Source organism: Enteractinococcus helveticum (genome assembly GCF_001657475.1).
GTDB classification, from domain to species: domain Bacteria; phylum Actinomycetota; class Actinomycetes; order Actinomycetales; family Micrococcaceae; genus Yaniella; species Yaniella helvetica.
In genome coordinates this window covers 1-43,872 of the sequence record NZ_LXEY01000114.1, presented here as the reverse complement: position 1 = coordinate 43,872, position 43,872 = coordinate 1, and the positions used below count along the sequence as shown (strand labels likewise).

Sequence of the window (43,872 nt, the reverse complement as noted above, 5' to 3'; positions counted from 1 at the left end):
CCACCGAAGCCATCAACGGCAGAATCGAACACCTGCGCGGCACCGCCCTGGGCTTCAGAAACCTCGCCCATTACATCACCCGAGCACTGCTGGACACCGGTGGATTCAGAAACAAAATACACTCACTTTTACGATGAGCCACTAAACCACCACCGATGGGCCCCAGCTCCAGTCCAGGCAGCCCGGAACCAAGCAGCTGGCCAACGAGCAGCACGCTGAGCCCGGTGACCCCACCAAAGGCGATTGTTACGGCGACAAATGAGAAATGCGAGATCAAGGTTTGCCACAGCGGCATGAATTGGGTTTCCCCTGCACGGTGCAGATACGAGCTGAGGATAAATGCTGCGGCAGCGATAAGTGCGGAGATCAAGGCCGCCGGCACGATGATTGAGCCGTCACCGGCAAACGGACGAATTTGGTCCCAAAAGACGATGACTGCGGTGCCAAAGCCCACAATGAAGGAACCTAGGGTCGCCCACAGGGCTAGGGTTTGTTCCGTTAACGCCTGTTCAACCGTCTCCATGATCCCATCAAACCATACGGACCCCGGGACGATCTGTAATCCACTCGGGGTGGTTAGCGGAACTGGGCGTCGGTGTATTCGTGCCCGTAACCCTGGGTGGTCGTGCGCGCTGCCATGACCTGGGTGGTGTGTTGTCCCTGGTCTCCGTGGGTGTGGATTTCATCTTCACGAAGCACCACGCGGCGGATTTTGCCGGAGACGGTTTTGGGGAGTTCGGTGACGAACTCTAATCGGCGAATTCGCCCGTAGGGCGGCAGCACGGTCCGGGCGTGCGCAAAAATCGCTTGTGCGGTTTCCGGTGTTGGCGTGTGGCCAGGTGCCAGTACAACATAGGCTTTTGGCACGGCGGTTCGCACCGGATCGGGACTGGGCACCACCGCGACTTCAGAAATTACGGGGTCGCTCATCAGCCCGTTTTCTAACTCGAATGGTGACAGCTTATAGTCGGAAGCTTTGAACAGGTCATCTGCTCGACCAACGTAGGTGTAGACGCCGTCGTCGTCACGCGACATCAGATCCCCGGTGAGATACAGGGTGCTCCCAAAGACTTGCAGATTGCGCTGCGCGTCCCGATAATATCCGGGCGTCAGACCGACGGGACCGGGGTCAAGGCGCAGTGCGACCTGACCGGTGCCGGGTCCAGCAATGAGTTGGCTGGTGACTTCATCGACCAATTCGACGTTGAAGCCGGGCAGCGGTTTCCCCAGTGCTCCGGCGGGCACTTTCAGCCCGGGCGTGGTGGCGATTTGTAGGGTGGTTTCGGTCTGACCGTAGCCATCACGAATCGTGACACCCCAGGCGTCGCGGACTTTCTCCAGGGTCGACAGATTCAGTGGCTCGCCGGCGGAGACCGCATTGCGCGGCGGAGTGTTGATCCGACCCATATCGGCGTGGATGAGCATGCGCCACACGGTTGGGGGAGCACACAGGCTGGTCACGTCGAATTCTTCGATCACATCCAGCATGGTTGCCGCATCGAATCGGGCATAGTTGACCGATAATATCGTGGCTTCGCCAATCCAGGGGCCAAAAAATGACGACCAGGCGTGTTTGCCCCACCCGGGCGAGGAGATATTGAGGTGGACGTCGTCGGCGTGGACACCCAACCAGTACAGGGTAGAAAAATGACCCACCGAATACGACTGCTGGGTGTGTAACACCATTTTCGGTTCACTGGTGGTACCCGAGGTGAAATACACCAGCATCTCGGCATCGGCCGGGGTGGGACCATCGACGACAAATTGGGTGGTGGAGGAGTAGGCATCCGTGAACGCGTGGGTTCCAGCAACCGGGTTGTCTCCGGTGACAACCAACCCGATGTCCGACATGTTAATGCCGTGGGCCTGCAGATCGGAGAATTTGGCGATGTTTTGCTGGTTGGTCAGCACCCAATTGACCCCGGCCCGTTGGATTCGTGACGCCAAAGCTTCAGGGTTGAGCATGACCGTCGTCGGTAAAATCACCGCGCCAATTTTGATGGCGGCCAGCATGGCTTCCCACAGCTCGACTTCGTTATCGAGCATCATCATGAACTTATCGCCGCGGGAGACACCCAAGGACTGGAACCACCCGGCTACCTGAGTGGAACGCGCAGACAGTTCGGCGAAGCTGAGACGGGTTGTCCCGGCATCACCGGTGACAATTAGAGCGGGTTGATGTGCGCGCACCGGATCGTTGCCTAGGGCATCAAACCAGTCCAGACCGAAGTTGAAGTGCTCGAATTGTGGCCAGACGAACTTCTCGGCGACCTCGGTTGGATCCAGCGCCATGAGCCGGTCACGGGCCGTGCGATATTGTTCGGTTGCGTTCATGTATCGATCCTTTATCCCGGGCGTGCATAATGTGCTCAGTCTAGTTGCCGTCTGTCAGCGCACCGGTTGGTCGGTGACTTATTTCCATCCTAGAAGTTTGAAGACTTCAACCCAGCCGGCGAAAATCTCGCGGTTGCGTTCGGGCCCCAGCTGCGCGGGGTTGGCAAACAGTACGTAGTCGGCTTCCATGACCGCCTGATCATTGGACAACATTTCGGCCAACTGCTCGACGTGTCCCACATAGGTTGGGCCCGAGCGAGCCGGTCCGCCTTCCAGGCGTCCGGCTTGATCCTGCGTGCTGCCGGCATGGCCGAACATGCGCTCGTCTTGGACTGAGCGCAGCGCATACATTGAACGCGTCACCGCCGTCTGTCCGCCGGTTTCAAACCCAGAGCCCTGATAGGAGTCCAGGTAGTGTTTGATCTGATCCGCCTGCTGGACGTGGAACGGGCGACCATCGTCTTGCAGCAGCAGGGTCGACGACAATAAGTTATAGCCTTGCTTGCCGGCAGTTATGCCCGACGACGTTGAGCCTGATCCCCACCAGAGGCGATTGATCAGCCCGGCGGCTTGTGGCTGAACCACCAATGCTGTTGCCCCACCCGGGGACCATGGTGAATTCGGATCACCCGTGGCTACGGTCTTGCCGCCAACGGCATCCCGGATGCGTTGGCCGCGATGCTGTGCCAATTCACCCCACGTCTGGCCCGGTTCCAGGGTGTACCCAAATTGGGCTTGGCCATCCAAGGCTGCTTCTGGGGAGCCCCGTGAGATACCCAGTTGTAGGCGACCACCTGCGATGAGATCGGTGGTGGCGGATTCTTCAGCAAAGTACAAAGGGTTCTCATAGCGCAGATCGATGACGCCGGTGCCCAGTTCAATCGTGGAGGTCTTGGCTGCCATGGCCGCCAGCGTTGGAAACGGTGCTGACATCATCCACTGAAAGTGATGCACCCGAATCCAGGCCCCATCGAGCCCCTCTTCTTCGGCAGCCACGGTCATGGCCAACTGATCGTCCAAAGCCGCTTTAGGATCAACCGTGCGTGTCGCGCGGTCATACCCGAAATGCCCAAAGTTCAAGAATCCAAGTTTTTTCTGCATGCTCAACAAAACGTTTCAAATCTGAATGATATTCCGGTTGTGACTAGTGTCTCGAGATGCCTTGCGATGTTAGATTATGTCAACACGCACTAGGGGTTTCGACATGATCGCTCAACCAGCTCCGCCGGGCACCATCCAACCCATCCCGATAGCCGCCCGCGCGTGGAGTTTGCTCGCACTGCGTCTCGGTATGGTCCTGGCCATCAGCCTACTGACGTGGGTCATATTACGCTCTGCGGCAGGCGTGTCAGCGTTTCCACCCGACACCATATGGGCCACCCTGGGCCTCTTACCGGTCAATATCGTCTGTCTACTACTTGTGGCCAAGTTCTATCGCGAACAGGGGCGCAGCCTGCGTGAGGCCATGGGCATCCAGCACGGTCGCATCGTCAAAGACATTGGCTGGGGTCTGTTGTGGCTCATTGTGCTCAACGTGCCGTTTGTGCTGGCCGTCTCGGGAACGGTGTTGCTCATGTACGGTGCCCAAGCCCCGGAAGCCTTCGCCACGATCTTTGTCGCCCCAACAGCACAGACATCGATCAGTCCGGTCTGGCTACTGATCATCGGGCTGATCGCCGTCATCCCGTTTATCGTGCTCAACGCACCGGTCGAAGAACTGGTCTTCCGCGGGTATGGACTCAACGGTCTACAGCCCGGCCTAGGACGTGTCGGGGCGATCATCATGACGTCGTTGCTCTTCGGAGCCCAACATATTTTCTTTGCCGCAACCATTCCGGGCATGGTGGTGTACTGTATTGCCTTCACCGTATGGGGCGGCATAGCGGCAGTCATCGTGACCAAGCAGGGCCGACTGTTTCCAATCATCATTGCCCACTGGATCATCAACTTCATGCTCTCGGCACCGGCACTGGTACTGCCCATCTTGATGCTCACCGGCGTCGTTAAATAGCCGTGACTTGAATACGGCCAGAGCCCTTGAGTGCCTCGAGGTGGGATTTCTCCACAGGCACAGGTCTCGACTGGGTGTTTATGACTGGAATCTGGGATACTTGACGTGTTATGACTACCGTTTCACAAAAGACCGCGACCACGGGCCCAGGCCCGGCATTTTCCACGCGCGAACGAGGCACCGGCGATCAGGGTGCCGCACACCCGCCTGCATCGACCTCATCAATGCAGATGGCGCCCCTGCAGATCGGCAACCTGACCATTGACGTGCCGGTCGTGCTGGCGCCAATGGCGGGCATTACCAATACGGCGTTTCGCCGGTTGTGCCGCGAGTACGGCGGCGGGCTGTACGTCTCAGAAATGGTCACGGCACGGGCCTTAGTTGAACGCCACCCCGAGTCCATGCGGATCATCGAACACGACGAGGACGAAGTCCCGCGCTCGGTACAGCTGTACTCCGTCGATCCGGTGTACACGCGCAAGGCAGTGCGCATGATCGTGGAAGAAGACCGCGCCGATCACATTGATCTGAACTTCGGTTGTCCAGTACCCAAGGTCACCCGCAACGGTGGGGGATCGGCACTGCCCTGGAAGATTGACCTGTTCACCGCCATCGTTGCAGGCGCCGTCACAGAAGCTGAACGCGCCAATATTCCGGTCACCATCAAAATGCGTCGCGGCATTGATGAAGACCACCTGACCTATCTAGAAGCCGCCCGTCGCGCAGTCGACGTGGGCGTCTCTGCCGTCGCACTGCACGGCCGCACGATGCGCCAGCACTATTCGGGCCAGGCCAACTGGGACTCGATTGCCAGGCTGAAAGAGGCCATCACCGAGGTCCCTGTGCTGGGCAATGGCGATATCTGGTCGGCCGAAGACGCCATGGCCATGATCGAATATACCGGCGCCGACGGGGTGGTCATCGGTCGAGGCTGCCAAGGCCGCCCGTGGCTCTTTGGCGACGTCGAAAACGCCTTTACTGGTTCCGCACAACGCTTCCACCCCGACCTGGGCATGGTTGCCGATGTCTTGTACCGCCACGCTGAACTGCTCGTCGACACGTTCGGCGGGAATGAAGACAAAGCCCTGCGCGACATCCGCAAACACGTCTCCTGGTACTTCAAGGGGTACCCAGTTGGCGGTGACATGCGCCGGGCACTGACCGCCGTTGAAACCCTAGCCCAGCTGCGCGAATTGCTCGACACCCTCGACCGCACCGTGCCGTATCCAGGAGCAGACGCCGAAGGCCCACGCGGCCGCGCCGGTGCACCCAAAAAACCACACCTTCCCGAAGGCTGGCTGGAATCCCAGGACATCACCGATGAACATCGGGCACAAATTCACGAAGCCGAACTGGATATCTCAGGGGGATAATCGGATAGGTATGACCGGTCAAGGATCCAACGGGAAAACACCGAAAGCCCCGAAAACCACCCAGCAACCCAGCCTCTTCTGGCCACAATACCGGCCACCCTATGCAGGCGAAGCCACTCAAACTCCCGGCTATGACGTCTGGGACATGGCCCGCTGGGTCCCGGAGCCACCGAAATCCAGTTACCGATCAGATTTTGAACGCGACCGCGCTCGCATTCTGCACTCCGCAGCACTGCGCCGACTCGCCGCAAAAACCCAAGTTATCTCACCTGGTGACGACGACTTCATCCGCAACCGGTTGACTCACTCCCTGGAAGTTGCCCAAGTCGGCCGCGAATTCGGACGTTCATTAGGCTGCGACCCAGACCTCGTCGACGCCGCATGTCTGTCACACGATCTTGGCCACCCGCCCTTTGGACACAACGGCGAAACCGCACTCAATGAGGCCGCGGCCGATATCGGCGGTTTTGAAGGCAACGCTCAGACACTGCGTTTGTTGACCAGGCTAGAACCAAAGAAAATTACCGACACCGGCGCACCAGCCGGACTGAACCTCACCCGCGCGACACTGGATGCCGCCACCAAATACCCGTGGCGCAAAACCGATGCTCCGATAAAATCAAACGGCAAACCCACCGGAAAATTCGGGGTCTATGACGACGACGCCGAAGTTTTCACCTGGTTCCGCAAAGGTATCGCCACCCAGCGGTTATCCATGGAAGCCCAAGTCATGGACTTAGCCGATGACGTTTCGTACTGCGTCCACGATGTCGAAGACGGCATAGTGTCAGGCATGTTCCAGCTCGGCTGGCTGGCAAACCCGGAACAGCGTGCCCGCGCGATCGCCACAACCCAACAGTGGTACCTAGCCGATACCGACGCCGAAGCAATCGACGCAGCCTTAGAGAGGTTAGAAGCCACTCGGACCTGGGTCGCCAGTGCTGATGGAGCCAGACACGCGCACGCAGCGCTCAAAGATATGACCTCTCAGCTCATCGGACGGTTCTCTACCGCAGCCTTTGAAGCCACCCGAGATGCCTACGGCAATGACCCCCTGACCCGGCACAGCGCAGATGTGATCGTACCCGAGGACACCGCAGTAGAAATTGCCACGATGAAGGGCATTGCGGCTCACTATGTGCTGTCCTCTGAGCATCGTCAACCAATTTATGAGGCTCAGCGCGAGGTATTATTTGAGCTGGTCGAGTTCTTATTGACCACTGAAGACCAATACTTGGAGCCGATGTATGCTCATGACTGGCAGGATGCCGCGAATGACGCCGTCAAGAAGCGGGTAGTGATTGATCAGATCGCATCGCTGACCGATAATTCAGCACTGATGTGGCACGGTACCCTGGTTCGTGGCACGGCACATCCCACGTACTTGCCCACTGGTCTACGAAACTGACCTAAACCATCTTTGCAACCAGCGATGGTAGGGCCACCGCTGCCGTCGAAGCGATATGGACATCCGCGCTCTGGGATAATTCGGTGGTACTGGGATTAATCTCGATGAGCTTGGCACCAGCGTCCCTGCCAATCAACGGCAAGGAGGCTGCGGGCTGGACGAGCCCGGAGGAGCCGATCACCACCACCAGTTCTGCGGTTTGTAATTGATCGATAGCCCTCTCGAAGGCCTCTTCTGGCAATGCTTCACCAAACCACACCACTCCTGGGCGTAGGACTCCAGTCGCACAATGTTGGCAAGCCACCGGCGTCAACAGGTTCTCGTCATCAAAATCTTGCGTGCACTTGGATTCTAGAGTGCCCGGGGTGAAAGCAGTGGCACGATGGCAGTCGATGCACCGAAATGCACCCAGTGAACCATGTAGGTGCAAAACGTTACTGGCACCACCGCGTTCGTGTAGGTCATCGACGTTCTGTGTGGCCACGGTGAGTGATCCGTGGGTTGCCCCGAGGTGTTGTTGCCAGCGCGCAATAGCGTTGTGCCCGGCGTTTGGCGTGACACCGTTGACTAAATGCCATCGCCACATATACCAGGTCCATACCAGGGCGGGGTTGGCACGAAAGGCTCTTTCTGTGGCTAGCTGTTCAGGGACGAAACGCTCCCACAGGCCGGTCTGGGCGTCACGAAATGTCGGAACACCGGATTCTGCAGACATACCAGCACCAGTTAGCACGACAACAGACCGGGCTGTCGCTACAAGAGCTGCAGCCTGTTGGATTGCGTTGGTCACGGATACAGCTCCGGGAGAATCGTACCTGCGGTGCCAGGAATATACAGATCGGCGTCCTGGGACAGTGGTGTCATGTGGGGATTGATCTCAATGACCAGGGCCCCTGCTGCAGAGGCTGCTATCGGTAGCGTTGCGGCGGGCTGCACAATATTGGATGTCCCGACCACAATAGCTACATCCGCCTCACGGACCGCCTCCAGGGCGTCGTCCATGGCATGTTGGGGCAACAGCTCGCCGAACATAACGATGTTGGGACGGATAAATCCATGTGAGCAGACCCCGCAAGCTGGTGGCTCCTCCAGCTTCAACTGGTCTAGTGTAGGCGTTGCTTGGAGCTGTTCATCAGTGGGATCCTCCAATCGGTAGTCAGAAGGAGCCTGACATTCAAAACATCGAAAAGTAAATGTTGTGCCATGCAAATGTGCCAGCACATCCGAACCCCCGCGCTCGTGTAAATCGTCGATATTTTGGGTCACAATGTTCAACGCTCCGCCGCCGTCGACGAGTTCACGTTGCCAACTGCCAAGCATTCTGTGGCCGTCATGTGGTTCAACTGAGCGCATCACACGAGCTTGGTGCAACATCCATGACCAGACCAAATCGGGACGGTTATACATGGCTTCGGGGGTGGCTAGTTCTTCGGGTGAGTACTTTTCCCACAAGCCGGTTTGGGCGTCACGAAATGTCGGAACGCCGGATTCTGCAGACATACCGGCACCAGTTAGCACGACGATGCGCTGGGCATCTTGAATCATTGCCCGGGCTTCACGGATGGCGACATTTGGAAAATTACTCATGAGTCCACTGTAGGACAGCACTGCCAGTTCAACCAGCAGCGGTGACAGGCATGGTAGTTGACACACAAAACGGCGTCTCCGACCGTATTTTTCGTACAGTCAGAAACGCCGTGTGTCAGGGGATCTACAATGTGTAGCTCACTGTAGGTTGCTTAGGTTGCAGGAATGTCGAGTTCAATATCGGAACCGTCAGTCCCGTCGAGCTCAACTTCCCAGCGCAGGGAACCATCGTCTTCATCAAGATCGATCTGATCCAGCGTGGCATCAGCGTGCTGGTTGAAGGCCTCGTTCAAGGCATCAGTGACAGTCACGGTTGCGCGCTCAGCTTTGGCGACTTTATCGTCTTCGCTTTCACGTTCATCAACCGAGATGTTGCCGTCTGGGGTGACGTCCAGTTCGATAACTTCGTTGCCTACAACGACATCGACGTCATAAGACGAACCATTGTCATCACGATCGATATCAACAATGAAACCGCCGTCGTATTCAGCCTCGACCGCGTCAATCACGTCGAACACCGCATCGTTGCCAGAGCCTTGGGTACCGTCGGTGGCGTCAGCCGTCTGAGTATCCTCGGTTGTTTCCTCAGGAGTTTGTGTCCCCTGGGTTGTGTGGGTCTGAGTATCCTGATCAGCAGGAGTCTGCTCTGCTGAATCATCAGCGCTGCAGGCTGAGAACAGCACCAGTGCTGCTACACCCGCGAGGCCACCAAAAAGTTTTGTACGGGTTGCGTTGCTATCCTTAAACATAGCTCTATATACCCTTCGTTCTTTTTTCGTTAGTTTTATTTTATCGAAGATGGTCCTGTTGATGTCGAACCACTTGTAATTATATACCGTCTAGTACGGAAACCCGCCAATGTTTGACCGACTATGACGCTTTCCCGTAGTGGTCTTTCAGCCCTCAGCGGCGTCTACTCAGTGATTATCCACATTCCACTCTCTCACGCATTGGCATATCGTCGCTTCCGCCTAGACTAAGCAGCATGGCAGGACGAATTACACGGGAATCGATCGATAAGGTACTGGAAGCAACCGATCTCAAAACTGTTGTTGAAGAACATGTAACGCTACGCACCGCTGGTATCGGGTCGTATAAAGGACTGTGCCCTTTTCATGACGAGCGAACCCCGTCTTTTCATGTGACCCCGGCAAAAGGTTTCTATCACTGCTTTGGTTGCCAAGAGTCTGGTGACGCCATCAAGTTTCTGATGGAACTTGAACACACCTCGTTTACCGAAACCGTTGAGATCTTGGCTGCGCGGGTTAATATCAGCCTGGAATATGAAGAAGGCTCTGCGCCAGAACGTCCCACGCTGGCTACTCGCCAGAGAATGTTGCAGGCACATCAAATAGCCGATGAGTTCTACCAACAGGCCCTCACCACACCTGCCGCCGAAGAAGCCCGAACGTTTTTGCGTAACAAGGGGTTCACCCAAGAAGACGCGGCACAGTTCGGTGTTGGGTATGCACCTGAGGGATGGAATAACCTGCTATCGCATTTACAGCAGCGGGGATTTTCCCTAGACGAATTGAGTGAAAGTGGCCTATTTTCCGAAGGCCGTCGGGGTCTCTATGACCGATTCCGAAACCGGGTGATGTGGCCGATCAAAGACATGACCGGCAACACGATCGGCTACGGTGCGCGACAACTGGACCCAGACGATAAAGGACCGAAATATCTCAATACGCCCGAAACGAGTCTGTATAAAAAATCGCAGGTTTTATACGGGTTGAACTTTGCCAAAAACGATATCGCTCGGGAACGGCAGTTAGTTGTGGTTGAAGGGTATACCGACGTCATGGCGGCGCATCTAGCCGGTATTTCTACCGCCGTGGCAACCTGTGGTACTGCCTTTGGTGAAGGACATGTTCGAATAGCCCGCCGATTGATCACCGACGACGGATCCGGCGGAGAAATCATCTTCACCTTCGACGGCGATGAAGCTGGTCAAAAAGCAGCTATGCGTGCTTTTGAATTCGATAACCAAATTGTGGCTAAAACATTCGTCGCTGTTGCCCCCGAAGGCCAAGACCCTAACGATCTACGACAGCATTACGGTGATGAAGCCGTTCGCCGACTCATCGCATCACGTGAGCCACTATTTGAGTTCGCGATCAAGACGCGCCTGAAGGAATATAACCTCGATTCAGTCGAAGGGCGGACCGGCGCACTGCATTACGCTGCACCGATCGTCAAAGAGATTCGCGATCCAATAATGCGCGATGGCTACATTCGTGAATTGGCCGGCTGGTTGGGTATGGATGTCGATACGGTGCATCAAGCGGTCCAAAGGGCTTCCAAGGCATCATTCACGCAAGCGCATCAGGATACGCAGACAGCTGAGGAGCCCACAGCCCAGAAGGAACAGAATTTCCGTCCAGACCTCCGCGACCCCATTGCCAGGATGGAAAAGGAAGCGTTGGAGGTCATTCTCCAACGACCCGAAACGCTTTCTCAAGAGCAATGGAAAGCCCTGTACACCACGCAATTCAAAGTCCCGGTGTACAACGCGATTCAAATAGGCATTCTCGCAGCCGCCCGTAACGCCCAAGACACCTCAAACTGGGTGCAACACGTCACGGCCGAAGTTCCAGAGGCACTCTATTCCTTCGTTACCGAGCTAGCGGTCGCACCGTTGCCTGCATCATCCGAAGAAGAAGTGCTGCGTTACTGTCGGGACATCATGAACCGATTATTAGAGATGCAAATCACCGAGCAAAAAGCAGACCTGATCGGCAGACTTCAACGACTGGACTCGCAACGGGAACCAGAAGCATTTCAAGCTATCCAACAACGTCTAGTGGAGCTGGAAAATCAACGGCGTTTCCTGCGCCCGATTGATTGACTATCAGTCGGGGCAGGAAACGCCGTGGCTGAAAACCTACTTATGCCTGAACCACAAGGTGTGAACGGAACAACGAGTTTGTTGTCGGAGGTTTAAGGGTGGCCTAGAGGCCCCAAGAGACTGAGGCGCCTAAGAAACCGAGGGTTGATGTAGCGCTGTCATCGCCAGCGCCTTCGACATCGCCGCCTTCAGGTCCGGTGTCCTCTGCTGGAGCATCTTGCATCGGATCTTCGGCAGGATCTTCCTGCATCGGATCTGTAGCAGGGTCTTCTTGCATGGGATCTTGTTGGGTTGGGTCTTGTTGTTCAACTCCCGGATCGACGGGTTCTTCTTCCTGGGCCGGTTCATCTGCACAAGCAGAAAATAGGGCCAGCGCAGCTATACCTGCGAAACCGGCGTACAGCTTGGAACGTTTAGAAACTATTTCTTTAAACACGAGGTTTAACTCCTTTGTTCTATGGTTCTTCAGTTGTCAGTGGTTTTCAGCAGATGGTCCTCGCAAGGCCCAACTGGTGACCGAGTTTAGTGGCTATAGGTTGAAATTTGCACTACAGGGGCGCAACAAACCCTGAAAATACCTAGAGAATCCGCTGATTAGACATCTTGGAAAAGGGTCTGATATAGTATTCATTTGTTGCCTTCCCCCATAGCTCAACGGCAGAGCACTCGACTGTTAATCGAGGGGTTACTGGTTCGAATCCAGTTGGGGGAGCGAGATAGCCTCGTCCGTTTGGACGAGGCTTTTTTCATTGCTGGCTCGAGCAGGAGGTGGCCTCGTGAGCTCGGCTGACTGAGCGCTGGACGTGCGGATTGTATCTCTTTCGCTTGCGTTTGCTCACAGCTAAATCTCGGTTCGCCGTATTGTTGATCACCACGGACTCTGTGCACTCGAGCGTTAGCTCTCTAAAACTTTGGCTACACCTCTTTCCAGTCCGGGCAGTTGATGCCATAGGGATGACATCTTTCCTTGGTTGCTGAAACAAGACTGTGTACGCCAAGCTATATCCATGTGGATAGGTTGGAATGAGTTTGATATCTTGCTTGGCGACGTCCGGTCATTGAAAGCCAAACGTTCTGTCGTGCGCCCTCTTGTTGCCGAGATGCGGAAACGCTTTTTGATCTCCGTTGCCGAGGTCGGCGATGCTTCGCTGTACCGACGAACCCGACTGGGTGTGTCTATGGTGAGCGGAGATCGTAGCCAGATCGAAGAGACACTCAATAAGGTTGAAGAAATGGTCTCAAGGCGACCTGAGGTTGAACTGTTGGCCTCGAAAATGCGACTTGTGCAGTCGTCGGACTTCTGAGGATTCTCGTTTGTTCAAGAAACCCTCTATCGGGGACTCAAGGGTTGCTCCTAGGCTAGCAAAGCATCAGGCTAATAAACTAGAGCACATATCAAGATCATTATCTCCCGGTTTATACTGGTCAGAGATAACATCAAAGATTTGACCGCGTTACACACATGAAGGTAGTGACTAATGACCACCAACGGCGCACCTCGGGTGACGACCAAGACTCGGATGAGTTCGCTGCTTGATCTGCTTGCGACCATGTTCCGGTTGGTACCAAAGCAATTAAGCGACAACCTGACATTACTGAGCGGACAGCTCAAATCGAAGGGTATTCGCGGTGGTATTGGTGTAGGGGCGGCCATGTTTGGCCTCCTGTTTGGATCGATAACGTTTGTCTCACTGGTGGTCGCCATTATTGGCGGCTTCATGTCTGAGGGTCCCCTGTGGCAGACAGCTCTGTGGGTAGCCCTGGGTGCTTTCGTAGTTATGTTGATTCTGATGGTGATCGGCCTGTTGGTTATTCGGTCGACTTTCCCATTGGTTTCTCCAGACCTTGTGCGCGGTGTCAAACATGACATCGGTTATGTCCTCAAAGGCAATGCTTTCGACCCAGTTGAATTCGACCGCCTAGAAGCAGAACGCCGCCAACAGAAGCTCGTTGAGAAACAGCGTCGCAAAGAACTGGCCAAGCGAGCTCAGAAAGAGCAAAAGAAAGCCGTCCGTCGGGGCGAAGCGGCAGACTCATTGCCACAAACCGAACCAACTGATGCCCAACTTCGTCATCGAATGGAATTACGTCGTCGTCACCTTGGTGATCTGCGATCAGGAGTCGATGAGAAGACCGATCTACGTGCCCAGTTCAATACCTTTACCCGACACGCCAGCGGTAAAGTCTCGCAAGAGCAAATCGAGCACGCCACCTCCCCATTAGCACCTCATCATTCGGCCGCTCGGGCAGGAGAAAAAGTCAATGATGGCGTTGGATTCGTCAAAGATCGTTGGCAGCCGCTGACTGTATTGGGCGCATCTGTTACGACCGCAGCAGTACTGTTGCGTAGACTTCGTCGCCGCTAATCGGTGGTACACCTCCACTTCACACCGCAATCTGAGGATTTTATGAACCGGTCGCAAGACCCTACCCCTGACAGTCACCGAGACCTCACGGTGACTGACGACTGGTTCACTATTCCAAATCTGATCACAATGATCAGATTCTTATTAGTTCCAGTATTTGTCTGGTTTATGTTCGACAGCGTCTACTGGAACGCGCTGCTCACCCTGGTTGTACTGTTCTCCACCGACTGGATTGATGGCTTCCTCGCCAGGAAGCTCAACCAAGTCTCAACAGTGGGCCAGTGGCTCGACCCACTGGCTGACCGACTGTCGCTCTGGGTTGTCGTCATCACTGTGGTGCTCTCGGGTCTAGCGCCGCTGTGGCTTGTGTTTGCTCTGGTGGTGCCTGACCTCGTTCTAGCCGGCATCATGGCACTGCTTTACGCAGGTAATCCACAAATGAAAGTGACCCTATTGGGTAAAGCACGGACTGCTGCGTTGATGGTTGGCGTGCCGTTGCTGCTCTTCGCAGAGGCGCCTTTTGTGGAAGACACTCAGCTCTTGCACACGATTGCTATCGGTGTGCTGGCGATCGGGGCTGCCGGGCACATTGTTGCGTCCCTGGATTACGTAATCCAGGGCGTGAATAATGCCATTCAGATGCGGCGACAGGACCTTAATCCGCGAAGCAAAGCTGACCGAGAGACGTTTCTTGAAACACGCTAACGAAGTTTATGAAACGGCAACAATTAAATGAATTGTTTGTGACAGTTATGTGATTGCGTGAAAAACAAGTAATTGTGACTTGGCCTTGGCTTAGGATCATCTCGAAGAAACCCAGTAGGAGCCGTACCCTAAGTGCCTTCCGACCAGAACACCCCATTCCGCGTACTGATTGCCGCTGACACCTACCCTCCGCATGTAAACGGTGCAGCCAAATCGTGTTTCCGTCTAGCTACCGAACTAACCGCCAAGGGCTATGATGTTCACATTGTGGCGCCCCAGCACACTCATGGCCCAGACGCCATAGAGGTGCATCCAGAGGCCACCGTTCATCGCATCAAATCCCTGCAAGCCCCAACGCATGAGTATTATCGCCTCGTTATGCCTTGGCACGCTAAACGTGCGATCGATCGGCTCATTGCGCAGCTGCAACCGGATGTCGTGCATGCTCAGTGCCATTACATGATTGGTGAGGCGGCCATAAACTCGGCCGAAGCCCGACGCATCCGATTGATCTGTACTAATCACTTCATGCCCGAAAACTTGGATCCCTTTATCCCGGGGCCACAGTTCTTCAAGAATTTCGTCTCGAGCCGTTCCTGGTATGACATGGGGCGCTTGATGTCGAAAGCAAATATCGTGACGACACCGACCCCCTTGTCCGCTGAAAACATGAGTCGGAAAGCACGGCTGGAGTACGTCGTGCCTGTCTCCAATGGCATTGATGTGGCGAAGTATGAACGTCAAGACAACGAACACGTTGAACCGCATGCGCATCCTACGGCACTATTCGTTGGCAGACTGGCGGTCGAAAAGAACGTTGATGTGTTGCTGAAGGCTTTGACCTTTACAGATCCTGAACTAAATGTTCATGCCGAAATCATTGGAGACGGAGAACAGCGAAGCTACCTCAGGGATTTGGCTGTAGACCTTGGTATTGAAGACAGGGTCATTTTCCGCGGATTAGTTTCCGATGAGGAATTGCGACAGGCATATCTTCGGGCTGATGTCTTTACGCAACCGTGCACAGCTGAGTTACAATCGCTGGCTTCCTTAGAAGCGATGAGCGCTTCGACACCGGTTGTGCTAGCCGATGCTCTGGCCCTGCCGCATCTGGTAGCAGAAGGGGTCAATGGGTATCTGTTCGAACCTTATAATCCGCAGGATATGGCCGAGAAGATGAACCTCGTGCTCAGTGCCTCGAACGAAGAAAAACACGCAATGGGACGCGCTTCACATACCTTTGCTGCCCAACATGCGCACGAAAAGATTATTGACGTCGTGGAGCAGATGTATCATGGTGCAACGTCAGACGAGGTCGCAGTGATGCTTTCTGTGCCCGAGCTGCGCTAGACTAGTTGATCGTGTCACTGTGAGCAACGAGTCTGGACCAGGACGAGTATGTGCAGGTGCACAGGGGGCGTTAGCTCAGTTGGTTAGAGCAGAGGACTCATAATCCTTTGGTCACCGGTTCAAGTCCGGTACGCCCTACTTATTTTCCGGTTGGAGTGGCAATGCGGTTCTTTATGGATGGTCGATACATTCGAACCGACTATCACGACGGAATTTCACGATTCAGTCACTCACTCATCCACGCGGTCGCCCAACAGCTGCGACCCACCGTCGTCATTCATGACCCGAAACAACGTGAGCTGCTGCCAGAAGCCGTGGACGTCGTCATGATGCATGACCCCACATCGTTGCTCGAGCCACTTGCTGCATACAAGCTCAACGCATTCGAACCAGACGTTGTATTCTCACCAATGCAGACCCTCGGTTCGGCAGGCAGAAAATTTGGTCTGATTCTGACCTTGCACGATCTGATCTACTATCAGCATCGGACTCCACCCAGAGACTTGCCACAGATCGTTCGGGGCTTATGGTACCTGTACCACCTGTCCTATACGCCGCAACGTCTCCTACTCAACGGTGCTGACGCTGTTGCTACCGTATCTCGCACATCCCAGCGTCTGATTCGAAAACACCATCTCACAAAAAAACCGGTCCATGTCATCTCCAACGCACCGCAACCCGTGGCGGCAGTTCGTGACCCCAGAGTCCCGCGAAACAAGAGCCTGGTTTATATGGGGTCTTTCATGGAGTACAAGAATGTAGAGCCGTTGGTACAAAGCTTGCGCTACCTGCCGGATTACCAACTCCACCTGTGCTCACCGATTTCACCGCAGCGGCGAGCTGAACTCATCGAGATGACCACACGGCATGGTGGTGCTGAATCCCAGTTGAATTTTCATAATGGGATCACAGACCACGACTATCGGGAGATCTTGAGGCAGTCCACGGCATTAGTCACCGTTTCGAGATCGGAAGGCTATGGCCTCCCGGTGGCTGAAGCAATGGCGGAGGGCACCCCTGTGGTGTTATCCAATCTGGAGATCTTCCAAGAGATTGGGGGAGTGGAGCATCCTGGAGCGTTATTCGTAGATCTTGCCGACTCTGATCTGCCACGTCAGATAGCTGATCGCGTGCTACTGCTTGAAGACGACGAGCGATTTGCTGCAGCCAGCATGGCAGCCACACAACAAGCCCAAAAGTTCTGTTGGGACGATTCCGCTACCGCACTGCTGACTTTGGCGGAAGATATTTACCGGCGTCGGGCACTTGGCTCACACTAAGACACTGGATCGGAATGCACCGGCCACAATATGGAGGGTTCAGTCCATCCGAGCAAAAATCCTGGATCGATATATAGGTCACGTACGCTAGAACCGATATGCCAACCATCGGGAACCCGTACGCCCCAATGAACACACTGCACTTCGCAATGGCTGGCTTCCGCATCGATCGTCCCTACAGGATCGCCTGGTGCTACCACGGCACCAACCTCTAGGTCGGACTCGACGGGCTCAAAAGACGACAATAAACCGTTTGGGTGCCGAATCGTGACTACTCCTCGGTCAACGACCCGACCAACAAACATTACTTCTCCTGCAGCCGGGGCTATGACTTGCGCAGTTGATGCTCGGATATCAATGCCCCGGTGAGCAGCAGACCACGGCATCTGCGGTGCGACAAAGGGTCTGAGTAGATCTCCTGGCCGAGCGTTGGCCACGGGTGGTTGCCAATTCGTCCTGTCGCTTGATCGCGTGACGCCGACTTCGGCAGCGTGTGCCTGTGGAATGGGATTCCAGAACAATGCGAATAATAAGGCATGCACGAACAAGATAAATACCGATGTTCGTGGTGGGGGAGTCGGCGGAGTCGAGGCAACCTCAGATAATTTCGTCATAGCACGAGCTTCTCGCAGTGTCATTCTCAAAGTGGCGTGCGGAGCGCAACTGTGGAAAACTCAACCCGAGCCGGAAAGCGGTGGACAGAGTAAGCTGAACGATGGACGCAAAACCAAAAATCCGGCAACCTACCGTGTGATGTCTCGACAGGTGACCAGGAGGATGTGAAGGAGCAGATATGGCTGTTGTAACGATGCGTGAATTATTGGATTCTGGAGCGCACTTTGGTCACCAGACCAGTCGGTGGAACCCGAAGATGAAGCGCTACATTTTGACCGAGCGCAATGGGATCTACATCATCGACTTGCAACAGTCCTTGTCGTTGATCGATCAGGCCTACGAATTCGTCAAACAAACGGTCGCCCACGGCGGAAATATTCTGTTAGTCGGTACGAAAAGACAAGCACAAGTACCAATTGCTGAACAAGCTATGCGCGTTGGGATGCCATATGTCAACCATCGTTGGCTCGGTGGTATGCTCACCAACTTCGCCACGGTCTCTAAACGAGTAGACCGTATGAAAGAGCTTGAAGAAATCGACTATGACGACGTCGCTGGTTCAGGACGAACCAAAAAAGAACTGTTGCTTTTGGAACGTGAACTCACGAAACTGCAGTCGAGTCTCGGCGGTATCCGCAACATGACCCGTACGCCGTCGGCTATCTGGGTAGTCGATACCGAAAAAGAACACCTTGCCGTGGATGAGGCCAAAAAACTAGGCATCCCGGTGATAGCGATCCTGGACACCAACGCGAACCCGGAAGACGTAACATACCCAATCCCGGGAAATGATGACTCGATGCGATCCGTTGCCGTCTTAACCAGGGTTATCGCTGATGCCGTGGCTGAAGGCCTCATGGTACGAAACCAGGGCGGCGGTGACAGTCCAGAGGAGCCGATGGCAGAATGGGAACGTGAGCTGTTGGAATCAGACGCTTCCACGGGTACCCCACGATCAGCACAAGCCAGCAACCTGGCTACGATCACTCAGATTCTCTCGACCGTCCAGGACGCCTACCCAGGCGGCATCATGATTGAACTCGAAACAGAAGATGACACCTTCGAAGTCGAGATCGTCCATGACGGCAAACTCCACGAACTTGACGTTGCCCAAGACGGGACCATCAACGTCGACGATGTTGATGAAGACGACGACGATATTCAACACGCACAACAGGTCACCATCTCACTGACCGAAGGACTTACACAGGCAGTTACCATGCATCCGAACGCTACGGTAGAGTCAATCGAACTCGAAAACAAAGATGGCGTTTTGTTCTGGGAAGTCGAACTCAAAGACGACCAAGGCAACGACGTCGAATTCGATTTACCAGCCACAAAGACTGTCGACTAATCCTGGTCACGCGTTGAGAATTCTTGAGTCATCTGGCGATGTGCAAAGCGTCACATTGCGTGAAAAGCCTAGTGCGCAATAGGGTATGCTTGACAAAGCAATTGTGTGCCTACTTGTTGTGGGCGCGTAATTGACTACGCGCGTGAGTGTGCGACCGCGAGTCGCAGTGGCACCTTTCGGTCCGGAGAAATCCGGTCAACGGTGTTTCCCGAGACATTCGTACTCACGCTAGGAAGCTGAGAAAGTCAGCTGTTTACATCAACCGAAAACTATTTGGTTATTCCGCATGCGAAATAACCATGAAGGAGCGACCATGTCAGTCGTAACTATGCGTGAAATGCTGGATTCCGGTGTCCACTTCGGCCACCAAACTCGTCGTTGGAACCCGAAGATGAAGCGCTTCATCTTCACCGAACGCAACGGCATCTACATCATCGACCTGCAGCAGTCTCTGTCGTTCATCGACCGCGCCTACGAGTTCGTCAAAGAAACCGTAGCTCACGGTGGCAACATCCTCTTCGTTGGTACGAAGAAGCAGGCTCAGGAAGCTATCGCTGAACAGGCCACTCGCGTTGGTATGCCATACGTCAACCACCGTTGGTTGGGCGGCATGCTCACCAACTTCGCCACGGTTTCCAAGCGCGTCGAGCGTATGAAAGAACTCGAAGAAATTGACTTCGAGGACGTCGCTGGATCCGGCCACACCAAAAAAGAACTCCTCCTGCTGGAACGCGAACTGCAGAAACTGCAGGCTAACCTCGGCGGTATCCGCAACATGACCCGCACTCCATCGGCAGTGTGGATCATCGACACCAAAAAAGAACACCTGGCCATCGATGAAGCCAACAAGCTGGGCATCCCAGTAGTTGCGATCCTGGACACCAACGCTGATCCAGATGAAGTTACCTACCCAATTCCAGGTAACGACGACGCCATTCGCTCCGTCGCCCTGCTCACACGCGTTATCGCTGACGCCGTTGCTGACGGCCTGATGGCTCGCAACGAAGGTAAAGGCGAAGCCGGTGCAGCAGCAGAACCAATGGCTGAATGGGAACGCGAACTCCTGGAAGCTGGCCAGACCGAAGAAGCAGACAAGACTGCTGCTCCGGCTGACGAAGCCACCGTTGAAGCTGCAGAACAGGTTGAAGCCACACCACAGGGTGAACAGCCTGCTGCTACCGAAGAAAACTAGTCCACAACCACGTTTCGTTTTAGATTCGCGGGTGCTCCCCGCAACGAACTTCCAAGGAATGGGATATCTGTAATGGCCAATTACACAGTCAAAGACATCCAAGCACTGCGTGAACGTACTGGCGCGGGCATGATGGACGTAAAAAAGGCTCTCGACGAAGCTGAAGGCGACGCCGATAAAGCACTAGAGATTATTCGCGTCAAAGGTCTACAGGGCGCTTCCAAGCGTGAAGGCCGCGCAGCTGCCGAAGGTCTCATCGCCGCAACCGTCAAAGACGGCGTTGGTGTCATGATCGAGATCAACTCCGAAACTGACTTCGTTGCAAAATCCGATAAATTTATCGAACTGGGTAACACTGTCCTGGAAGTTGCTGCAACTTCTGGTGCCGACAATGTCGAGGCTCTTCTGGCAGCTGACTACAACGGCAACCCACTAGGCGACTTCGTCAAAGAAGAAGGCGCGCTGTTGGGCGAAAAGGTTGAAGTTCGCCGCATCGCACGTCTCGAAGGTGCCTACGTGGACCCATACCTTCACAAAACCTCCGCAGACTTGCCAGCTCAGGTTGGCGTGTTGGTAGCAGTAGACGCCGACAGTGACGCAGCTCAGACTGCAGCTCACGATGTTGCAGTCCACATTGCTGCTATGAGCCCAACCTACTTGAACCGCGACGAGGTCCCAGAAGACATTGTTGCGAACGAACGTCGTATCGCTGAGGAAACCGCACGCGCTGAAGGCAAGCCGGAACGCGCAATGCAGAACATCATCGAAGGCCGCCTGACCGGTTACTTCAAAGAGGTTGCGCTGCTGGATCAGCCGTTCGCCAAAGATACCAAGACCACCGTTGGTAAGGTCCTGGAAGAAGCCGACACCAAGGCTCTGGCCTTTGCTCGCTTCCGTGTTGGCGCCTAACGATTTTTCCGACACAATAGTGTTTGGAAATGTCTAGGTAAAACCAGCATCGTTTCAACCTAAATAAGGGGGTGATCACCACAATCGGTGATCACCCCTTCTTTATGCCCAACGACCCAACTGCACATACAGGAGCCTTACCGTGTCAGACACTCCCGCCATCAACGTGCCTGGCGGCCTTCAAGATGGTCCGCGTAACTCACAACTTGATGAAGTATCTCGTCGTCGCGTCCTGCTGAAACTCTCAGGAGAGGTATTCGGAGGCGGCTCGATAGGTGTTGATCCCGATACGGTCCGTTCTGTGGCAGAACAGATTGCAGCAGCCTCCGGACAAGTCGAAATCGCGATCGTCGTGGGCGGTGGCAACTTCTTCCGTGGCGCGGAACTGTCCCACAACGGCATGGACCGTCGTCGTGCAGATTACATGGGAATGCTCGGTACCGTCATGAATGCTCTGGCACTGCAAGACTTCCTGACACAGGCCGGGGTAGATACCCGAGTACAATCTGCAATCAACATGCACCAGGTTGCTGAACCCTACATTCCCCAGCGTGCAATCCGACACATGCAAAAAGACCGTGTGGTCATTTTTGGGGCGGGAACCGGACTTCCGTACTTCTCGACCGATACCGTGGCTGCACAGCGTGCACTGGAAATTCGTGCGGATCAGGTCCTGATGGCGAAGTCAGGGGTCGATGGCGTTTATACTTCCGATCCAAAAGTCGATGCCGGTGCCAAAAAGTTTGACCATCTCACGTATGATGAGGCGATTGTCAAAAACATCCGCGTCATGGACCTGACTGCGATGACAATGTGTAAAGATAACAACTTAGATATGTTGGTATTTGGTATGGAAGGCGACGGCAATGTCACGCGCGCATTGCTAGGTGAATCCATCGGGACTGTGGTCACACCATGAGGTGACTAGTCGTTACCTGATTTAGACTGAGTGCATATCCAAGAATGAATTGAAGGAGACCCCGTGACCGCATCTGCATTATCAGACGCCAAGATGGCGATGGAACGCACACTTGAAGCGACCAGAGAAGACTTCGCTGCCGTCCGCACCGGACGCGCAAACCCAGGACTCTATGCAAGAGTTCTGGTCGATTATTACGGTAGCCCAACTCCGCTCCAGCAGCTCGCTTCTTTTGCTGTTCAAGATGCGCGCACTATCCTGATCTCACCTTTTGATGTCAGCGCACTGCGTGAAATTGAAATTGCACTCTCCTCGTCGGAAGTTGGTGCGAACCCATCCAACGATGGCAAGGTCATTCGTATCGTCATGCCGGAACTGACCCAGGAACGCCGCCAAGAGTATGTGAAACTGATCAAGTCCAAGGCTGAGGATCACCGCGTCTCGATCCGCAACACCCGTCGCTCGGCTAAAGAGGCCATCGACAAAATGGTAGATGACGGTGACATCGGTGAAGACGACGGCCGTCGAGCTGAAAAAGACCTCGATGAGCTGACTCGTAGCTACGTCGATCAAATTGACGAAATGGCGAAGAACAAAGAAGAAGAACTGCTGGAGGTATAGGCTTTTTCAGCCTTCGCTTGCATGTCCACACCAGACCCAAAATCCGAAAAGCAGCCACCGCTCATTACACAGCTGGAGGGGTTTCCCGACCCAGTTCGTGATCCTGACACCGGTATGATCGTGCCGCAGACCCGGCGGGAACGCCGGGCGCTAGAGGCTGCCCAGGCATCATTTCTTGCCAAGAAAGCAGCCCGGCAGGAAGCTGCACTTGATGAAGCCGAAGCCATCGAAGTGATGGGTGATGATTTCGGCTCCGATGATTTGGATTTTGGGTCTGACCCATCCACAGATGTTGACCCTGAAGAATCAACCGTCCTAACGGTCAAACAAGTCGAGACAGAAGAAATCCCACCCCCGGCACCTCTGCCAGCCCACACAGCAGCACCGAAAGAATCGCGTGCTGGACGGGATTTGCCCGCAGCCATCGGGGTTGGACTCGTCCTCCTAGGTATTGCCGCCGTAGGGATTGTCTGGGTCCCGATTGTTTTGGCGATTTTTATTGCGGTCCTGGTGCCCCTTGGCATCTGGGAGCTGGCACAAGTAGCAAAGACCCGAAATATCCACCTGGCCTTGACGCCGGGGTGGGTCGCTGGACTGGGCATCCCGGTAGCCGCCTGGTTTGGGGGAGTCGATGCGATGGTCTTTGCACTGTTCGGCAGCATGCTGCTGACAGTCTTCTGGACCGCCGTCGGAGAACCTGATAGACCTGCCGCCTCAATGGCCACAACGCTACTGGCCATCCTATGGCTGCCATTTTTCCTATCCTTCGGCATCACCCTGCTGCAAGAAACCGACGGCAGCGTGATGTTGTTAACCACCGTGTTGGCAACAGTCGCCAGCGATACCTTTGGTTATCTCATCGGTGCAACTCTGGGCAAGCACCGCATGGCACCCAAAGTTTCGCCCAAGAAGTCTTGGGAAGGATTTTTTGGTTCACTGGCCGGGGCCATTGTCATTTCAGTGCTGCTGACTCATTTCTTATTGGAATATGACTGGTGGGTTGGCATCATTATCGGTACGGTCATCATGTTGGCCGCAACCGCAGGTGACTTTGCGGCATCCATGGTAAAACGAGACTTTGGTGTCAAAGATATGGGTACCACACTGCCCGGCCACGGAGGGGTCATGGACCGCCTTGATTCCGTAGCTTTTGCCATCCCCGTTGGATACACCCTGTTCGTGGTCGCACTGCCACTGATCCTGGGCTAGCGTCAGTCAAAGGAAATTGTCAAAGGAAATTACGTGTCTGCTAAGACTCAAAACACCTCACCCTTCGAAGCCATGCCGAAACGCAAATTTGGTTATCACACCAAACAAGTCGACGAATTTATCAGTGACGCGCGCCAAGCATACGAATCCGACTCTGGAATCACCGCAGATATTGTTCAAACCAAAACCTTCGACCTTGTTCGCGGTGGTTACCGACCCGATCAAGTCGATCAAGTGCTGGAACGCTTAGAAGACGCCCTGCGACGAGCCGAACGTGACGAATTCATTGTCAACCACGGGCAGCAAGCCTGGGACCTGAGGCTCATCGAACTTTTAGAAGAGCTCATGGGGCGACTCCAACGTCCACACGGTGAAAAATTCCGCCGAGCCGAACCAAATATCCAAGGCTACGACATGGCTGAAGTTGACGACTGCATGGCCCGAATCACCAGCCACCTACAAGACGAAGAACACATCCGGTTGACCGATGTGCGTAATGCAACCTTCAGTGCCCAAAAAGGTCACCAAGCCTACGACGAAGCACAAGTCGACGCGTTTCTACTAGCCGTCGTCGAACTACTTGTCGTGCTCGACTAGGACTTTTATGACCCTACTTCTTGCTATCGCCGGCATCCTGATCATGGTTGTCGGTATTGCAGTATCAATTGCGCTGCACGAAATCGGCCACCTGGTCCCAGCAAAACTCTTCAATGTCCGGGTAACCCAGTACATGATCGGCTTCGGCAAAACCCTGTGGTCGACGACCAAAGGGGAGACCGAGTACGGCATCAAGGCCATCCCACTGGGTGGTTACGTATCGATGATCGGTATGTTACCGCCCAATCAGCCCGGCGAAACACCCTCCAAGGCGCGAAACCAGTACTTCCAAACCATGGCCCGCCAGGCTCGTGAGGATGCCGCAGCCGAACTTACCGTAGAAGATACCGGTCGAACCTTTATCTCACTGCCGGTGTGGAAACGCATGATCATCATGCTCGGTGGACCGTTCATGAACCTGATCATTGCCGTGATAATTACAGCGATTCTGGTCACCTCGGTGGGGGTCGCGACCCCCACGACCAAAGTGCACGATGTTTTTGAATGCATGACCGAAACCACCGACGCCGAAGCTTTCGACGCCGAATGCGGACCAAACGACAACGCCGCACCAGCATGGCAAGCAGGGCTTCGACCCGGCGATGAGATCACCCACTTCAACAACCAGCCGGTGGAAGACTGGGACGAACTCTCCGGTGCCATCCGCCAACGCGCCAACACCGAAACGGCCATCACCTATCTACGTGACGGTCAGGTCATTGAACAAACCATCACCCCGGTCTTGACCCAACGCCCCGTGCTAGATCGATTCGATCGCCCCGTGACCGATGCAGCAGGCAACGTCGAAACCCAACCCGTGGGCTTCATCGGTATGTCATCACTGGTCGAAAATCAGCAACAACCACCCACCGCAGCGTTCTCGTTGGTCGCTGATCAGATTGCGGGCACGTTTTCGGTGATCACCGTCCTGCCCGTCAAACTCTGGGACACCGCTAAAGTCCTCGTCACCGACGGGGAACGTGACCCCACCGGGCCCGTTTCTGTCGTGGGAGTGGGCCGCATCGCCGGTGAAGCCGCTGCACAACAGGACATTCCCGTCACCGATCGTGCAGCCATGTTGTTGTCGCTGCTTGCCGGACTGAACGTCGCGCTGATGGTTTTCAATCTCATTCCGTTGCTGCCCTTGGACGGCGGTCATGTCGCCGGGGCCCTGTGGGAATCGATCCGCCGTGGTTGGGCCAAGCTTCGGGGCAAACCCGATCCCGGCCCATTCGACATCGCGAAGATGTTCCCGCTAACCGTTGTCGTCTTCGGCCTATTATTAACTATGGGCATCTTGCTGATCGTCGCAGATATCATCAAACCCGTAACACTGTTTTAACCGAAAGGGTGACCGTGCGGCATTTGACCCGGACACTTCGTTGGTTGCTTGACGCCGAAGAGGCTGTCGTCCATGCAACCGGTGACACCGTACGCATTCTTGCCAACTCGGACACCACGGCCCTCCGCGACTTGATCGCTCAAAACCCGGTCACAAACGCCTATGTGCAATCCATCCTGGACACCGGACGCCGCGCCGGTCCGATCGGTGGATTCGCCCGCGGGATCTTTTTGGGGATCTGTGACCCCACCCACCAAGACCGGCTCGTGGCTGCCTGCTGGGCTGGGGCGAATATTGTCCCAGTAACCTCCAGCTCGGACTACGGGACCTACTTCGGTCAGGCCCTAGTGGCCCTCGATGAGCATTTTGGTTCCATCTTCGGCCCACAGTCCGCTGTTGAAGGGATCTGGGAGGTGCTGCGCTACGGTCGTCAAACAGCCCGCGATCTGCGCAAGAACCAGCCCTTCATGACCATCACGAATCAGGCAAAAATTCCCGCCAACCCCAACGTACGGCACGCACGGGAAACCGACTACGATGCTGTGCTACCAGCCTCTGTAGCCATGTTCACCGAAGAGCTCGGCTATTCACCGCTTGCCGATGGGTCCAACGGCTACCGCCTGCGCGTCCGCCAACTGATTTCCAAGGGCTACACCATGATCGAACCCGGCGAGCACGAAGTGACGTTCAAAGCTGACTTCGGCATCGTCACCGACGACGCCATTCAAATTCAAGGTGTATGGATCGCTCCATCAGCCCGCGGTCAAGGTCGCGCAGCACCGGCCATGGCTGCAGTGGTCAATCGCGCTCTAGAATTAGCCCCCGTGGTGTGTCTCTACGTCAATGATTACAACACCGCAGCCATCAGAACCTATCAACGCGTGGGATTCGATACCGTTGATCGCTTCGCTACCGTATTGTTTTAACCAACCGTCCAGGAGGCGAGCAGCCATGCGCAAACGTCTGGCACTGATAGCCGCCGGTGCACTGATAATCACCGGTTGCTCCCAGCCCCGTGAAGAAACCTCAGTCGACGTCACCCCGCCTCCCGTCGTCGAAATTCCAACCCAAACGATTTTTCATCAGGCCATCAAATCCGTGATGGATGAAGAAGCCATCATTTCCGTTGGGGTCCCGGCCTTGGAATCATTGAATAATGCCGCCGCAGAAATCAGTCAATATGCGCCGGAACCTGCCGAATGTGCCGGCACTGTCGACCCAGAGTTCTATACGACCAACGATGTTGCGGTTGGCTTCCAGTCCAGAACCGGTGAAAACACCCACACCGCTGAAACCATTGTCGCCGTCGGATTTGAAAATGCCGACGACGCCAGCGACTACTTCACGGCAAGAACCAATCCGTGGAGCGAGTGCGACTCCGTGGATCTGACCATCGATGAAACGAATGTGTTGACACTGCACTACGGCGCTAGTGGTTTAGCCAATGCTGAAGACCTATCGGTACCTGAGGTCTTGGCCCAAGCCGATCAGGACATGTTGTTGACCTCTCGTGGTGAACTTTCTGGAGCCTTTGAAACCTCTGATGCACCGATACCTGACGCCGGGGCATTACCCGACTACGTGATTTCTCCCGATGAGGTACCCGAACCCGAAGCCGAAGACCAAAATATTTCGGTCACCAACGCCACGGTGGTTGCACGGTTCGATAACCAGGTCTTTTGGATGACGGTTGAACCCGGTCAGAATGCTGATGAAGCCGTCCAGACACTCGCCGAGGTGGTAGAAGCGGTGCATGCCCAGCAATGAAACGCACCTTGAGTCTTTTGGCCGTGGCCCTGCTTGGTTTAACTGCTTGCACCGACCAGCCCGCACCTGTGGAACCTGAAACGACTGCCACCGTGACGGAAACTGTCACGGCCGATCCCGCCGAGAATCTGGCATCTCCAGAACAAGTCGCCAGCATGATTGCTCGTGTCATGGAAGATCCAGAACCCGGCGAAATACCCATCAGTGATGAGGCCATCAACGGGTTACAGGATGCCATCACATTGTCTGCAGAGGAACACAACTGTCCGATAGTGGCCGATGCAGTACCGGAAGTCGCAGCATTCGGTCTGGCCAATGCACAAGAAGACAACCCCGACGCCATGCGAGGATTGGCTGCATTCGGCTTTACCACGGTCGAGGATGCCGCCGCATTTACCGAGAACCTCAAAGCGGTGCTTGAACAGTGCGAGGCTGCCAACTACGAGATTGCTCCGCTGACGCATCACACTGACGAAGCCTTCGAGATCCAAATCGAATCCTCCAACGAACCTGCTGCATCTGTGGTCGTGGCACGCAACGAATACTGGGTGCTCACGGCCGTTTCAACACCTCCGGCCGATCTGGCACTGAGCCTGACCCAGATCGATCAGCTTGACGAAATGCTGCGGTAGAATACTTGCCAGACAACCCCATGTTTCCTTGACGAATGGAGCCCTTGAAGTGCCCTTGCGCATGTCCACCTTATTCCTTCGCACGCTGCGCGACGATCCAGCTGATGCCGAAGTTGCCAGCCATAAACTGCTCGTTCGCGCCGGATATATCCGTCGCGCGGCACCGGGTGGCTACACGTGGCTCCCCCTGGGACTGCGGGTCAAAAATAAGGTCGAAAATATCGTTCGTGAAGAAATGAACGCCATCGGCGGTCAGGAAGTGCACTTCCCTGCACTACTGCCCAAAGAACCTTACGAGGCTTCCGGTCGCTGGGAAGACTACGGCGATGGGATTTTCCGTCTACACGACAGGTCAGGCGCCGATTTCCTCCTGGCACCCACCCACGAGGAAATGTTTACCCTGCTCGTCAAGGACCACTACTCGTCCTACAAAGACCTACCGGTCTACCTCTACCAGATCCAGACGAAATACCGCGACGAAGCTCGACCACGGGCCGGGCTGTTGCGGGTCCGCGAGTTCACGATGAAGGACTCCTACTCGTTCACGGTCGATGACGAAGGACTCAATGAGGCCTACGATAAACACCGCGCGGCCTATATCAAGATTTTCCAACGCCTCGGACTCGACGTCGTCGCAGTGGAAGCCATGGCAGGCGCCATGGGTGGGTCACGCTCCGAAGAGTTCCTTCACCCATCCAACGCCGGCGAAGACACCTTCGTCGAATCACCCGGTGGCTACCGAGCCAACGTCGAAGCGGTCTCGACTGTTGTACCTGATGCCATTGACTACACCGATGCCCCGGCTCCAGAAGTCAAAGACACTCCCGTGTCGACAACCATTGCGGCACTCGTCGAAGTTGCCAACCAACTTGCACCAAAAGCCAACGGCGTGTGGGAAGCTGCAGACACATTGAAATGTGTTGTTTTGACCGCCGTGCTCGATGGTGATCAACGCCAGGTTTTTGTTGTTGCTGTGCCAGGCGATCGCGACGTCGATGTGAAACGCCTAGAAGCATCCATTGCTGAGGCGCTCGACGTCACCGGCGAACCCTCCATCGAACCGGCCACGGACGAAGATATTGCCAAGCACACCAAATTGGTGCCAGGCTACATCGGCCCGACCTTGATGCAGGATGGCAAAGCTCTCCAGATGCTGGGAACAGAGTCTGAGACGGGTATCCCATTCTTTGTCGATCCTCGCATTGTGGCAGGTTCCGCCTGGGTCACCGGTGCCAACGAAGACCAAAAACATGTCTTTGGCCTTGTGGCCGAACGCGATTTCACCTGGGACGGCGTACTAGAAGCCACCGTGGTCCGTGACGGCGACCCTGCACCAGATGGCTCCGGCCCGTTGGCCGCCCGACGCGGCATGGAGATGGGGCACATCTTCCAGCTGGGACGCAAATATGCTGAAGCGCTTGATCTGAAAGTCCTCGACGAAAACGGTAAACAGGTCGTGGTGACCATGGGTTCCTACGGCATCGGCGTCTCCCGGGCTGTGGCTGCCCTGGCTGAAGCCCACCACGATGACAAGGGCCTGATCTGGCCGATCAATGTGGCCCCGGCTCATGTGCATATCGTTGCCACCGGTAAAGATGACGACATCTTCACCACCGCCGAAGACTTCGCCAACCAGCTGGAAGCTGTCGGCATCGAAGTACTTTACGACGATCGTCGCAAGGCTCACGCCGGAGAGAAATTCGCTGATGCTGAGCTGATCGGTGTCCCACTCCACCTGATCGTTGGTAGGGGACTGGCCAAAGGCACGCTCGAGCTCAAAGATCGTCTGGCAGATACTCGCGAAGATATCCCCGTCGACGACGCGTTTGAACATGTGGTCAGTCTGGTGCGGAAGTACCAGCATCAAGTTCACTAAAGTCAGCCCCGACCACCAGCGCAGGCAGTTACCAGTCCAGGTGGCTGCCTGCGCTGCATGTAGAACCGGTCAGCACTTCGATAGAGCGCATCAAAATCAGAACTCGAACGCAAAAGGCGATCCACCGGGATGCCAGCTGGACTCCCACTGAATCATCTGCCACAGTCCGGCTAGCGCAATATCTCGCTGCTGAGGTGTTTCTGCCAGCAGATACATCTGTGACCATTCTTCGATGAGTTCATCGGACATTTTCAACATATGTCGAGTCCCAATGGCATCAGCGAAGCGTAATTCGTCGTCAACTTCAAAGGTCACAGGGACTTGTGGAATGCAGTTGTCTGGAAACAACCGCTGCAATGCTTGGGCGCTGTCTTGGGCCTGGGCCTGTACAGTGCGCCAGGTTTGTGTGTCGACGAGTCGAGCGCCACCGATCGTCGACAGATAATCAACACCATAGAGCTGTACCACTGCGTCATCGACGGCATTGGCAAAGCGAGAACCACATGCAAATGGCTCTGCACCTTGGGCTGCGTCGGGAATAGAATCAATATTCGGCAGCGTTATATCGGATGCTGCAGAAATGCGCATCGTACGCTTCAATTCCTGTGTGTGCTGTACCGGAGTCAGCTCACTGGATTGTTGAGTGACGCTGTCAGAGGTTTTAAGAAAACCAGCTCCCACCCAGATGCCTAATCCGATCAGCGCCGCAAGCGCGATCACCAGAACGACAGCACGCCAAAGCCTTGGTTTTGGTTGAGTGGTTGAACCGGTCATTTCTTTGGACATCACAACTTGGTATTGTGTCATAGTTCTGCTCAACTACACCAAAGCATTCCCAAGATTGCTACAAATGGTGTACCGCTACTTCTAGGAGCACATCCCCGCATTATGGTAAACCGTCGAAGTTTTGCAAAGAAGTTCCATGATTCTAAGCCGGCCGTCTCAGAGATGGATCCGATAGAACGTTCCGAACTCCAGGGTATTATCTCTGCCGTCGTCGAAGGACAAGGACTGTGGTGTGAAGAGGTTGTGATTGGTGGTTCCCCGGGGGATCGCGTCCTGTCGGTTGTGATCGATCGGATCGATGAGGAAAACGGCGTGAGCTTAGACACCATCGCGACCATAACTCAAGAGGTTTCTGGTGCACTCGACGCCCAAGGTGACTCAATACCCGAACTTGGTGCTGAATCCTACACCTTAGAAGTTTCGACCCCGGGCACGGATCGCCCTCTGGTTCGCAAGCACCACTGGGAAAAGAATCTAGGACGGATCGTTAGTGTCAGCATTGACGACGATGAACCTACACAAGCAAAAATCCACAGCGTAGATGCACAAGGTGTTGAACTGATCGTCATCACACCGGGCGCTAAGAAGGGCATGCCCGCCAAATATGCGTCACCGGTGCACTATGACTTCGAACACCTCACCAACGCAGTGGTACAAGTTCAGCTAAAGTAGCTGAGATACGCTGACTAAACTTCAGCCATAATTGCACCTCACAATCGAATCACAATTGAATCAAACCCTGGAGGAACCTGGTGGATATCGATATTTCTTTGCTTCGCACGCTTGAAACCGAACATGAGATCCCACTGGATCAGCTCATTGAGACCATCGAGCAAGCGTTATTATTGGCCTACCATAGATCTCCCGGCGCTATCGCAAAGGCCCGTGCAGAGATCGATAAGAAATCTGGGAAAGTTACCATCTGGGCCGTCGAATACGGAGACGATGATGAACCCATCGGAGAATTCGACGATACGCCGTCTGGTTTTGATCGCATCGCTGCCTCAACTGCTCGCCAGGTCATTGTTCAGCGCCTGCGCGATGCCGAAGATAACCAAGTTCTCGGCGAGTTCCGTGATAAACAAGACCAGATCATTTCTGGGGTCATCCAGCAGGGCTCGAACCCGCACATGATCCAGGTCGATCTGGGTAGTGTTGAAGGCGTTCTTCCACCGGCGGAACAAGTCCCTGGCGAAGACTACTCCCACGGGACACGACTTCGGTCCTACGTGGTCTCCGTCGGACGTGGTAATAAGGGCCCATCAATTACCTTGTCGCGTTCCCACCCTGGTTTGGTCCGCAAACTCTTTGAATTTGAAGTCCCTGAAATTGCCAATGGCACAGTGGAAATTGCTGCTATCGCACGCGAAGCCGGTCACCGGACCAAGATCGCGGTGAAAGCCAACGAACCTGGTATCAATGCCAAAGGAGCGTGCATTGGAGAGATGGGCGCCCGCGTTCGTGCGGTTATGACAGAGCTCAACGATGAAAAAATCGACATCGTTGATTTCTCCGATGATCCAGCGAAGTTCATTGCTGCAGCCCTATCGCCCTCGAAGGTCACCAAGGTCTTTGGTGTTGATGAAGCAACCCGTTCGGCCTCGGTGGTTGTACCGGATTATCAGTTGTCCCTAGCAATCGGCAAAGAAGGCCAGAACGCTCGACTTGCGGCCAAACTGACCGGCTGGCGAATCGACATCATGGGTGAAACAGTCTATGAACAACAGATTGCAGGCCAGTCAACGACCGAAGACTAGCTCCTTTGGCGTCAAGGCGCCGAATTGCGTTAGACTATTAAAGGTTGACGATCGTGTGACAGATATGGAGGCTCATGGCCAGCCATGAACCGATGCGCTTATGCATTGGATGTCGCACACGAGCAAACACCAAAAACTTGGTACGCGTCGCGCTCGACACCACCAGTGATACCCGATCTCTGGTTCTTGATGAGCGCCGTGTACTTCCGGGACGGGGTGCTTGGTTGCATCCCGACCCGAAGTGTTTCTCCATCGCGTTGCAAAAACGAGCATTTGCCCGAGCTTTTCGCCGTCAAGTCGACACCGAGACGCTCGCGCATTCACTCGAACAGTGGCCTATGGGAAATACCAACACACCGAACAATGATGAAAGCGGGTCAGAGATCTGATGGATACCCGGTGAGCACACGATGAGTGCCCAACGATGAATATCAAAGTCAGCTCACAACGCACGACGAAGCACTCTCGCCAAGTCTTGTGTATGACAACAGAGCATATAATTCGACCGGCCAGAATCGCGGTAGTGTACTAATCTCAGTGCAGACCACGATTCAGCCAGAACAGGAGAATCGTGGCGAAACTGCGCGTCCACGAAGTTGCCAAGCAACTTGGGATTACATCCCGCGAAGCGCTGAATAAACTCGAAGAAATGGGCGAGTTTGTATCTTCAGCGTCTTCAACAATTGAACCACCGGTAGTCAAGCGTCTTAAAGCAGAATTTGCTGAGGCCGCACCGGCAGAAAAACCAAAACCAGCTGCTAAGAAGCCTGCTCCAAAACCGCAGGCCAAGAAACCAGCTGCACCAGTGACTGAAAAAGCTGAGCCAAAGCCTGAGCAGCCAGAACCGGTTGCAAAACCTGAGCCTGCGCCAGAAGCTGAACCTGCGCCAGAAGCCGAGTCCGCTGATAAACCGGCACCAGCACCAAAACCGGCTGCAGCGCCGAAACCTGCACCAAAGCCTGCTGCAAAGCCAGAAACGTCAACCCCAGCTGCAAAACCTGCACCAAAACCAGGCGCAAGCAAGCCCGCTCCGAAACCCGGACCAAAACCGCCTGCTCCACGCCCTGGTAATAACCCATTCCAATCCAAGGAAGATACCGCTGCGCCACGTCCTGGCCCACGCGGTGGTGCTCCACGACCAGGTAATAACCCATTTGCACCGCAACAGGGGATGCGTCAAGAACAGCGCGGGGGAGGACCACGTCCAGCCCCAGGCCGTGGCGGACCAAAACCTGGTCCACGAAGCAAGGGTGCTCCGAAACCAGGAGTCAAACCAGCAGGCAAACCGGCTCCACAGCAGCCACGCCCATCCGGTCCACGCCCATCGCCGGCCATGATGCCAGGCCAGATCACTCCACCCACCCCGGCAGATGCCGGTCGCGGAGCTGGCCCACGTCGAGGTGGCGGAGGCGCACCAGGTGGTGGCGGCCCACGCCGTGGCCCCGGTCGGGGTTCCGCACAGGGTGCATTCGGTCGCGGTCCACAAACTGGTCGCCGTCGTTCGAAGAAGCGTGCACGTCGTGAAGAGCAACAGCAACAGGCACCGGTTATCGGTGGCGTCAAGGTACCAAAGGGTGACGGCGATACCGTCATCCGCCTACGTCGTGGCTCTTCGATCGCCGATCTAGCCGAGCGTATCAAGGCAGATCCGGCAGCACTGGTAACTGTGCTGTTCCACCTGGGTGAAATGGCAACTGCCAACCAGTCTCTGGACGAAGACACCTTTGCGGTCCTGGGCGATGAAATCGGCTACAAAGTCGAGATTGTTTCCCCAGAAGAAGAAGACCGTGAAATTCTCGACGCCTTCGACATCGATCTCGATGAGGAAGAAGCCGCAGAAGACCAGGAAGCACGCCCAGCAGTCGTCACGGTCATGGGTCACGTCGACCATGGTAAAACTCGCACGCTGGACGCCATCCGTTCTGCACGAGTTCGCGAGTCGGAAGCCGGCGGCATTACCCAGCACATTGGTGCATACCAGGTAGAAGTGCCCCACGAGGGCAAACAGCGCACGCTGACCTTCATTGACACCCCGGGCCACGAAGCGTTTACCGCTATGCGTGCCCGTGGTGCAAAAGTCACCGACATCGCCGTGCTCGTTGTAGCCGCTGACGACGGAGTCATGCCCCAGACCGTTGAAGCACTCAACCACGCTAAAGCGGCCGAAGTGCCCATCGTGGTTGCGATCAACAAGGTTGATAAGGAAGGCGCGAACCCGGATCGTATCCGCGGTGAACTCTCCGAATACGGCGTTGTTCCAGAAGAATACGGTGGCGACACCATGTTCGTGGAAATCTCGGCCCTGCAGAAGCTCAACATTGACGGTCTGCTGGAATCGATCTTGCTGACCGCTGATGCAGCGCTGGAACTGACCGCTAACCCAGAACGTGGCGCCCGCGGTGTGGCAATTGAAGCCAACCTCGACCGAGGCCGTGGCCCCGTTGCCACCGTGTTGGTCCAGACCGGTACCCTGCGCGTTGGCGACAACATGGTTGTGGGCGATGCTCACGGTCGCGTCCGTGCGATGTTCGACGAATACGGCGACCCAGTCGACAAAGCCCTACCATCCCGTCCGGTACAGGTCCTTGGCCTGTCATCCGTGCCACGGGCAGGCGATGTCTTCCTGGTTACCGAAGATGAACGTACTGCACGTCAGATTGCTGAACGTCGTGAGACCGCCAAGCGTAACGCCACCCTGGCGCGTCGACGCAAGCGCATCACGCTGGAAGAGTTCGACCAGGCAGTTGCCGAAGGCAAACTGGATACGCTCAACCTCATCATCAAAGGTGACGCATCCGGCCCCGTGGAAGCACTCGAAGATACGCTCATGCAGATCGATGTGGGCGGCAAAGACGAAGTTCAACTGCGTGTCATCCACCGCGGTGTCGGTGCGATCACCCAGAACGACGTCAACCTGGCCACCGTCGACAACGCGATCATCATCGGCTTCAACGTACGCCCCGCAGAACGTGTTGCGGAAATGGCGGATGAAGAAGGCGTCGACATGCGCTTCTACACGGTCATCTACGATGTCATCGACGACGTAGAACAGGCCCTGCGAGGCATGCTGAAACCGGAATACGAAGAAGTCGTGATCGGCCGTGCCGAAGTCCGCGAAATCTTCCGTTCCTCCAAGGCCGGTACCATTGCCGGTTCGATGGTCGAATCCGGTCTCATCCGTCGAAACGCCACAGCCCGTTTGGTGCGCGATGGCAAAGTGGTCAGCGAAGACCTCACAGTCGGTTCGCTGCGTCGCTTCACCGACGATGTCACCGAGGTCCGCGAAGGATTCGAATGCGGTATTGGACTTGGGAAGTTCAACGACATTCGCGAAGGCGACATCATCGAAAACTACGAAATGCAAGAAAAACCACGCGTTTAGCTTGCACCACTGTGGCGCCCCACACCGGGGCGCCACAGTGCAACCCGTTTGAGGAGCTGTTCAATGGCAGATCACAACCGTGCTGCACGCCTGGCACAACGGATCAAAGTTATCCTGGCCGAAGCCTTGCAAAAGACGATCAAGGATGACCGGGTCGATAATGTCACCATTACCGAAGTCCGCGTCACCAATGACCTCCAGCAAGCCACCGTGTACTACACCGTCTACGGGGACGACGAAACCGTAGCGGCCGCACATACGGCCATGGAAGAAAACCGCGGATTGCTACGCCGCGAAATGGGCCGAGGTCTGAACATCCGGCTTGTGCCGACCCTGGAACTGATCCGTGACACCGTCCCGGAACAAGCCGCACAACTGGAAGATGCGCTTCGTGCAGCGAAAGCACGTGATGCTGAACTGGCCGCACAACGCGAAAACGCCAAATATGCTGGCGACGAAGATCCATATAAGGAATAACACATGGCGCAACCTGCCTCGGGGCTGATACTGGTAGACAAACCTGCGGGCTGGACCTCCCACGACGTGGTGGCCCGCACCCGCAAAATTGCCGGTACCCGAAAAGTGGGTCACGCAGGCACGCTGGACCCGATGGCCACCGGAATGTTGGTCATCGGGTTCAACAAAGCCACCCGATTGCTCACCTACATCGTAGATACGACGAAAATCTATCGAGCAACCATCCGGTTGGGACATAACACCACAACCGACGACGCCGATGGTGAGATTATCCAAACGCGTTACGCCAACGCCGTCACCACCAACGACATCACCTCAGCCATCACAGGCCTGATCGGGACCATTCAACAGGTCCCATCGGCTGTCTCCGCGATCAAGATCGATGGCAAACGTGCCTATCAGCGCGTCCGTGACGGCGAAACCGTCGACATCCCAGCACGTGAAGTCACCGTGCACCGCTTCGACGTCGAAGACATCAGACGCGCCGACGATGGCAAGACCATCGATATTGATGTCGAAGTCGAATGCAGCGCAGGCACCTACATCCGAGCACTAGCTCGCGACCTTGGCGAAGCACTGAGCACCGGCGGATATCTCACCGCGCTGCGCCGTACCGCCGTCGGACCGTACCGCATCGAAGATGCCGTGAGCATTGACGAACTCGCCGATAACTTCGTCTACACCGACCTCTCCACGGCCATGACCCGGCTGTTCCCAACCCGGATTGTCAGCCGGAGCGAGGCACAAGACCTTATTCATGGGCGCCGTATCGCCGCCTCTGAACGCAATGACCTCCTTGCCGCAACGCTGCAAAACGGTCAAGCCATCGCATTGATCACCGACGCGGAACGCAACGATACGATCGAAGCGAAACCCGAAATCGTTTTCGCCACACTGGAACACCTCACCGGAGCCCCTTCATGATCCTCGACGGCTGGTTTTATACCGGAGCGGCCATCGGCATGATGTCTGCGATCATCTGCATCGTCGCAACTATCTTCCGCAACCACCCGGCAGATTCATCTATTCTGTCGCTGGTCGCAGTGGAATTGTATTTATTCGTGTACGCCATTTACGCTCTGATCTCCCCGGTACCGCTCAATGGCCCGGCATGGGAATTTTGGGGCTACATTTTCACCGCACTGATCTTGCCCCCAATCGCATTCTTTTGGGGGATAACTGATAAAACTCGTTGGTCTAACTTGGTCATGGCCGCTATCGGCCCGACCATTTTGGTCATGATTCACAGATTGCAGGTGATCTGGCATGGCTGAAACCATCAGCCCCACCACTCAGTCAGACAAAACCCACGGACGAACCAAAGGCGTCGGACGCATCATCGTCATGTTTTACGCCATCCTGGCACTGGCTGCCGCTTGGCGATCAGGATTCCAAATCCTGACAAAATTTGACGACGCCCCGGTGGCCTTCAGCCTATCGGCGTTATCGGCGATCGTTTACATCATCGCGACCTTCGCCCTGGCCATCCCCGGACGCACCGCTTGGAAAGTCGGCATCGTGGCCGTCTGGTTCGAACTGATCGGCGTCGTCGTTATCGGTGCTTGGTCCTTGTTGGCTCCGAGTGTGTTCCCAGAATCCACCGTCTGGTCGACCTTTGGGATCGGTTATGGATTCATCCCACTGATCCTGCCAATTGTGGGCTTGTACTGGTTATATAAGCATCGTCCAACTCCGGTGGACTAACATCACATCCTAGAGCAACCGACCGCGACACAAAGGAAGACTCCACGTGCAATACTGGGCAGGTACCGCCGCAATCGGCAAACCACCGGCACCCTCGGTGGTCACACTAGGAAACTTTGACGGCGTCCATCGCGGACACCAAGCAGTCCTGAAACTCGTCGTCGATACCGCAAAACAACACGACCTGAAGTCAGTGGCCGTCACCTTCGACCCGCACCCCAGACTCGTGCACCTGCCCGAAGAACCCCTCGTACCGATCGTGTCGCTACCCCAGAAAATTCGGTTGCTGGAAACCTGCGAGCTGGATGCGACCCTGGTCATCCACTACACGTTAAAATTCGCGGCCCAAACTGCCGAAGAATTCGTCAAGAATATTGTCGTTGATGCACTCAATGCGCGCATGGTCGTCGTGGGAGCAGACACTCGCTTCGGGGCAGGCAATAGCGGTGACATCAATACCCTGCGTAAGTTGGGCAAAATCTATGACTTTACGGTCGTTGAAGTCGACGATATTGGGGAAACCGAACGGTGGTCGTCCACCTGGGTGCGAGAAACACTCACGAAAGGACGAGTCGCAGAAGCCAGCCGCATTCTGGGTCGCTACCACAGTGTAGAAGGCGAAATAGTACACGGTCACGCCCGAGGCCGTGAACTGGGCTACCCGACCGCCAACTTCGCCAACGACTCCCAGGGCATGATCCCAGCCGATGGCGTCTACGCAGGGTGGTTTACTAATGGCACCGGTCAGCGACTACCTGCCGCTATCTCGGTGGGCAGCAACCCGACCTTTAATGATGTGGTTCGCACCGTTGAAGCTCATATTTTTGATCGACCCGAGCACGAAGAGCTCCAAGACTTCAATCTATACGGGCAACACTGCACCGTAGAATTCGTCGCTCGCCTGCGCGGAATGCTCACCTTTGAAGGTATCGACGCCCTGATCGACCAGATGGAAGCTGACGTGAACAAATCACGGGCGATCCTAAGCGGCAATGCCCCAGAAATCGATGCACCTGAACCCCGGAGTGCTCGCTAAATGCTCACCAGACCCGCTGGCGCGGTCATCCTCAGTGACGAAACACGCCAACGATACCGCTTAGCTTTCGACACCGAATCGGCCGACCGGTACCATCGCATGCGTCCCGGTTACCGGGCAGAGATCCTCTGTTTCATAGCACAGACCCCAGCGGGGCTGGCCGTGGATTTGGGGGCTGGCACTGGACTATTTACCACCCAACTAATCAACACCGGGTGGGACGTTGTGGCGGTCGACCCGGCGGCAAATATGCTTCAGGTGCTGCAAGACAATCACCCACAGGCCGCGACCGTGGTGTCACGTGTCGAAGACCTCGATACAACACCGTGGGAAGGTCGAGCCCAACTGGTAGTGAGTGCGCAGGCCTGGCATTGGGTGGACACCGAAGCCGGCTGCCAGAAAGTTACTGAGCTCCTGGCGCCCGACGGAGTCTTCGGCGTGGTGCACCATCAGATCGACACCACCAATGACTGGGTGCTGCGACTATGCAAAATCATGCACTCCGGTGACGTGCATGCCATCGATCTGCCGCCAAAAGTCACCGAGGCGTTCGAACCGCCAGTGGGGAAGTGGTGGCACTGGGAACAGCACCTGAATGTTGAACAAGTTCACCAGCTGATGATGACCCGCGCATTCTATTTGCGTACCAACGACAAACAACGCCAGCGCATGCACCACAATCTGCGGTGGTACCTGCTAGATCACCTGGGCTACGAGCCTGACGCCGTTGTGCGAATCCCGTATGTGACAGCCGCCTGGCGCATTCAATCTGCTCGGTTGGGTGTCTGAGCCACGAGGTGGTAGCATAGATCCTTGGTGCTCGCTGCGGTCCGCGGTGGCGGCACCCACCGAACCATCGGTTTTCTTTGATCGCGGTACAACTCTCAAGGAGTTTTAATGTCAATTTCCCGTGAAGTGAAACAGCAGGTTATCGCCGAATACGCAACCCACGAAGGCGACACCGGTTCGCCAGAAGTACAGGTTGCTGTGCTCTCCAAGCGTATCTCGAACCTGACTGAGCACCTCAAAGGTCACCCACACGACCACCACACCCGCCGTGGCCTGATGGCTTTGGTTGGTCGTCGTCGTCGTATGTTGCAGTACCTCGAATCCGAAAACATTGAACGTTACCGTGCACTGATCGAGCGTTTGGGTCTGCGCAAATAAGGTGAGACGTCTTTTGGGGCGGCGCTCCGGGGAAAAACCGGACGCCGCCTTGAAGTTTAACTAGACTAGAAACCGTGCCGGTGACGGCACACAATAAAATAGTGCATCAGGTCCGCGTGCGTTACACGGTCCTCGACAGTGGTCTCCGGAGCAAAAGTTGCGGAGGCTTCGATCGAAGACCGACCTTGTGGAACTGATGCAAATTGTCCGAAAGGAGACCTGTGGAAGGTCCAGAAATTCAATTTGCAGAAGCCGTTATCGACAACGGCGCCTACGGTACTCGTATCGTGCGCTTCGAAACCGGTCGGTTGGCCAAACAAGCCACCGGCTCTGCCTTCGTCATGCTCGACGAAGAGTCCTCCATGCTGTCAACCACCACTGTGGGCAAGAGCCCACGCGAAGGTTTTGACTTCTTCCCGCTGACCGTTGACGTCGAAGAACGTCAGTACGCAGCCGGTAAGATCCCAGGCTCGTTCTTCCGTCGTGAAGGCCGCCCATCCACCGAGGCCGTGCTGGCCTGCCGTCTGATTGACCGCCCACTGCGCCCGGCCTTTGCTGATGGCATCCGCAACGAAGTCCAGGTTGTTGTGACCGTAACTTCGATTGCGCCAGATGAGCTCTACGACGTGGTAGCCATGAACGCCGCCTCGATGTCCACCACACTGACCGGTCTGGACTTCACCGGACCCATCGGTGCCGTACGCATTGCCCTGATTGCTGATGACAACGGAGACACCCAGTGGGTGGCATTCCCGAAGCACTCACAGCTAGAAAACGCGGTCTTCAACATGGTCATCGCCGGTCGCATTGCCGACGACGATATCGCTGTGATGATGGTAGAAGCCGAAGCCACCGACGACGTCTGGGGCCTGGTTCACGATAAGGGCGTCACTGCTCCAACCGAACAAATCGTTGCCGACGGCCTGGAAGCCGCCAAACCATTCATCAAGGTTCTGTGCGAAACACAGGCTGACCTCGCTGCACGAGTTGCTAAAGAGCCTGTGGAAGTTCCGCTGTTTGTTGCCTACCAACAAGATGCTTTCGACGCCGTACAGGACTACGCCAGCGAACGTTTGACCGAGATCTTCTCGATCGGTGACAAACAAGAACGCGAATCGACTTCCGATGCGTACCACCAGGAAGTCATCGAAGCACTAGCCGGCGAAGGCAAACCGTTTGAAGAACGCGCCGATGAAATCGTCAAAGCCTATGGTGCTGTTACCAAGCACATTGTGCGTCAGCGCATCCTGACCGACCAGATCCGCATCGACGGTCGCGGTCTGACCGATATCCGTCAACTGACCGCAGAGGTCGAAGTACTGCCTCGCGTTCACGGTTCCTCCATCTTCGAACGTGGCGAAACCCAAATCATGGGTGTCACCACGCTGAATATGCTCAAGATGGAACAGCCGCTGGACTCGCTGCACCCAGAAACCTCCAAGCGCTACATGCATCACTACAACTTCCCGCCATACTCGGTAGGGGAGACCGGTCGTGTCGGCTCACCAAAACGCCGCGAAATCGGTCACGGTGCACTGGCAGAACGCGCACTGGTGCCCGTGTTGCCATCGCGCGAAGAATTCCCGTACGCCATCCGTCAGGTCTCCGAAGCGCTGGGCTCCAACGGCTCCACCTCCATGGGTTCGGTCTGTGCCTCGACGCTGTCGCTGTACAATGCCGGTGTGCCACTGCGCGCCTCGGTAGCCGGTATCGCCATGGGTCTGGTCTCAGACACCGTGGACGGCGAAACCCGCTACGCCGCACTCACAGACATCCTGGGTGCTGAAGACGCCATGGGTGACATGGACTTCAAAGTCGCCGGTACCAAGGAATTCATCACCGCCATCCAGTTGGACACCAAACTCGACGGCATCCCAGCCGACGTCCTGGCTGCAGCTTTGACTCAGGCCCGTGAAGCCCGTCTGCACATTCTGTCGGTCATGGAATCGGTCATCGATGAAGCCGACGAGATGAGCCCAACCGCACCACGCATCCTGTCGGTCAAGATTCCAGTCGATAAGATCGGTGAAGTCATTGGGCCTAAGGGCAAGATGATCAACCAGATCCAGGAAGACACCGGCGCTGACATCAGCATCGAAGACGACGGTACCGTACTGATCGGCGCAACCGAAGGTTCCGCAGCTGAAGAAGCACGCGACACCATCAATGCCATCGCCAACCCACAGGTTCCAGAAGTCGGCGAACGCTACCTCGGCACCGTGGTCAAGACCACCAGCTTTGGTGCATTCATCTCCCTGACCCCTGGAAAAGACGGTCTGCTGCACATCTCCGAACTGCGCAAACTCAATGACGGCAAGCGCGTTGACGAAGTCGACGACGTTGTCTCAGTCAGTTCGAAGATCCAGGTTGAAATCGCCAAAGTTGACGACCGTGGCAAGCTGTCGCTTGTCCCCGTCATCGAAGAAGGCGAAGACAACTAACCTGCGCTAACAAAGCATAGGAATGCCGGGTCGAACGTCATGTTCGACTCGGCATTTTCATTCCACGCGACCCCGCAGACTAAAGTAGAACCCATGTCATCACAAAGCGCTACACCACAGGAACCCATCCGCGTTGCCATCGTCGGAGCCACCGGAAAAATGGGCAAGCACGCGATCGACGCCGTCAACGCTGCCACCGACATGGAACTGGTTGCCACGCTGTCGTCCAAAAGCCAGCTCACCGATATCACCGACGCCCAGGCCAGCCACGTACTGGATCTAACCGTCCCCGACGTCTCACCACAGGTTGTCCACTACGCCGTCAGCCACGGCCTACACACCGTGATCGGCACCTCCGGGTGGACCGAAGACAAACGCGCAGTCCTTCAAGAACAACTTGCCGAGGTCCCCGAAATCGGCGTGCTCATCGCACCAAACTTCTCCATCGGATCCGTGCTGGCCACCCGGTTTGCGGCCCAAGCTGCACCGTATTTCGACTCGGTGGAAATCATTGAAATGCACCACCCTCATAAAGTCGATGCACCATCGGGCACCGCCGTACGCACCGCCGAGATGATCGCTGCAGCACGCCAGCGCGCCGGCGTCGGCCCATCCCCGGATGCCACCCAGCACGACCCAGATCATGCACGCGGGGCACAGATTGATGGCATCAACGTCCACGCTGTTCGGTTGGCCGGGTTGGAAGCACACCAAGAAGTCCTCATGGGCACCCCGGGACAACAACTCGTATTACGCCACGATGCCTTCGACCGCGCATCCTATATGCCCGGCGTCCTGCTCGGGTTGCGCACCGTTGGCTCTCGTCC

General features: G+C 55.6%; 42 protein-coding genes, 2 tRNA genes and 2 pseudogenes. 37 read left to right on the top strand and 9 right to left on the bottom strand.

The annotated features are described in order from the left end of the window. Positions 1-137 (top strand): annotated as a pseudogene (locus A6F49_RS17895) (ISL3 family transposase); the annotation flags it as partial. On the opposite strand, the gene A6F49_RS16140 reads toward A6F49_RS17895, so the two are convergent. From A6F49_RS16140 to A6F49_RS16130, 3 genes are all read right to left on the bottom strand, one after another. Further along, a complete protein-coding gene (locus A6F49_RS16140) occupies positions 71-523 on the bottom strand; it encodes a hypothetical protein (protein WP_043055624.1) in 453 nt (150 codons plus the stop codon). The pseudogene A6F49_RS17895 and the gene A6F49_RS16140 overlap by 67 nt on opposite strands. A gap of 53 nt (positions 524-576) precedes the next feature. After that, a complete protein-coding gene (locus tag A6F49_RS16135) occupies positions 577-2,334 on the bottom strand; it encodes an AMP-binding protein (RefSeq protein WP_052499968.1) in 1,758 nt (585 codons plus the stop codon). Positions 2,335-2,412: 78 nt separating this feature from the next. Then, a complete protein-coding gene (locus tag A6F49_RS16130; protein WP_043055625.1) occupies positions 2,413-3,435 on the bottom strand; it encodes an LLM class flavin-dependent oxidoreductase in 1,023 nt (340 codons plus the stop codon). Positions 3,436-3,538: 103 nt separating this feature from the next. Between A6F49_RS16130 and A6F49_RS16125 the strand changes: the two genes are divergently transcribed. From A6F49_RS16125 to A6F49_RS16115, 3 genes are all read left to right on the top strand, one after another. Next, positions 3,539-4,345: a CPBP family intramembrane glutamic endopeptidase gene (locus A6F49_RS16125; RefSeq protein ID WP_043055626.1), complete on the top strand. Its 807-nt coding sequence runs from the start codon at positions 3,539-3,541 to the stop codon at positions 4,343-4,345. Between the two features lie 224 nt (positions 4,346-4,569). Then, positions 4,570-5,718, top strand: coding sequence for a tRNA dihydrouridine synthase DusB (gene dusB / locus A6F49_RS16120; protein ID WP_043055655.1), 1,149 nt, complete (start codon positions 4,570-4,572; stop codon positions 5,716-5,718). Between the two features lie 10 nt (positions 5,719-5,728). Beyond that, positions 5,729-7,126 (top strand): deoxyguanosinetriphosphate triphosphohydrolase, encoded by a 1,398-nt coding sequence (locus tag A6F49_RS16115; RefSeq protein ID WP_082911870.1) that lies wholly within the window; start codon positions 5,729-5,731, stop codon positions 7,124-7,126. A gap of 1 nt (position 7,127) precedes the next feature. Here the strand turns inward: A6F49_RS16115 and A6F49_RS16110 are convergent, their stop codons facing one another. From A6F49_RS16110 to A6F49_RS16100, 3 genes are all read right to left on the bottom strand, one after another. Then, positions 7,128-7,916, bottom strand: coding sequence for an NAD-dependent deacylase (locus A6F49_RS16110; protein WP_043055627.1), 789 nt, complete (start codon positions 7,914-7,916; stop codon positions 7,128-7,130). Continuing rightward, positions 7,913-8,713 carry an SIR2 family NAD-dependent protein deacylase gene (locus tag A6F49_RS16105; protein ID WP_043055657.1) on the bottom strand — a complete coding sequence of 267 codons (801 nt, stop codon included), beginning with the start codon at positions 8,711-8,713 and terminating at the stop codon, positions 7,913-7,915. The genes A6F49_RS16110 and A6F49_RS16105 overlap by 4 nt, the downstream gene beginning before the upstream one ends. A gap of 152 nt (positions 8,714-8,865) precedes the next feature. Continuing rightward, a complete protein-coding gene (locus A6F49_RS16100) occupies positions 8,866-9,462 on the bottom strand; it encodes a hypothetical protein (RefSeq protein WP_043055628.1) in 597 nt (198 codons plus the stop codon). 236 nt (positions 9,463-9,698) lie between these two features. Between A6F49_RS16100 and dnaG the strand changes: the two genes are divergently transcribed. Then, positions 9,699-11,561, top strand: a complete 1,863-nt coding sequence (gene dnaG, locus A6F49_RS16095; RefSeq protein ID WP_043055629.1) for a DNA primase — start codon at positions 9,699-9,701, stop codon at positions 11,559-11,561. 103 nt (positions 11,562-11,664) lie between these two features. On the opposite strand, the gene A6F49_RS16090 is transcribed toward dnaG, so the two are convergent. Continuing rightward, a complete protein-coding gene (locus A6F49_RS16090) occupies positions 11,665-11,997 on the bottom strand; it encodes a hypothetical protein (protein WP_043055630.1) in 333 nt (110 codons plus the stop codon). Positions 11,998-12,201: 204 nt separating this feature from the next. Between A6F49_RS16090 and A6F49_RS16085 the strand changes: the two genes are divergently transcribed. From A6F49_RS16085 to A6F49_RS16055, 7 genes are all read left to right on the top strand, one after another. Further along, positions 12,202-12,273, top strand: a tRNA-Asn gene (locus tag A6F49_RS16085). A 295-nt stretch (positions 12,274-12,568) separates the two neighbouring features. Further along, on the top strand, positions 12,569-12,865 hold the full coding sequence (locus A6F49_RS16080; protein ID WP_043055631.1) for a DUF503 domain-containing protein: 297 nt from the start codon (positions 12,569-12,571) through the stop codon (positions 12,863-12,865). Positions 12,866-13,039: 174 nt separating this feature from the next. Beyond that, positions 13,040-13,927, top strand: coding sequence for a phage holin family protein (locus tag A6F49_RS16075; protein WP_043055632.1), 888 nt, complete (start codon positions 13,040-13,042; stop codon positions 13,925-13,927). 42 nt (positions 13,928-13,969) lie between these two features. Beyond that, on the top strand, positions 13,970-14,632 hold the full coding sequence (locus A6F49_RS16070; protein ID WP_043055633.1) for a CDP-alcohol phosphatidyltransferase family protein: 663 nt from the start codon (positions 13,970-13,972) through the stop codon (positions 14,630-14,632). Positions 14,633-14,764: 132 nt separating this feature from the next. Beyond that, positions 14,765-15,982 carry a glycosyltransferase gene (locus tag A6F49_RS16065; protein WP_043055634.1) on the top strand — a complete coding sequence of 406 codons (1,218 nt, stop codon included), beginning with the start codon at positions 14,765-14,767 and terminating at the stop codon, positions 15,980-15,982. Positions 15,983-16,046: 64 nt separating this feature from the next. Beyond that, a tRNA-Ile gene (locus A6F49_RS16060) sits at positions 16,047-16,120 on the top strand. Positions 16,121-16,143: 23 nt separating this feature from the next. Then, entirely contained in the window at positions 16,144-17,262 is a 1,119-nt protein-coding gene (locus tag A6F49_RS16055) for a glycosyltransferase (RefSeq protein ID WP_043055635.1), read from the top strand. Here the strand turns inward: A6F49_RS16055 and A6F49_RS17545 are convergent. Next, entirely contained in the window at positions 17,259-17,876 is a 618-nt protein-coding gene (locus A6F49_RS17545; protein WP_052499969.1) for a M23 family metallopeptidase, read from the bottom strand. The genes A6F49_RS16055 and A6F49_RS17545 overlap by 4 nt on opposite strands. A gap of 179 nt (positions 17,877-18,055) precedes the next feature. Between A6F49_RS17545 and rpsB (A6F49_RS16050) the strand changes: the two are divergent. From rpsB (A6F49_RS16050) to A6F49_RS15995, 12 genes and pseudogenes are all read left to right on the top strand, one after another. Beyond that, positions 18,056-18,805: pseudogene (gene rpsB / locus A6F49_RS16050) on the top strand (30S ribosomal protein S2); the annotation flags it as partial. 739 nt (positions 18,806-19,544) lie between these two features. Beyond that, positions 19,545-20,423, top strand: coding sequence for a 30S ribosomal protein S2 (gene rpsB / locus A6F49_RS16045; protein ID WP_043055636.1), 879 nt, complete (start codon positions 19,545-19,547; stop codon positions 20,421-20,423). 72 nt (positions 20,424-20,495) lie between these two features. After that, a complete protein-coding gene (gene tsf / locus A6F49_RS16040) occupies positions 20,496-21,332 on the top strand; it encodes a translation elongation factor Ts (protein WP_043055637.1) in 837 nt (278 codons plus the stop codon). 166 nt (positions 21,333-21,498) lie between these two features. After that, positions 21,499-22,251, top strand: a complete 753-nt coding sequence (gene pyrH, locus A6F49_RS16035; protein WP_043055660.1) for a UMP kinase — start codon at positions 21,499-21,501, stop codon at positions 22,249-22,251. Positions 22,252-22,344: 93 nt separating this feature from the next. After that, entirely contained in the window at positions 22,345-22,872 is a 528-nt protein-coding gene (gene frr / locus A6F49_RS16030) for a ribosome recycling factor (protein ID WP_043055661.1), read from the top strand. A 21-nt stretch (positions 22,873-22,893) separates the two neighbouring features. After that, a complete protein-coding gene (locus tag A6F49_RS16025; protein ID WP_052499970.1) occupies positions 22,894-24,081 on the top strand; it encodes a phosphatidate cytidylyltransferase in 1,188 nt (395 codons plus the stop codon). Positions 24,082-24,114: 33 nt separating this feature from the next. After that, a complete protein-coding gene (locus tag A6F49_RS16020) occupies positions 24,115-24,678 on the top strand; it encodes a DivIVA domain-containing protein (protein WP_052499971.1) in 564 nt (187 codons plus the stop codon). Between the two features lie 7 nt (positions 24,679-24,685). Then, complete coding sequence (locus A6F49_RS16015) at positions 24,686-26,020, top strand: M50 family metallopeptidase (protein ID WP_043055638.1); 1,335 nt, start codon at positions 24,686-24,688, stop codon at positions 26,018-26,020. Positions 26,021-26,043: 23 nt separating this feature from the next. Continuing rightward, on the top strand, positions 26,044-26,946 hold the full coding sequence (locus A6F49_RS16010) for a GNAT family N-acetyltransferase (protein ID WP_161485838.1): 903 nt from the start codon (positions 26,044-26,046) through the stop codon (positions 26,944-26,946). 25 nt (positions 26,947-26,971) lie between these two features. Further along, positions 26,972-27,787 (top strand): hypothetical protein, encoded by an 816-nt coding sequence (locus A6F49_RS16005; RefSeq protein WP_043055640.1) that lies wholly within the window; start codon positions 26,972-26,974, stop codon positions 27,785-27,787. A 92-nt stretch (positions 27,788-27,879) separates the two neighbouring features. Continuing rightward, positions 27,880-28,419, top strand: a complete 540-nt coding sequence (locus A6F49_RS16000) for a hypothetical protein (RefSeq protein ID WP_150119563.1) — start codon at positions 27,880-27,882, stop codon at positions 28,417-28,419. A gap of 49 nt (positions 28,420-28,468) precedes the next feature. Continuing rightward, on the top strand, positions 28,469-30,295 hold the full coding sequence (locus tag A6F49_RS15995; protein WP_043055642.1) for a proline--tRNA ligase: 1,827 nt from the start codon (positions 28,469-28,471) through the stop codon (positions 30,293-30,295). Between the two features lie 96 nt (positions 30,296-30,391). Here A6F49_RS15995 and A6F49_RS15990 read toward each other — a convergent pair whose 3' ends face one another. Then, positions 30,392-31,102 (bottom strand): hypothetical protein, encoded by a 711-nt coding sequence (locus tag A6F49_RS15990; RefSeq protein ID WP_043055643.1) that lies wholly within the window; start codon positions 31,100-31,102, stop codon positions 30,392-30,394. Positions 31,103-31,183: 81 nt separating this feature from the next. On the opposite strand from A6F49_RS15990, the gene A6F49_RS15985 reads away from it, so the two are divergent. From A6F49_RS15985 to dapB, 13 genes are all read left to right on the top strand, one after another. Beyond that, complete coding sequence (locus A6F49_RS15985; RefSeq protein ID WP_082911866.1) at positions 31,184-31,753, top strand: LSm family protein; 570 nt, start codon at positions 31,184-31,186, stop codon at positions 31,751-31,753. An 80-nt stretch (positions 31,754-31,833) separates the two neighbouring features. Then, positions 31,834-32,838 (top strand): transcription termination factor NusA, encoded by a 1,005-nt coding sequence (gene nusA / locus A6F49_RS15980; protein WP_043055644.1) that lies wholly within the window; start codon positions 31,834-31,836, stop codon positions 32,836-32,838. A gap of 74 nt (positions 32,839-32,912) precedes the next feature. Further along, a complete protein-coding gene (locus A6F49_RS15975; protein ID WP_043055645.1) occupies positions 32,913-33,227 on the top strand; it encodes a YlxR family protein in 315 nt (104 codons plus the stop codon). 182 nt (positions 33,228-33,409) lie between these two features. Next, entirely contained in the window at positions 33,410-36,220 is a 2,811-nt protein-coding gene (gene infB / locus A6F49_RS15970; protein ID WP_043055646.1) for a translation initiation factor IF-2, read from the top strand. Between the two features lie 63 nt (positions 36,221-36,283). Beyond that, positions 36,284-36,697, top strand: coding sequence for a 30S ribosome-binding factor RbfA (gene rbfA / locus A6F49_RS15965; protein WP_043055647.1), 414 nt, complete (start codon positions 36,284-36,286; stop codon positions 36,695-36,697). A gap of 3 nt (positions 36,698-36,700) precedes the next feature. Beyond that, positions 36,701-37,621, top strand: a complete 921-nt coding sequence (gene truB, locus A6F49_RS15960; protein WP_043055648.1) for a tRNA pseudouridine(55) synthase TruB — start codon at positions 36,701-36,703, stop codon at positions 37,619-37,621. After that, a complete protein-coding gene (locus tag A6F49_RS15955) occupies positions 37,618-37,971 on the top strand; it encodes a hypothetical protein (RefSeq protein WP_043055649.1) in 354 nt (117 codons plus the stop codon). The genes truB and A6F49_RS15955 overlap by 4 nt, the downstream gene beginning before the upstream one ends. Then, positions 37,964-38,401, top strand: a complete 438-nt coding sequence (locus A6F49_RS15950; protein ID WP_043055650.1) for a hypothetical protein — start codon at positions 37,964-37,966, stop codon at positions 38,399-38,401. Before A6F49_RS15955 ends, A6F49_RS15950 begins: the two co-directional genes overlap by 8 nt. A gap of 46 nt (positions 38,402-38,447) precedes the next feature. After that, a complete protein-coding gene (locus A6F49_RS15945; protein ID WP_043055651.1) occupies positions 38,448-39,437 on the top strand; it encodes a bifunctional riboflavin kinase/FAD synthetase in 990 nt (329 codons plus the stop codon). Further along, positions 39,438-40,226: a class I SAM-dependent methyltransferase gene (locus A6F49_RS15940; protein ID WP_052499973.1), complete on the top strand. Its 789-nt coding sequence runs from the start codon at positions 39,438-39,440 to the stop codon at positions 40,224-40,226. It begins immediately after the preceding gene. Positions 40,227-40,334: 108 nt separating this feature from the next. After that, the gene (gene rpsO / locus A6F49_RS15935; protein WP_043055652.1) at positions 40,335-40,604 is read left to right on the top strand and encodes a 30S ribosomal protein S15; all 270 of its coding nucleotides are present in this window, start codon (positions 40,335-40,337) and stop codon (positions 40,602-40,604) included. Between the two features lie 221 nt (positions 40,605-40,825). Then, positions 40,826-43,045, top strand: coding sequence for a polyribonucleotide nucleotidyltransferase (locus tag A6F49_RS15930; RefSeq protein WP_043055653.1), 2,220 nt, complete (start codon positions 40,826-40,828; stop codon positions 43,043-43,045). A gap of 93 nt (positions 43,046-43,138) precedes the next feature. After that, positions 43,139-43,872: 4-hydroxy-tetrahydrodipicolinate reductase (dapB, locus tag A6F49_RS15925; protein ID WP_043055666.1), on the top strand; the 734-nt coding region annotated here is incomplete at its 3' end.

Excerpts from the sequence above, each read along its gene's own strand:
- A6F49_RS16140 (WP_043055624.1), bottom strand. The coding sequence starts at position 523 with ATGGAGACGGTTGAACAGGCGTTAACGGAACAAACCCTAGCCCTGTGG.
- A6F49_RS16135 (WP_052499968.1), bottom strand. The coding sequence starts at position 2,334 with ATGAACGCAACCGAACAATATCGCACGGCCCGTGACCGGCTCATGGCG.
- A6F49_RS16130 (WP_043055625.1), bottom strand. The coding sequence starts at position 3,435 with ATGCAGAAAAAACTTGGATTCTTGAACTTTGGGCATTTCGGGTATGAC.
- A6F49_RS16125 (WP_043055626.1), top strand. The coding sequence starts at position 3,539 with ATGATCGCTCAACCAGCTCCGCCGGGCACCATCCAACCCATCCCGATA.
- dusB (WP_043055655.1), top strand. The coding sequence starts at position 4,570 with ATGCAGATGGCGCCCCTGCAGATCGGCAACCTGACCATTGACGTGCCG.
- A6F49_RS16115 (WP_082911870.1), top strand. The coding sequence starts at position 5,729 with ATGACCGGTCAAGGATCCAACGGGAAAACACCGAAAGCCCCGAAAACC.
- A6F49_RS16105 (WP_043055657.1), bottom strand. The coding sequence starts at position 8,713 with ATGAGTAATTTTCCAAATGTCGCCATCCGTGAAGCCCGGGCAATGATT.
- A6F49_RS16100 (WP_043055628.1), bottom strand. The coding sequence starts at position 9,462 with ATGTTTAAGGATAGCAACGCAACCCGTACAAAACTTTTTGGTGGCCTC.
- dnaG (WP_043055629.1), top strand. The coding sequence starts at position 9,699 with ATGGCAGGACGAATTACACGGGAATCGATCGATAAGGTACTGGAAGCA.
- A6F49_RS16080 (WP_043055631.1), top strand. The coding sequence starts at position 12,569 with ATGTGGATAGGTTGGAATGAGTTTGATATCTTGCTTGGCGACGTCCGG.
- A6F49_RS16075 (WP_043055632.1), top strand. The coding sequence starts at position 13,040 with ATGACCACCAACGGCGCACCTCGGGTGACGACCAAGACTCGGATGAGT.
- A6F49_RS16070 (WP_043055633.1), top strand. The coding sequence starts at position 13,970 with ATGAACCGGTCGCAAGACCCTACCCCTGACAGTCACCGAGACCTCACG.
- A6F49_RS16055 (WP_043055635.1), top strand. The coding sequence starts at position 16,144 with ATGCGGTTCTTTATGGATGGTCGATACATTCGAACCGACTATCACGAC.
- A6F49_RS17545 (WP_052499969.1), bottom strand. The coding sequence starts at position 17,876 with ATGACGAAATTATCTGAGGTTGCCTCGACTCCGCCGACTCCCCCACCA.
- rpsB (WP_043055636.1), top strand. The coding sequence starts at position 19,545 with ATGTCAGTCGTAACTATGCGTGAAATGCTGGATTCCGGTGTCCACTTC.
- tsf (WP_043055637.1), top strand. The coding sequence starts at position 20,496 with ATGGCCAATTACACAGTCAAAGACATCCAAGCACTGCGTGAACGTACT.
- frr (WP_043055661.1), top strand. The coding sequence starts at position 22,345 with ATGGCGATGGAACGCACACTTGAAGCGACCAGAGAAGACTTCGCTGCC.
- A6F49_RS16025 (WP_052499970.1), top strand. The coding sequence starts at position 22,894 with ATGTCCACACCAGACCCAAAATCCGAAAAGCAGCCACCGCTCATTACA.
- A6F49_RS16015 (WP_043055638.1), top strand. The coding sequence starts at position 24,686 with ATGACCCTACTTCTTGCTATCGCCGGCATCCTGATCATGGTTGTCGGT.
- A6F49_RS16005 (WP_043055640.1), top strand. The coding sequence starts at position 26,972 with ATGCGCAAACGTCTGGCACTGATAGCCGCCGGTGCACTGATAATCACC.
- A6F49_RS15990 (WP_043055643.1), bottom strand. The coding sequence starts at position 31,102 with ATGACACAATACCAAGTTGTGATGTCCAAAGAAATGACCGGTTCAACC.
- A6F49_RS15985 (WP_082911866.1), top strand. The coding sequence starts at position 31,184 with ATGGTAAACCGTCGAAGTTTTGCAAAGAAGTTCCATGATTCTAAGCCG.
- A6F49_RS15975 (WP_043055645.1), top strand. The coding sequence starts at position 32,913 with ATGGCCAGCCATGAACCGATGCGCTTATGCATTGGATGTCGCACACGA.
- rbfA (WP_043055647.1), top strand. The coding sequence starts at position 36,284 with ATGGCAGATCACAACCGTGCTGCACGCCTGGCACAACGGATCAAAGTT.
- truB (WP_043055648.1), top strand. The coding sequence starts at position 36,701 with ATGGCGCAACCTGCCTCGGGGCTGATACTGGTAGACAAACCTGCGGGC.
- A6F49_RS15955 (WP_043055649.1), top strand. The coding sequence starts at position 37,618 with ATGATCCTCGACGGCTGGTTTTATACCGGAGCGGCCATCGGCATGATG.
- A6F49_RS15950 (WP_043055650.1), top strand. The coding sequence starts at position 37,964 with ATGGCTGAAACCATCAGCCCCACCACTCAGTCAGACAAAACCCACGGA.
- A6F49_RS15940 (WP_052499973.1), top strand. The coding sequence starts at position 39,438 with ATGCTCACCAGACCCGCTGGCGCGGTCATCCTCAGTGACGAAACACGC.
- rpsO (WP_043055652.1), top strand. The coding sequence starts at position 40,335 with ATGTCAATTTCCCGTGAAGTGAAACAGCAGGTTATCGCCGAATACGCA.